This window comes from Halomonas sp. 1513 (genome assembly GCA_001971685.1).
GTDB lineage: Bacteria > Pseudomonadota > Gammaproteobacteria > Pseudomonadales > Halomonadaceae > Franzmannia.
On sequence record CP019326.1, the window covers coordinates 2,347,296 to 2,404,118 of the forward strand.

The 56,823-nt window shown below is 66.3% G+C and carries 53 protein-coding genes and 2 pseudogenes (2 of these 55 running past the window's edge); 20 read left to right on the forward strand and 35 right to left on the reverse strand.

Going from position 1 to position 56,823, the window contains the following annotated elements:
* Positions 1-594 carry the 3' portion of a DeoR/GlpR family transcriptional regulator gene (locus BWR19_10575; protein APX93337.1) on the forward strand. Its footprint begins 165 nt before the window's first position, so only the last 594 of its 759 coding nucleotides appear in the window; its start codon lies beyond the left edge, outside the window; it ends in the stop codon at positions 592-594.
* A 21-nt stretch (positions 595-615) separates the two neighbouring features.
* Here BWR19_10575 and aspA read toward each other — a convergent pair whose 3' ends face one another.
* Positions 616-1,995 (reverse strand): aspartate ammonia-lyase, encoded by a 1,380-nt coding sequence (gene aspA, locus BWR19_10580; GenBank protein ID APX93338.1) that lies wholly within the window; start codon positions 1,993-1,995, stop codon positions 616-618.
* Positions 1,996-2,153: 158 nt separating this feature from the next.
* Here aspA and BWR19_10585 point away from each other — a divergent pair, with 158 nt between their 5' ends.
* A complete protein-coding gene (locus BWR19_10585) occupies positions 2,154-2,717 on the forward strand; it encodes a hypothetical protein (GenBank protein ID APX93339.1) in 564 nt (187 codons plus the stop codon).
* Here BWR19_10585 and BWR19_10590 read toward each other — a convergent pair.
* From BWR19_10590 to BWR19_10605, 4 genes are all read right to left on the reverse strand, one after another.
* Positions 2,701-3,069, reverse strand: a complete 369-nt coding sequence (locus tag BWR19_10590) for a hypothetical protein (protein ID APX93340.1) — start codon at positions 3,067-3,069, stop codon at positions 2,701-2,703. The genes BWR19_10585 and BWR19_10590 overlap by 17 nt on opposite strands.
* 65 nt (positions 3,070-3,134) lie before the next feature.
* A complete protein-coding gene (locus BWR19_10595; GenBank protein APX93341.1) occupies positions 3,135-4,424 on the reverse strand; it encodes a sorbosone dehydrogenase in 1,290 nt (429 codons plus the stop codon).
* Positions 4,425-4,618: 194 nt separating this feature from the next.
* Positions 4,619-5,320, reverse strand: coding sequence for a DnaA regulatory inactivator Hda (locus BWR19_10600; GenBank protein ID APX93342.1), 702 nt, complete (start codon positions 5,318-5,320; stop codon positions 4,619-4,621).
* Positions 5,317-6,393, reverse strand: coding sequence for an AI-2E family transporter (locus BWR19_10605; GenBank protein APX93343.1), 1,077 nt, complete (start codon positions 6,391-6,393; stop codon positions 5,317-5,319). The genes BWR19_10600 and BWR19_10605 overlap by 4 nt, the downstream gene beginning before the upstream one ends.
* 149 nt (positions 6,394-6,542) lie before the next feature.
* Between BWR19_10605 and BWR19_10610 the strand changes: the two genes are divergently transcribed.
* Entirely contained in the window at positions 6,543-7,625 is a 1,083-nt protein-coding gene (locus tag BWR19_10610; protein APX93344.1) for a phosphoribosylformylglycinamidine cyclo-ligase, read from the forward strand.
* Positions 7,622-8,365 (forward strand): phosphoribosylglycinamide formyltransferase, encoded by a 744-nt coding sequence (locus BWR19_10615; protein APX93345.1) that lies wholly within the window; start codon positions 7,622-7,624, stop codon positions 8,363-8,365. Before BWR19_10610 ends, BWR19_10615 begins: the two co-directional genes overlap by 4 nt.
* 3 nt (positions 8,366-8,368) lie before the next feature.
* Here the strand turns inward: BWR19_10615 and BWR19_10620 are convergent, their stop codons facing one another.
* The 4 genes from BWR19_10620 to BWR19_10635 all read right to left on the reverse strand — a co-directional run bounded on the left by BWR19_10620 (position 8,369) and on the right by BWR19_10635 (position 11,801).
* Positions 8,369-8,935 (reverse strand): dCTP deaminase, encoded by a 567-nt coding sequence (locus BWR19_10620; GenBank protein ID APX93346.1) that lies wholly within the window; start codon positions 8,933-8,935, stop codon positions 8,369-8,371.
* 110 nt (positions 8,936-9,045) lie between these two features.
* Positions 9,046-9,849, reverse strand: a complete 804-nt coding sequence (locus tag BWR19_10625) for a Fe-S-binding ATPase (GenBank protein ID APX94992.1) — start codon at positions 9,847-9,849, stop codon at positions 9,046-9,048.
* Between the two features lie 187 nt (positions 9,850-10,036).
* Positions 10,037-11,041 (reverse strand): hypothetical protein, encoded by a 1,005-nt coding sequence (locus tag BWR19_10630; protein ID APX93347.1) that lies wholly within the window; start codon positions 11,039-11,041, stop codon positions 10,037-10,039.
* Positions 11,042-11,219: 178 nt separating this feature from the next.
* Complete coding sequence (locus BWR19_10635) at positions 11,220-11,801, reverse strand: hypothetical protein (GenBank protein APX94993.1); 582 nt, start codon at positions 11,799-11,801, stop codon at positions 11,220-11,222.
* A 365-nt stretch (positions 11,802-12,166) separates the two neighbouring features.
* On the opposite strand from BWR19_10635, the gene BWR19_10640 reads away from it, so the two are divergent.
* Positions 12,167-13,168 carry a 6-aminohexanoate hydrolase gene (locus BWR19_10640; protein ID APX94994.1) on the forward strand — a complete coding sequence of 334 codons (1,002 nt, stop codon included), beginning with the start codon at positions 12,167-12,169 and terminating at the stop codon, positions 13,166-13,168.
* A 3-nt stretch (positions 13,169-13,171) separates the two neighbouring features.
* On the opposite strand, the gene BWR19_10645 is transcribed toward BWR19_10640, so the two are convergent.
* Genes BWR19_10645 through BWR19_10665 form a run of 5 tightly spaced genes read right to left on the reverse strand, consistent with a single transcriptional unit; the run spans position 13,172 to position 18,959 of the window.
* Positions 13,172-14,587 (reverse strand): glycosyl transferase, encoded by a 1,416-nt coding sequence (locus BWR19_10645; GenBank protein APX93348.1) that lies wholly within the window; start codon positions 14,585-14,587, stop codon positions 13,172-13,174.
* Positions 14,587-15,816 (reverse strand): hypothetical protein, encoded by a 1,230-nt coding sequence (locus BWR19_10650; GenBank protein APX93349.1) that lies wholly within the window; start codon positions 15,814-15,816, stop codon positions 14,587-14,589. The genes BWR19_10645 and BWR19_10650 overlap by 1 nt, the downstream gene beginning before the upstream one ends.
* Positions 15,719-16,489, reverse strand: coding sequence for a hypothetical protein (locus BWR19_10655; protein APX93350.1), 771 nt, complete (start codon positions 16,487-16,489; stop codon positions 15,719-15,721). Before BWR19_10655 ends, BWR19_10650 begins: the two co-directional genes overlap by 98 nt.
* Positions 16,489-16,899, reverse strand: a complete 411-nt coding sequence (locus BWR19_10660) for a two-component system response regulator (GenBank protein ID APX93351.1) — start codon at positions 16,897-16,899, stop codon at positions 16,489-16,491. The genes BWR19_10655 and BWR19_10660 overlap by 1 nt, the downstream gene beginning before the upstream one ends.
* On the reverse strand, positions 16,896-18,959 hold the full coding sequence (locus tag BWR19_10665) for a hypothetical protein (protein ID APX93352.1): 2,064 nt from the start codon (positions 18,957-18,959) through the stop codon (positions 16,896-16,898). The genes BWR19_10660 and BWR19_10665 overlap by 4 nt, the downstream gene beginning before the upstream one ends.
* Positions 18,960-19,084: 125 nt before the next feature.
* Here BWR19_10665 and BWR19_10670 point away from each other — a divergent pair, with 125 nt between their 5' ends.
* Positions 19,085-19,999 (forward strand): hypothetical protein, encoded by a 915-nt coding sequence (locus tag BWR19_10670; protein APX93353.1) that lies wholly within the window; start codon positions 19,085-19,087, stop codon positions 19,997-19,999.
* Positions 20,000-20,007: 8 nt separating this feature from the next.
* On the opposite strand, the gene BWR19_10675 is transcribed toward BWR19_10670, so the two are convergent.
* The 10 genes from BWR19_10675 to BWR19_10720 all read right to left on the reverse strand — a co-directional run bounded on the left by BWR19_10675 (position 20,008) and on the right by BWR19_10720 (position 26,968).
* Positions 20,008-20,226, reverse strand: a complete 219-nt coding sequence (locus BWR19_10675; protein ID APX93354.1) for a DUF1049 domain-containing protein — start codon at positions 20,224-20,226, stop codon at positions 20,008-20,010.
* Positions 20,227-20,268: 42 nt separating this feature from the next.
* Positions 20,269-20,742, reverse strand: coding sequence for a hypothetical protein (locus BWR19_10680; GenBank protein ID APX93355.1), 474 nt, complete (start codon positions 20,740-20,742; stop codon positions 20,269-20,271).
* A 15-nt stretch (positions 20,743-20,757) separates the two neighbouring features.
* Positions 20,758-21,279, reverse strand: coding sequence for a DUF1269 domain-containing protein (locus BWR19_10685; protein ID APX93356.1), 522 nt, complete (start codon positions 21,277-21,279; stop codon positions 20,758-20,760).
* 93 nt (positions 21,280-21,372) lie between these two features.
* Positions 21,373-22,380 (reverse strand): nucleoid-associated protein YejK, encoded by a 1,008-nt coding sequence (locus tag BWR19_10690; protein APX93357.1) that lies wholly within the window; start codon positions 22,378-22,380, stop codon positions 21,373-21,375.
* A 45-nt stretch (positions 22,381-22,425) separates the two neighbouring features.
* Complete coding sequence (locus BWR19_10695) at positions 22,426-23,187, reverse strand: sugar ABC transporter permease (protein ID APX93358.1); 762 nt, start codon at positions 23,185-23,187, stop codon at positions 22,426-22,428.
* Entirely contained in the window at positions 23,184-24,143 is a 960-nt protein-coding gene (locus BWR19_10700) for a multidrug ABC transporter ATP-binding protein (protein APX94995.1), read from the reverse strand. The genes BWR19_10695 and BWR19_10700 overlap by 4 nt, the downstream gene beginning before the upstream one ends.
* A gap of 16 nt (positions 24,144-24,159) precedes the next feature.
* Positions 24,160-24,366 (reverse strand): hypothetical protein, encoded by a 207-nt coding sequence (locus BWR19_10705; GenBank protein APX93359.1) that lies wholly within the window; start codon positions 24,364-24,366, stop codon positions 24,160-24,162.
* A 59-nt stretch (positions 24,367-24,425) separates the two neighbouring features.
* On the reverse strand, positions 24,426-24,704 hold the full coding sequence (locus BWR19_10710; protein APX93360.1) for a peptidylprolyl isomerase: 279 nt from the start codon (positions 24,702-24,704) through the stop codon (positions 24,426-24,428).
* 18 nt (positions 24,705-24,722) lie between these two features.
* Entirely contained in the window at positions 24,723-25,841 is a 1,119-nt protein-coding gene (locus BWR19_10715) for a serine hydrolase (GenBank protein ID APX93361.1), read from the reverse strand.
* Complete coding sequence (locus BWR19_10720; GenBank protein ID APX93362.1) at positions 25,838-26,968, reverse strand: hypothetical protein; 1,131 nt, start codon at positions 26,966-26,968, stop codon at positions 25,838-25,840. The genes BWR19_10715 and BWR19_10720 overlap by 4 nt, the downstream gene beginning before the upstream one ends.
* 137 nt (positions 26,969-27,105) lie before the next feature.
* Between BWR19_10720 and BWR19_10725 the strand changes: the two are divergent.
* Positions 27,106-30,144, forward strand: a pseudogene (locus tag BWR19_10725) (glycosyl transferase family 51).
* Positions 30,145-30,243: 99 nt separating this feature from the next.
* Here the strand turns inward: BWR19_10725 and BWR19_10730 are convergent.
* From BWR19_10730 to BWR19_10740, 3 genes are all read right to left on the reverse strand, one after another.
* Positions 30,244-30,600, reverse strand: a complete 357-nt coding sequence (locus BWR19_10730) for a hypothetical protein (GenBank protein APX93363.1) — start codon at positions 30,598-30,600, stop codon at positions 30,244-30,246.
* Between the two features lie 8 nt (positions 30,601-30,608).
* Positions 30,609-31,286, reverse strand: coding sequence for a hypothetical protein (locus BWR19_10735; GenBank protein ID APX93364.1), 678 nt, complete (start codon positions 31,284-31,286; stop codon positions 30,609-30,611).
* Positions 31,287-31,390: 104 nt separating this feature from the next.
* Complete coding sequence (locus tag BWR19_10740; GenBank protein ID APX93365.1) at positions 31,391-31,660, reverse strand: hypothetical protein; 270 nt, start codon at positions 31,658-31,660, stop codon at positions 31,391-31,393.
* A gap of 179 nt (positions 31,661-31,839) precedes the next feature.
* Here BWR19_10740 and BWR19_10745 point away from each other — a divergent pair, with 179 nt between their 5' ends.
* The 3 genes from BWR19_10745 to BWR19_10755 all read left to right on the forward strand — a co-directional run bounded on the left by BWR19_10745 (position 31,840) and on the right by BWR19_10755 (position 35,328).
* Positions 31,840-32,469, forward strand: a complete 630-nt coding sequence (locus BWR19_10745) for a glutathione S-transferase (GenBank protein ID APX93366.1) — start codon at positions 31,840-31,842, stop codon at positions 32,467-32,469.
* 244 nt (positions 32,470-32,713) lie between these two features.
* Entirely contained in the window at positions 32,714-34,186 is a 1,473-nt protein-coding gene (locus BWR19_10750; GenBank protein APX93367.1) for a tRNA 4-thiouridine(8) synthase ThiI, read from the forward strand.
* Entirely contained in the window at positions 34,183-35,328 is a 1,146-nt protein-coding gene (locus BWR19_10755) for a hypothetical protein (GenBank protein ID APX93368.1), read from the forward strand. Before BWR19_10750 ends, BWR19_10755 begins: the two co-directional genes overlap by 4 nt.
* On the opposite strand, the gene BWR19_10760 is transcribed toward BWR19_10755, so the two are convergent.
* Positions 35,325-37,706: a DNA polymerase II gene (locus BWR19_10760; GenBank protein ID APX93369.1), complete on the reverse strand. Its 2,382-nt coding sequence runs from the start codon at positions 37,704-37,706 to the stop codon at positions 35,325-35,327. The genes BWR19_10755 and BWR19_10760 overlap by 4 nt on opposite strands.
* 145 nt (positions 37,707-37,851) lie before the next feature.
* Between BWR19_10760 and metG the strand changes: the two genes are divergently transcribed.
* The 4 genes from metG to BWR19_10780 all read left to right on the forward strand — a co-directional run bounded on the left by metG (position 37,852) and on the right by BWR19_10780 (position 42,838).
* Positions 37,852-39,897 (forward strand): methionine--tRNA ligase, encoded by a 2,046-nt coding sequence (gene metG, locus BWR19_10765; GenBank protein APX93370.1) that lies wholly within the window; start codon positions 37,852-37,854, stop codon positions 39,895-39,897.
* A 243-nt stretch (positions 39,898-40,140) separates the two neighbouring features.
* Positions 40,141-41,127 (forward strand): electron transport complex subunit RsxB, encoded by a 987-nt coding sequence (locus BWR19_10770; protein ID APX93371.1) that lies wholly within the window; start codon positions 40,141-40,143, stop codon positions 41,125-41,127.
* Complete coding sequence (locus tag BWR19_10775; GenBank protein ID APX93372.1) at positions 41,124-41,759, forward strand: endonuclease III; 636 nt, start codon at positions 41,124-41,126, stop codon at positions 41,757-41,759. The genes BWR19_10770 and BWR19_10775 overlap by 4 nt, the downstream gene beginning before the upstream one ends.
* A gap of 20 nt (positions 41,760-41,779) precedes the next feature.
* Positions 41,780-42,838, forward strand: a complete 1,059-nt coding sequence (locus BWR19_10780) for a hypothetical protein (GenBank protein APX93373.1) — start codon at positions 41,780-41,782, stop codon at positions 42,836-42,838.
* Positions 42,839-42,840: 2 nt separating this feature from the next.
* Here BWR19_10780 and BWR19_10785 read toward each other — a convergent pair whose 3' ends face one another.
* The 3 genes from BWR19_10785 to BWR19_10795 all read right to left on the reverse strand — a co-directional run bounded on the left by BWR19_10785 (position 42,841) and on the right by BWR19_10795 (position 46,059).
* Entirely contained in the window at positions 42,841-43,848 is a 1,008-nt protein-coding gene (locus BWR19_10785; GenBank protein ID APX93374.1) for an arsenic-transporting ATPase, read from the reverse strand.
* Positions 43,849-44,060: 212 nt separating this feature from the next.
* Entirely contained in the window at positions 44,061-44,363 is a 303-nt protein-coding gene (locus tag BWR19_10790; GenBank protein ID APX93375.1) for a DNA helicase, read from the reverse strand.
* 19 nt (positions 44,364-44,382) lie between these two features.
* Positions 44,383-46,059, reverse strand: a complete 1,677-nt coding sequence (locus tag BWR19_10795) for a carbon starvation protein A (GenBank protein APX93376.1) — start codon at positions 46,057-46,059, stop codon at positions 44,383-44,385.
* Between the two features lie 242 nt (positions 46,060-46,301).
* On the opposite strand from BWR19_10795, the gene BWR19_10800 reads away from it, so the two are divergent.
* A complete protein-coding gene (locus BWR19_10800; GenBank protein ID APX93377.1) occupies positions 46,302-46,580 on the forward strand; it encodes a hypothetical protein in 279 nt (92 codons plus the stop codon).
* A 135-nt stretch (positions 46,581-46,715) separates the two neighbouring features.
* Here BWR19_10800 and BWR19_10805 read toward each other — a convergent pair whose 3' ends face one another.
* Complete coding sequence (locus BWR19_10805; GenBank protein ID APX93378.1) at positions 46,716-47,723, reverse strand: 4-hydroxy-3-methylbut-2-enyl diphosphate reductase; 1,008 nt, start codon at positions 47,721-47,723, stop codon at positions 46,716-46,718.
* 436 nt (positions 47,724-48,159) lie between these two features.
* Between BWR19_10805 and BWR19_10810 the strand changes: the two genes are divergently transcribed.
* A complete protein-coding gene (locus BWR19_10810) occupies positions 48,160-49,218 on the forward strand; it encodes a hypothetical protein (protein APX93379.1) in 1,059 nt (352 codons plus the stop codon).
* Positions 49,219-49,233: 15 nt separating this feature from the next.
* Here the strand turns inward: BWR19_10810 and BWR19_10815 are convergent, their stop codons facing one another.
* Complete coding sequence (locus BWR19_10815; GenBank protein APX93380.1) at positions 49,234-49,914, reverse strand: glutathione S-transferase; 681 nt, start codon at positions 49,912-49,914, stop codon at positions 49,234-49,236.
* Positions 49,915-50,041: 127 nt separating this feature from the next.
* Between BWR19_10815 and BWR19_10820 the strand changes: the two genes are divergently transcribed.
* From BWR19_10820 to BWR19_10835, 4 genes and pseudogenes are all read left to right on the forward strand, one after another.
* Positions 50,042-50,413, forward strand: a complete 372-nt coding sequence (locus BWR19_10820; protein ID APX93381.1) for a two-component system response regulator — start codon at positions 50,042-50,044, stop codon at positions 50,411-50,413.
* Positions 50,413-52,500, forward strand: coding sequence for a DNA polymerase III subunit epsilon (locus BWR19_10825; protein ID APX93382.1), 2,088 nt, complete (start codon positions 50,413-50,415; stop codon positions 52,498-52,500). The genes BWR19_10820 and BWR19_10825 overlap by 1 nt, the downstream gene beginning before the upstream one ends.
* Positions 52,497-52,688, forward strand: a pseudogene (locus tag BWR19_10830) (hypothetical protein). Before BWR19_10825 ends, BWR19_10830 begins: the two are co-directional and overlap by 4 nt.
* Before the next feature lie 68 nt (positions 52,689-52,756).
* Positions 52,757-55,498 (forward strand): histidine kinase, encoded by a 2,742-nt coding sequence (locus BWR19_10835; protein APX93383.1) that lies wholly within the window; start codon positions 52,757-52,759, stop codon positions 55,496-55,498.
* Here the strand turns inward: BWR19_10835 and BWR19_10840 are convergent.
* Together BWR19_10840 and BWR19_10845 are read right to left on the reverse strand one after the other, a co-directional pair.
* Positions 55,495-56,628, reverse strand: a complete 1,134-nt coding sequence (locus BWR19_10840; protein ID APX93384.1) for a signal transduction protein — start codon at positions 56,626-56,628, stop codon at positions 55,495-55,497. The genes BWR19_10835 and BWR19_10840 overlap by 4 nt on opposite strands.
* A gap of 139 nt (positions 56,629-56,767) precedes the next feature.
* Positions 56,768-56,823, reverse strand: the end of a protein-coding gene (locus BWR19_10845; GenBank protein ID APX93385.1) for a hypothetical protein. The gene runs 235 nt beyond the window's last position; the window shows 56 of its 291 coding nt (coding positions 236-291); its start codon lies off the right edge, out of view; it ends in the stop codon at positions 56,768-56,770.

Genomic DNA, 56,823 nt, shown 5'->3' on the forward strand with positions numbered 1-56,823 from the left:
GCAGGGCTGGAATCGAGCACCGTGAATACCGCCTATAGCACCCGCAAGACGCTCAACCTGGATGCCAAGCGGCGCATCGCCGAGCTGCTCGCCTCGAAGATTCCCGACAACGCCTCGCTGTTCATCAACATCGGCACCAGCAACGAAGTCATCGCCGAGGCGCTCGAGTATCACAAGGGGCTCGAGGTGATCACCAACAATCTCAACGTCGCCGCCACCCTGCAGCACAAGGAGGATTTCAACGTGATCGTCGCCGGCGGCCAGGTACGCGCACGCGACGGCGGCATCATCGGCGAAGCGACCATCGACTTCATCAACCAGTTCAAGGTCGATTTCGGCATCATCGGCATCAGCGGCATCGATGAGGATGGCTCGCTGCTCGAGTTCGACTATCAGGAGGTGCGTGTCGCCCAGGCGATCATTCGCAACTCACGGCAGGTCTTCCTGGCCGCCGACCACTCCAAGTTCCACCGCAACCCGGTGGTGCGCCAAGGCAACATTTCTCAGCTCGACGCCCTGTTCACCGATCGACGACCCTCCGAGACCATCTGCCGGCTGCTGGAAACCCACGATGTCACGCTGCATATCGCCTGAGCATATGTTCGCTTGCGAACCTCACTCGGGTATGCCACCGCGGGTCAGCGTCGCCGGATCGAGCAGGCGCTCCAGCTCCTCACGCGACAGCTCGGTCTGCTCCTCGGCCACATCGAGAATCGGCCGCCCCGCCTGATAGGCCTGCTTGGCGATCGCCGCCGCCGCGTCATAGCCGATCACCGAGTTGAGCGCGGTGACCAGAATCGGGTTGCGCACCAGGGGTTCGCGCAGTTGCTCCTCGCGCACCTTGAAGGTGGCGATGGCACGGTCGGCGAGCAGGTGACTGATATTGCTCAGCAGATCGATGCCGGCAAGCAGGTTGTTGGCGATCAGCGGCAGCATCACGTTGAGCTGGAAGTTGCCGCTCTGGCCGGCCACCGTGACCGCGCTATCCAACCCGATCACTTGGGCGGCAACCTGGGCCGCCGACTCGGGAATCACCGGATTGACCTTGCCCGGCATGATCGAGCTGCCCGGCTGCAGCGCCTCGAGCTCGATCTCGCCGAGGCCTGCCAGCGGCCCCGAGTTCATCCAACGCAGGTCGTTGGCGATCTTCATCACCACGCAGGCGTAGCCGCGCAGGTGGCCTGATAGCTCTACCGCGGCATCCTGGGACGCCAGGCTGGCGAACAGGCTGTCGTTGGGCGACAGTGCCAGCCCGGTCTGCTCGGCGAGTCTGCGCGCCATGCGCTCGGCGAATTCAGGATGGGCATTGATGCCGGTGCCCACCGCCGTGGCGCCCTGGGCCAACCGGCCAAGGCGCTGCTGGCCGCTCGCCAGGCGCTCGCTGGCCTGCGCCACCTGGCTGGCCCAGGCGCCGAGCTCCTGGCTCATGCGAATCGGCATGGCGTCCATCAAGTGGGTGCGCCCGGTCTTGACCACCCCGTCGAGCTCGTCGGCGCGCGCTTCGATGGTCTGGCGCAGGTGATCGAGGGCCGGCAACAAGCGCCGCTCGACACCCAGCGCTGCCGAGAGGTGCAGCGCCGTGGGAATCACGTCGTTGCTCGACTGCCCCATGTTGACATGGTCGTTGGGCCCCACCGACAGGTCCTGACGCGACGCCAGATGGGCGATCACCTCATTGACGTTCATGTTGGTGGAGGTACCCGAGCCGGTCTGGAAGACATCCACCGGGAACTGGTCGTCATGCTGGCCATCGAGGATCTCTTGCGCAGCGGCGGCGATGGCGTCGGCGCGCAGCCGGTCGAGCAGGCCGAGTTCGGCATTGACCCGCGCCGCCGCCAGCTTGACGTGAGCCACGCCGTGAATGAAGGCCATCGGCATGCGCTGGCCGCTGATCGGAAAGTTATTCACTGCCCGCTGGGTCTGGGCCCCGTAGAGGGCAGCTGCCGGCACCTCCAGCTCGCCCATGCTGTCGCGCTCGCGTCGTGTCTTGGCCATGCTCGTCTCCCTGTCGATGGGCCACTCTACTACCATGGTAGCGCTGCCCCGGGCTTTCAAGCGGCAGTGGCGCACACGATGGCCGCGGCTTAGACTCAAGGGCGACGGCGATATGGCAAGGGGCGTTCCGCTGAACACATGGAAGTAGGAGATGCGCTATGCAACACCGGCTGTTGAAATACCTGGTCATCGCTGCCGCCGGCCTGGCCGTGAGCGGCTGCCAGTTGATCGACACCACGCCCGGCCCGCCTCCTGAGCGAATCGAGGTGACGGACGTCGGCACCGAGGCCGAGCGCGCCCCCGATGACGCACCGGCACCGGGCCGCGTGGCCCGCGAAGTGGCCTTCCCCGAGGCCGAATATGCGGCGCTGGAGAAACACGGCAGCGGCTCGATCAGCGGCCGGCTGAGCCTCGATACCGCCTCGGGTACCGTGGTCGGGCGCAACAGCCGGGTATCGGTGGCGCCGGTCACCACCTATTCGGCAGAAGCCGCCGAGAAAGCGCTGGCCGGGCAGGCCGTGGAGCCCGCCGACCCCCGCGCCCAGGCCTACACCCGCCAGGCCAGCACCGATGATGACGGCCGCTTCACCGTCAACGGCCTGCCGGCGGGCGACTACTACGTCTCGGGCAGCGTCACGCCACCCGACGGCAGGCCGCGGATCATCATCCATCAGGTCAGGCTGAGCAGCGGCCAGCGCGTCAACGTCAATCTGAGCCGCTGACCTTGCCTGGCGCGTCATCGGGGAGCGTGACGCTTATCGCAATGCCTGCGTACCAGGCGGCCAGGTCAGCAATGTCCTCGTCACTCAAACCAGCGGCGATAATGCTCATCTGCGGGTGCTGGCGTGTACCTCCACGGTAGGCGCGCAGTTGAGCGGCCAGGTAGAGCGCGCTGTCGCCGGCTAGATGTGGCGCGTCCGGAAGGCGACTGAGGCCATCCAATCCATGGCAGGCGGCGCACTGCTGCGCCTTGTCGCGGCCGGCCTCCAGGCTGCCGGCTTGTGCTGGCTGGACCAGTGCCGCAGCTGGCCAACTGCAAGCCAGTGCAGCCGCGATAGTCGACATGAGTCGCATGATGGGTGCTCCAGAAATCCCGTCCAGCAGCGGCCCCCAGGGGGCCGCTGCGCCAGCTATACACGTCAGGTGTCGGTTTCCTGAGACGCAGGAGGTTCATAGGAGATCCGGTAAATGGCACCGGCAGTATCGTCGGAGACCAGCAGCGACCCGTCAGCCAGTTGAGCCACGTCGGCGATTCGGCCATAGTACTCGCCGCTGCTCTCGTCAAGCCAGCCCTCGGCAAAGGGAATGGTGGCGCCACTCGGGCCGCTACCGTCCTCGGCGAAGGGGGTGAACATCACCCTCGCGCCCACCGGCGTGGAGCGATTCCAGCTGCCACGCTGAGTGCTGAACAGGCCGCCACGATACCCCTCGGGGAACATCTCGCCACGATAGAAGGTGAGCCCCAGATCCGCCGCATGGGCAACGGTCTCGACCACCGGGAAGGTCAGCCCCTCCGGCGGCTCCTCGTCGCGATAGTCAACGGTGCGGGTGTCGCCACCGCCGTACCACGGCATGCCAAAGTGCATGCCCGGCTTGGGCGCATGGTTGATCTCACCAGGAGGGATATCGTCACCCATGCCGTCAACCTGATTGTCGGTGAACCATAGTTCCTGGGTATCGGGATGGAAGGTGATGCCGACCGAATTGCGCACTCCCCTGGCGAACACTTCACGGCGGCTACCGTCGCGCTCCATGCGCACGATTCCACCGATGCCGTTCTCCTCATACAGTTCGCGCTTGTCGGCGGGCTGCACGTTGTAGGGCTGGCCCAGTGAGATATAGAGCTTGTTGTCGGCGCCCACTGCGCAGACCCGTGCACCGTGATTGAAGCTCTCCTCCTCGACCGGGATCAGCTCGCCGCCGGGCACCACGATATCCACTGCCACATCCGGTCCTTCGAAAAAGAACTCGGCGGCCGGGAACACCAGCACCCGATTGTGCTCGGCGACGTAGAGAAAGCCATCCTGCGTGAAGCATGGCCCGGGTTGTGTAAAGGAGATCGCCGGCGCGAAGCGCTTGACCTCGTCAGCGACGCGATTCTTGGTGCGATCGGTGACCGACCACATGTCAGTCTTGCGGGTACCAACGAAGACCACCCCGCTGGAGGGGCCGACAGCCATATGGCGCGCATCCGGAACGACCGCATAGAGGTCGATCCGGAATCCCGGTGGCAGACGGATTCGCTCCAGGTTGCGGCGGATGGCGTCGGCCACCTCGCCGTCCTGAGGGACCGTCTGCATGGCAAGCGACTGGCCGGTGGTCTGCATGCCACGCATGCGTTCGAGCGCTTCGTCACTGGTGGGCTGAGCCCACGCAGGAGTGCTCCCCATCAGCAATGCCGTGGTGACTGAGACTGCGAGTAGTTTCATGAGGCAATACCTCTGACGTGACGACCGCTTATCCGGGCGGTCGGTTATGCTTCTTATGATGACCGGTAGTGCGTATTGATCTCACCTCATCACGCTGATGTCGCGCACCTCCTGGTGGCATTGCCACGGCAGCCCACATTGAATGTAGACCGGTTCAGACAATACAGCGTGCACAAAATGGTAGAGGGGTGGCGTTACCAGCCCAGTGCCTGCTTGACGAAGGGAATGGTCAGCTTGCGCTGGGCGGAGAGAGAGGCGCGATCCAGCGTATCCAGGGCATCGCACATCTCGCCGAGACGCCGAGGCCCACGGTGGAGCATGTAGCGCGCCACCTCATCCGACAGCAGCATGCCGCGCACCTTGGCACGCAGCTTGAGCGCGGCCAGGCGCCCCTCATCATCCAGCGGGTGGACATGGAAGGTCGTGCCCCAGGTCAGCCGCGAGGCCAGGTCGGGCAGCATCACCTCCAGCTGGCGCGGCGCCGCCGGCGCGGCGATGATCAGGCGCTTGCCGGCATCGCGCAGCCGGTTGAAGGCATGGAACAGCGCCTCTTCCCAGCGCCGGCGACCCAGCACCCTGTCCAGGTCATCGATGGCCACCAGGTCGAGGCGCTCAGGCTCCTCGAGCATGTGCGGAGGGAAGTGGCCAAGCTCGGCCAGCGGCAGGTAGAGAGCGCGCTTGTCGTGGTCGCTGGCCGCATGGCAGGCGGCCTGCAGCAGATGACTGCGGCCAACCCCGGAGGCGCCCCACAGGAACAGAAACGGCTCGCCCTGCGGCTGCCACTGGGCGCGCAGCGTCTCTACCAGGCTGGCATTGCCGGCCGGCAGAAAGTTGGCGAAGGTCGCATCGTCGCGCAATCCTACGCCCAGCGGCAACTGCGCAGGGGCGGGGCTCATGGGGGCTCCTCATCACTGCCGCCATTCCGTGCGGCATCATATAAGGTACTGTTTTTATAGCGCTCTTTGACTTCTCGCAATAGTACCATGATGACCGCAGCGGCAGGTAACGCCAGCAGTACCCCGGTAAAGCCGAACAGATTGCCGCCGGCCAGCACGGCAAAGATCACCGCCACCGGATGCAGGCCGATCTTATCGCCGAGCAGCTTGGGCTGAAGCACCGTGCTCTCCACCGCCTGACCGATGCTGAATACCGCCACCACGCCGAGCAGTGCCAGCCAGCTGCCGAACTGGAAGAACGCCACTACCAGTGCCACGCTGATGCCAACGATAAAGCCCAGGAATGGCACGATGCTGGCAAGCCCTGCCAACAGGCCAATCAACAGCCCGAAGCGCACCCCCATCACCGTCAGGCCCAGCGCATAGATCGCCCCCAGGCACAGCATGACCAGCAGTTGGCCGCGCAGAAACGCCGACAGCACCTCGTCGCAGCGCTTGGCCAGGCGCGTCACATCCGGCTCCCACTGGCGCGGCAGCAGGCTGCGGATACTGTGCAGCAGCCGCTCCCAGTCGAGCAGCAGATAGAAGGCCACCACCGGCACCAGCGACAGGTAGGTGATCCAGGTCAGGAAGGCGCGCCCGGAGCGTCCCACGCGGCCCAGAATCTCGGCGGCAGGGCCGGCGGCTTCCTGCCAGTGCTCGGCCAGGGTTTCCTGGACATTGTCGAGCTCACCGCGCAGGTCGTAGCCGGTCCAGGCCTGTACCTGAGGCGCCAGTGCCGTCTCGAACCACTCGAAGATATTCGGCACCACCTCGCCGAACTGGCGCGCCTGCTGCACCGTCAACGGAATCAGGATCAGCAGGCTGATGCTGAGCAGCAGGACCATCACCAGAAACACCCCGCTTACCGCCATCGGCCGCGACAGCCCCAGGCGCTGCAGCCGGTTGGCCAGCGGGTCGCCCAGATAGGCGATGATCATCCCGGCGATAAACGGCATCAACATCGACTCGAGCTGGACCAGCAGCCACACCAGGCCGACCGCTACGGCCAGCAACCACCACTCTCTGCGCATCCTCGACTCCCTGGTGCTGATTCGCCACTCCTGTGGGCGCTACCACATGCATTTGCCACGCACCGGCGGTGCGGGCGCTGTCAGGTGATGCTACAATTCACGCCGCATTTTCACCCCATCTTTCTCGCCGCATTACGACAGGATTGGTCATGACCCGCAGCTCGTCCGACTCCTCCCAGCCGTCCCAGCCGTCCCTCAGCTACAAGGACGCCGGCGTGGACATCGACGCCGGCAATGCGCTCGTCGAGCGCATCAAGGGCGTTGCCAAGCGTACCACCCGTCCCGAGGTGATGGGCGGACTCGGCGGTTTCGGCGCGCTGTGCCAGCTGCCCAGCGGCTATCGCGAGCCGGTACTCGTTTCCGGCACCGACGGCGTCGGCACCAAGCTGCGCCTGGCCATGGACCTCGACAAGCACGACACCATCGGCATCGACCTGGTGGCCATGTGCGTCAACGACCTGGTGGTCGCCGGCGCCGAGCCGCTGCTGTTCCTCGACTACTATGCCACGGGCAAGCTGGATGTCGACATCGCCGCCGACGTGGTGACCGGTATCGGCGAAGGCTGTTTCCAGGCCGGCTGCGCGCTGGTCGGCGGCGAGACCGCCGAGATGCCGGGCATGTATGAGGGCAGCGACTATGACCTGGCCGGGTTCTGCGTCGGCGTGGTCGAGAAATCGGAGATCCTCGACGGCAGCAAGGTCGCCGCCGGCGATGTCCTGCTCGGCCTGGCCTCCTCCGGCCCGCACTCCAACGGCTACTCGCTGATCCGCAAGATCCTCGAGGTCTCAGCGGCGCCGCTGGACACCGAACTCGACGGTCAGCCGCTGCTCGAGGCGCTGCTCGCGCCGACCCGCATCTACGTCAAGTCGCTGCTGTCGCTGATCAAGGAGAGCGGCGTGGCGGTGCATGCGCTGTCACACATTACCGGCGGCGGCCTGCTCGAAAACATCCCCCGCGTGCTGCCCGAGACGCTCACCGCCCACGTCGACGTGACCCGCTGGAGTCGCCCGGCGGTGTTCGACTGGCTGCAGCAGCAGGGCAACGTCGACGAGCACGAGATGCATCGCGTGCTCAACTGCGGCATCGGCATGGTGGTAGTGGTCTCCGCCGACCAGGCCGAGGCGGCCCAAGCCTATTTGGAAGCCCAGGGCGAGCAGGTCTACCGCCTCGGCGAGATCAGCGCCCGGCGCGGCGATGAAGCCCAGGTACAACTGGAGAACCTCTCGGCATGAGCAGCAGCGTCGACGCCCCCACGCCGGCCAGCGACACCCTCAACGACTTCACCGCCGCACCCAGTGAGGCGCGGCGCGTGGTCGTGCTGATCTCTGGCAACGGCAGCAACCTCCAGGCGCTGATCGACGCCCAGTCCTACGACGAGCTGGGCGGCGAGATCGTCGCGGTGATCTCCAACCAGGCCGACGCCTATGGCCTCAAGCGCGCCCGCGACGCCGGCATCGACGCCGTGGCCCTGCCGCATCGCGAGTACGACAGTCGCGAGGCCTTCGACGGCGCCCTGATCAAGGTCATCGAACGCCACGAGCCCGACCTGATCGTGCTGGCCGGTTTCATGCGTATCTTGACGCCGCTCTTCGTGCAGCGCTTCTTCGGTCGGCTGCTGAACATTCACCCCTCGCTGCTCCCCGCCTACCAGGGCCTCGATACCCATGCCCGGGCGCTCGCCGACGGCGTCAGCGAGCACGGCTGCAGCGTGCACTTCGTCACCGAGGAGCTCGACGGCGGCCCGGTGGTGGTGCAGGCCGCGGTCACGGTGGAGGCCAGCGACGACGAAGCCTCGCTCAAGGACAAGGTGCACGCCCGTGAGCACCTGATCTACCCGATTGCCGTGAAGTGGTTCCTCGAGGGCCGCCTACAGCTGGGCCAGCAGGGCCCGACCCTCGACGGCATGCCGCTGCCGCCGCAGGGGCTGCGCCTGTCGCATGCCGATGCGGCGGAAGAGCTGGACGAGGAGTAGCGCTCAGGTCCTGGGCAGTGTCACGCCCCGCTGCCCCATGTACTTGCCGCCGCGGTCCTTATAGGAGATATCGCACACCTCGTCGGACTCCAGGAACAGCATCTGCGCCACGCCCTCGTGGGCGTAGATCTTGGCCGGCAGGTTGGTGGTATTGGAGAACTCCAGCGTCACGTGCCCTTCCCACTCCGGCTCCAGCGGCGTGACGTTGACGATGATCCCGCAGCGCGCGTAGGTCGACTTGCCGAGGCAGATGGTCAACACGCTGCGCGGAATGCGGAAATACTCCACGGTGCGTGCCAGCGCGAAGGAGTTGGGGGGAATCACGCAGACGTCGCCCTTGATGTCGACGAAGCTCTTCTCATCGAAGGCCTTGGGGTCGACCACCGCAGAGTGGATGTTGGTGAATACCTTGAAATCGTCGGCGCAGCGCACGTCATAGCCGTAGCTCGAGGTCCCGTAGGAGATCACCCGGCTCTCGTCCACATAGCGCACCTGGTCAGCCTCGAACGGCTCGATCATGCCTTCCCGCTCGGCCATGCGGCGGATCCACTTGTCGGATTTGATGCTCATCGGGGCGTCCTTGATAGGGCAAAGCTGCCGCGCCGTCGCGCCAGCACAAAGAAAACGGGCCGTCATGATAACGGCCCGCAAGGCGAATACAAAGCTGGCAATGGCGGTGTTCAGTCTCCGAAGCTGATGCTTGGGCCCGCGGGCTGCTGGCCCTCGACACCCTCGGCCACCGCACGCGCCACGCCGCGGAAGGTCGCTGCCACCTCGCTGTCGGGGTCGCTGATCACCGTCGGCCGGCCGCTGTCGGATTGTTCGCGAATCGACAGCGTCAGCGGCAGTTGGCCCAGCAGGCGCGTCTCGTACTGAGCCGCAATGCGCTCGCCGCCGCCGGCGCCGAAGATCGGCTCACTGTGTCCGCACTCGGAACAGATGTGCAGACTCATGTTCTCGACCACGCCGAGCACCGGCACGTTGACCTTGCGGAACATCTCGATGCCCTTGCGCGCGTCGAGCAGGGCGATGTCCTGCGGCGTGGTAACGATCACCGCCCCCGACACCGGCACCTTCTGCGCCAGGGTCAGCTGGATGTCGCCGGTACCCGGCGGCATGTCGATGAACAGGTAGTCGAGGTCGTTCCAGGCGGTCTGGTTGAGCATCTGCTGGAAGGCACCGGCCACCATCGGCCCACGCCATACCATGGGCTCGTTGATGTCGACCATGAACGCCATCGACATCGCCTGGATGCCGTGGGCCTCGAGGGGCTGAAACTGGTTCTCGCCGGCCTGCTGCGGCCGCACGCCCTCGCCGATCCCCAGCATCTGCGCCTGGCTGGGCCCGTAGATATCGGCGTCGAGCAGGCCCACCCGATAGCCTTCGGCGGCCATCGCCAGGGCCAGATTGACGGTCACGGTTGACTTGCCTACGCCCCCCTTGCCCGACGCCACGGCAACGATATGCTTTACCCCTTCGATCACGGCTTGCTCCTGCTGGTCGATCATGGCGACCGGTCGGCACCGGTCGATGTGACGGCGAGTATAACCCGGTAGCGGGCGGTATAACCAAGCGCCATGCTCAACTTTGGCCTGACACATCAAAAACGGCGGCGAGCTGGAGGCTCGCCGCCGTGTAGTCATACCGCTACGCCACGGGCGTCAGATCAGCTCATTCGTCCTCTTCCTGCTGCGCCGCGGCTGCTTCGAGGCTGGCTTCGAGCTCGCTCAGCTCGTCACGCCAGCTGGCCAGCTGGGCTTCGAGACGCTCGAGCTGCTCGGTCCGGGCAGTGGTCTGCTCGGAGAGCTCGTTGAGGCGCGCCTCTGCCTCTTCGACCTGCGCCCGGGTTTCTTCATACTCGTTGAGGGCGCCTTCCAGGCCCTCTTCGACGTGGTCGAAGCTGCGCTGTGACGCCTCGATCTGACCATCGAGTTCGTCGACGGTCGCCTGGCGCTCCTCGGCCTGGGCTTCCAGTGCTTCGATCTCTTCCTCCAGGGCAGTGACGCGCTCCTGACCGGACTCGACCTGGCTTTCCAGCTCGGCGTGACGCCCTTCGGCCTCGGCGATCTGCTCCTCCAGTGCCTCGAACGAGTCACGCGCGCTGTCGCGGGCCTCGCGCGTCTCTTCGGCCTGGGCTTCCAGCGTTTCCAGCTCGGCCTGCTTCTGCGCGACCTGCTCGTCCAGCGCCTGGGCCTGCTCGTTGAGCTCCTCGACCTGTGCCTCGAGCTCATCGCGACGTGCCGCCAGCTCGTTTTCCTGCTCCTCGCGGCGGGCTTCGAGCTCCTCTTCCTGCTCTTGGCGCCGTGCGTCGAGCTCCTCTTCCTGCTCGGCCTGACGCGCCTCGTAGGCGGCCTCCTGATCGGCCAGCTGTGCTTCGCTATCGGCCAGTTGGTTTTCTACCTCGGCGAGGCGCTCGCGGGCCGCCTCGGCGTCGGCTTCCAGCGCCTCGAGCTGCTGCTGGGCCTCCTCGACGCTGCCCTGGGCTTCGGCGAACGTGTCGACTTCGCTGCGCAGCGCGTCGTTCTCGCCCTCGAGCACCGCGACCCGCTCCTCGAGGCTATCGCGCTCTTCGCGTGCGGAGCTCGCGCCGGAGCTGGCAATCAAGGCATAGACCAGCGCGATCGCTGCCACCCCGGCCAGGATGCGCACCCGGTTGTCGCGGGAGAGTTCACTCATTGATTGTTGTGCCATCTATCGATTCCCCTTAGTCAACTGCGTTTACGCCGCCATCGCTCGCACGACGCTAGGGTAAGACTCACTCGTTCAGCATACACATTCACGGCGACCAAGAAAGTCATTGCAACGAATTGTTATCCATCGCAGGACATACCGCCATGACTCAGGTGAAGAAGATTCAGTTCGATGAGACCGGGGTGATTCGCCAACGCGATAGCCAGGCCGAGCCCTGGACGTCCAGCCCCAGCTCCTCGAGCCACTCGACGACCTTTAGGTTCGACTGGTGCCCGGCCCAATAGTCGCGGTCGTAGGGTACGAAGTAGAGCCCGAAGGTTTCGCTGTAAACGGGGGGCTCCGGCGCTGCGGCGTGGAAGGCATCGAGGCGCTGTCGCAGCGCTTCGACGCGCTCGGACTCCGCCGAAAGTTCATAGACCCGCTGGCGCCCCTCGGGGGTCACCCGGGCGGGCAGCGGTGCGGCCTCGGTGATGTCGTGATCCATGCGTCCGAGTCCACTGTCGGTCGGCCACAGCAAGGCAGAGAGCCCGGCCAGGGTCCCGCGCCGGCCCTCCACGTACCAGTCCCACTCGCCGAAGGAGTAGCGCGTGAGGCCTTCTCGGTGAGGAATCACCAGGCTGGCGTGGCGGCCGTGATCGACCAGATAGACCGGCTGCGGCGTGTCGATGTCGACCGCGGGTGTGACCCGTGCGGCGCATCCGCAGAGCAGGGTAACGGTGAGCAAGGTGCCCAGCACCAGCAGCATTCGATAGCGGTACTTGCCCAACATATCGACACCCGCGACGCGGCTCAGCGCAAGCCGAGCAGCGACAAGACGAACATCACAACCACGATCAGGCCAATGATATAGATAATGCTGCGCATGGTGGCACTCCTTGCATCTCGAGTCGGAAGCGGGCAGCGCGACGTCATCCTGACGGCACGGCATTGCCCAGATCGGCCGGCGTTCATGCCGCCGGCCATTCCAGCCTAGCAGCCCTCATCCGCCTTGCACACCGGTAGCGCCCGGGCAACTGGCCGCGACCAGGGAACCAACGCGTTCGCAGCGAGCTCAAACCAGGCCAACCACTTCAAGGAGATGCGCCTATGCTCGCCGTGTCACAGGCATGGATGCGACCCCTCACTGCCATACTCGCCGGCGTGACACTGTGCGGACTGATGGCGGCTGGCGCAGCCGCCGATGCGCCCTCCGAGCAGGCGCTGACCGAGATGCGAGACGCCACCCAGCGACTCGACAGGGTGCATGCACTGGTGGTCGCACATGACGGCGAGATCGTCCTCGAGCACCATCAGGGCGGCCCTGGCACTACCACTCCCGCCAATGTGAAGTCACTCTCCAAGACCGTGCTGGCGGCGCTCACCGGCGCAGCCATTCACGCCGGGGTGATCGAGGACGACGATCAGCCGCTGGTCGAGTTGCTAGGCGATCGCGTGCCAGCCGATGCCGACTCGCGCGTCAACGAGATTACCGTTGGCCACCTGTTGGCACTTCAGGCCGGGCTGGAGCGCACCTCAGGCGGCAACTATGGGGCCTGGGTGGCGAGCCCTGACTGGGTCGCCGATGCCCTGCGCCGCCCCTTCGTCGATGAGCCCGGCGGTCGCATGCTCTACTCCACCGGCTCCAGCCACCTGCTGTCAGCCGCCCTGACCCAGGCCAGCGGCGAGTCGACGCTGGCACTCGCCCGGCGGCTACTCGGCGAGCCGCTATCGATCGACATTCCGGCCTGGGCGCGCGACCCGCAAGGTATCTACTTCGGCGGTAACGACATGCTGCTATCGCCGCGCGCGCTGATACAGATCGGCGAACTGTATCGTCACGACGGCCAGCTCAACGGTCAACGCATCCTGCCCGAGGACTGGGTCGAGCGCTCCTGGACCGCTCGCGGCAGTTCGCCCTGGACCAACGATGGCTATGGCTATGGCTGGTTCGTCACCACCCTGGGCGGCGAAGCGGCCTACTATGGCCGCGGCTTCGGCGGGCAGGCACTGTTCGTGGTGCCCGAGCGGGCACTGACGATTGCCATCACCGCCGACCCCAACCCGCCGTCTCCCGGCGGCCAGTTTCAGCGCCAGCTCAACGGCCTGGTCGAGACGCTCCTCGACGCCAACTAGCGCTCATTCACTGCCCCACTGCCCGCTGCGCTTCATCGCACCCCACTGGTGCTTGCGGCGGGCAAACCACTGCCACAGCCCGCGGCAGCGCCACAGGGTGTTGAGCTGGCGATAGCCGAAGTTCTCGAGTATCGCGACCAGGAACAGGCGCAGCATGTCACGGCGCCGCTGATAGACGCGAAACGACAGCGTCTCCAGCAGCAGGCCGTTGACCGACAGCAGGATACCCATGCCGATCGCCACCAGCAGGAACACCGTGAGCGCCAGGGGCGAGATGATGCCCATGCTGAAACCGACGATCATGAACAGGTAGCCTGCCACTTCGACCAGCGGCCCCAGCCACTCGAACAGGGTCATGAAAGGCCAGGCCAGATGCCCCGGCGCCCCGCCCCGTGGGCTGGTGGCCAGTCGCGTGTGGCGGCTCAGGCTCTCGGCCAGCCCGCGCTGCCAGCGGCTCCTCTGGCGTCCCAAGGTACCCAGGTCCTCGGGCGCCTCGGTCCAGCAGATCGGGTCGGGCAGGTAGCGGATGCGATACGGCAGGCGTTGCTCGCGGTGATAGCGGTGCAGGCGCACCACCAGCTCCATGTCCTCGCCCACCGTCGAGGTGCTGTAGCCGCCGACATCCATCACCCGCTGCCGATCGAACAGCCCAAAGGCACCGGAGATGATCAGCACCGCATTCATCGGCGACCAGCCGAGTCGCCCAAACAGGAAGGCACGCAGGTACTCGACGATCTGGAAGCGTGCCAGCAGGTTGTCGGGGATGCCCGCCTCGAGCAGAAAACCGCCGCGCACCTTGGAGCCGTTGGCAATACGCACGGTCCCCCCCGCCGCCACGGTGCGCTCATCCTCGAGAAACGGCTGCACCACTCGCAGCAGGCTGTCGCGCTGCAGGATGGAGTCGGCATCCACCGCGCAGAACAGCCCGTGACGGGCGGCATTGATCCCCGCATTGAGCGCATCGGCCTTGCCGCCATTGGCCTTGTCGAGCACCTTGAGATTGGCATAGCGCCGCGAGCGATAGACCCCCAGCACCTCCTGGTGCGGCACGGTGCGGCGCAGCGGCTCGGGATAGGGCTCGAGTTCGAAGGCCTCGCTCAGCACCGCCAGGGTCTCATCCTTGGAGCCGTCGTTGATCACCACTACTTCGAACTCGGGGTACTGCATCTGCAGCAGCGACAGGATCGAGGTGCGAATCGTCGCCGCCTCGTTATACGCCGGCACCAGCACCGACACCGCCGGCTCGACGCCGAGATAGGGGGCGTCCTCACCGAGCTCGGCGCGCTGGCGCATATAGCGCCGCAAGCTGATCATCGACAGCAGGTTGAGCACCAGGTAGCCGCCGTTGAGCAGCACGAAATAACCGATAAAGCCGACCTGCCCCCACCACACCCAATCGATCGCCGCCACGCTTTGCATCAAATTCCTCCTTCGGCCATGGCACGGCGCAGGGCATCCTGGCCATATCGGTCGTTCAGCCCCTCGAGCAGCGTGATCAGCTTGTCGCTGCGCATCCCCGGTAACGAGACCAGTGCATCCGCCGCTGCCTGACGCACCCACCAGTTGGCATCCTCCAGCAGCGCCGCAAGCAGCGGCGCATCGGCAGCGCTGGCCTGGCGCCGCAGGGCGGCCAACGCCGCAAGCCTCACCGTGGGCGCCTCGCTGTTGAGGCCGGCGACCAGCCGCTCACGGTCTCGCGGGTCGCACAGCTCGCCGAGGCTGCGCAGCGCCGCACAGCGCGCCTCGACATCATGGCCCTGCCACTCCCCGCTGGCCGGCGGCTCGGCCAGGAAGCGACGCGCCCAGGAGGCGGCCTGGCTCGGCTCGGCCCAGGACAGCAGCGCCACGCAGCGGCCGGTGTCACCTTGCGGCGTGTCCAGTTGCTCGAGCAAGGGGCCGCTGACGGCATCGCGGCCGGCTTGCTGGCACAGCGCCTCGAGACGCGGCAGCGCCCAGTCGCGACGTGACGCGATCAGCGGCAGGATGCGCTGCATGGCGCGCCGCGCATCCATCGCTACCAGCGTCTGGGCGGCAGCCAGGGATACCGCCGCATTGCGCGACTCGAGCAGCGGCGAAGCGGCGTACCAATGCGCGACATCCGCCAGGTAGCGCAGGCAGGTCAAGGCCACCAGGCGGTGATGCACGGCGCGACTCTCGAGCAACCCGACCACGGCATCGAGCATGCCGAGACGCTCGAGCAAGACATTGAGCCGCTGCCGGGCGGTGCCGCGCAGCTGACGCTGCATGCGACTCCACAGCAGCAGAAACCACATCCGCTCGCGGCGGCCACGCGGCGGCGACGGCAGCGCACTCTCCTCGGCCTGCATGCTCCAGGCCGCCAGGTGGGGTCGCCAGGCGGCAATGAATGCCTGACGCCGCACCTCACGCCGGGCCGCCAGCTCGGAGAGCACCAGCACCTGCGACATCACCAGCAGGGTCAGCAGTGCCAGGGCCAGTGCACTGTAGACCGCCAGTCGCAGGACGGGATCGTCCGGCAGGCTGGTGAGCCTAACCGGGGCGGCCATGATCAGCGTCACAGCGGTTTCAAGCTCAGAAGGCGCGTCGCACGCCCAGTTGGATGCCGTGACGATCGTAGAGATCGCCCTGGCTGAGAGTGCCCAGCTCCCACGACAGCGCCCAGTCGGCATCCAGCCAGTGACGGCCGCGCACGGCGAAGGAGGTCACGTCGCTGGTGATTACCTCTCCCCCCGGTATGCCCTCCTCTTCACGGCCGGTGCCGGCACGCACGCCGACTACGCTGCGTTCGTGGTAGTAGTGATCGAGTGCCACGGCGTGCCCCACCGGATTGCCGGCACCCTGGACATCGCTGACGTTGAGGGTGTAGCCGGCACGCCAGTTACCCCAGTAGCGCTCGGCGCCGAGCGCCAGGCGGTCCACCCGGGAGGCGTCGTACTCGGTGCGGCGCACGCTCGCGCTGCCCACGAACCCCTGCGGCAGACGCCGCTGCAGGCGCAGGTCGGCATACCACTTGGGCAGGAAATCCGCAGCGAACGTTCGGCCCGCCTCGGGCTGCAGTACCCAGTTTTCATCCAGGGGAATGGCGGCGCCGAGTTCGACCCCCTCATCCCAGCTGCCGAAGCGCCGCTCGCGCAGCGCCGCCGCGTACCAGGTGGTCTCACCGGGGCGGCTGGATTGCAGGTCGAGTCGCTGTGTCTGCCAGTCTACAAAGCCGCTGTCGAGGCTGTCATAGCGGTAGGAGATCTCGCCTTCGACGCGGCGCTCCTCGGCCATGGCGTTGGCGCCGGCCATCATCAGCAACGCCACAAGCCCCACGCAGCGACACACGCTTGCCCCACGCATCAACGTTTCCTCATCGAGCGACGCAGCCGCGCCAGCAGCTCGTCGGGTTGAAAGGGTTTGGTCACGTAGTCCTCGGCGCCCAGCTCGAGGGCGCGGACGATATCGGCTTCCCGCGCCTTGGCCGTCAGCATCAGCACCGGTACCGCCTGCCAGGCCGGCTGGGCACGCAGGCGCTCGAGAATTTCCAGGCCATCGTGATAGGGCAGCATGATATCCAGCAGCACCAGATCGGGGATATCGCCATCGGCAACTGGTTCGCTCAGGCGTTCCAGCGCCTGGCGCCCGTCGGCGGCATGTTCCACTGCATAGCCGTTGCGCTCGAGCAGAAAACGGATCAGGAAGGCGATGTCCTCCTCATCCTCGACCATCAGGATACGCGGCGCACTGGCACCAGCGGCGGCTTCACTCATGGGGTCTCCTTAGCGTCATTGACGGACGATGCCTCGAGGCGCGGCAGCCAGATCCAGAAACGGCTGCCCTCACCCGGCGTCGAGGTGAAATCGATGGTGCCGTGCATCTCCTCGACCAGCGCCCGGGTGATGGCCAGGCCCAGCCCGGTGCCGCCGATACGCCGCCGGTCGGAGGCATCGGCCTGGGCGAAGCGGTCGAAGACCCGCGGCTGAAACGCCACGGGAATGCCGCTCCCATGATCGGTAACCGACACCTCCAGTCCAGCGTCCCTTCGCCTCTGACCAACCACCACCCGGCCACCGGGCGGCGAGTGCTTGCAGGCGTTGGAGATCAGGTTGGCCAGCACCTGGGCGAAGCGATGGCGGTCGACCCTCACCCAGTCGTCCAGCGGCGGCCCCTCGGCCTCCAGGGTAATCTCGAAACTTGCCGCGAGCGGCGAATTATCGCGCAGTGCCGACTCGATCAGCGTGCTGAGCGGCAGCGTTTCCCACTGGAACGACAGCCGCCCAGACTCGCGTTTTTCGATATCCAGGATGTCGTTGATCAGGTGCACCAGCCGCTCGCTATTGTGATCGGCGATCTCCAGCAGCGGGGTGGCATCGTCGGGCAGGGCGCCGACCATCCCGCTATTGAGCATGCTCACTGCCCCGCGAATGGCGGTCAAGGGCGTGCGCAGCTCATGGCTGACGGTGGCGATGAACTCGGCCTTCATGCGTTCCATTTCGCGCCGCTCGGTGATGTCCACCGCCACCGCCAGCAGGTAGCGGCTGCCGTCGGAGAGCGTCAACGGCCGCTTGAGTAGCTGCAGCCAGCGGGTCCGGCCCTCGGCGTCCTGCACCTCGAGCGCCATGGCGCGCTGCTCAGGCTTGCCCGCCAGCAGCTCGCTATCGCCGGCCATCAGCGGCAGCATGCACTGGCCATGGCGGAGCTCGGCGGCGCACAGCCCCTCCAGCTGTTCGGGACTGACGCCCAGGAAGGCGGCAAAGGCCTGGTTGCACATGCGGAAGCGGCCGCTGACGTCGCGGGCAAAGATCAGGTTTTCATCGGCATCGACGACGCTGCGCAAGAAGGTCTGCTGGTCGCGCAGCCGCCGCCGGCTGCGCAGCCGGTCGGTGACATCGCGACATACCGCCAGATACTCACCGTCGCGGGTCGGCAGCATGCGCACTTCGAATTCGTCACCGCTAGGGGCCTGCCACATGAAACTGTGCAGTAGCTCGTCGTCGCCCTCGCCGAGCCGCTCGGTCAGCTCGGCGGCAAAGCCTGACTCGACGGGCAGCTGAGCCTGCGCACGATCCGTCAGGTGATGCACCCCCTCACCGGGCACGATGCGATAGAGCTCGTCGGGCACCGCCTCGAGCAGCGCCTCCATGCGCGCCTCTCGCTGCAGCGCCTCGAGCGCCAGCCCTCGCCGCAGACGCAGATTACGGTTGACCGTCAGGAACGCCGCCAGCAGCAGCCCCCCCGCCAGCAGGGCACCCAGCGGCCCCAGCCAGCGCAGCTGCTCCGCTTGCGACTCGGCGCGCTGGGTATCTGCCGCCAGACGATCGCGCTCATCGACTTCCAGCTGCCCGAGGGTGAGTCGTATACGCTCCATGGTCTGACGCCCCCCGGCAGCCAGCAGGCGTAGCGAGGCAGCTTCCAGACCGTCGCTCTCGCGCACGGCGATATTGGCCTCGCTGATCTCGAGGCGCCGCGCGATCAACTCATCGAGTTCCTCCAGGGGTGCTTGATCGGCCACGCCGCGTAACGCCAGCAGTTGTTGCAGGGACTCGCGCTCGGTGGCGATCCGTTCGAGGGCTTGATGGTAGGGCTGAAGGTAGGCGGTCTGGCCGGTGATCACGAAGCCGCGCTCGCCGGTTTCGACATCCTGCAGGGTCAGCAACATGTCCTGAATGACGGTGATCAGTTCTAGGCTGCGATTGACCTCGTGGTTGGCCGTCAGCAGCGCCTGCTGCACGCGCATGCCTTGCCAGCCCAGACCCAGCAGCAGCGTAAAGGCGACAATGAACGCGAGGGTATGGCGCCAGGTACCGGGGATGTGTCCTGCGTCGTGCAATCGTCAAGCTCCCTGCTGATGGATGGCGGTCGCGGTGGAGAGTACCCTGAACGACCGGCTTGCTCATCCATCCACTAACACATGATGACGCATAGCATAGCCGTTTCATCCATCAGGAGTCATTGATGCAACCCACACGCCGCTGGCTCGCCACTCTGCTGCCACATCTTGCCCGCTTTGCCTGGCGTGTCATAGCCGCCTTTATGCGCAATCGCGGCATCCTGCTGGCCGGCGGCGTAGGCTATAACGTGCTGCTCTCGGTGGTACCGCTGTTGGCGCTGGTCGCCGTGCTGCTGACCCGAATCGTCAACGAGCAGCAGCTGCTCGCGGTGATGACAGTACAGACGCAGCACCTGGCGCCGGCGCATGCCGATATCCTGCTCGATGCCGTACGCGCCCTGGTCGCATCCCGGGATGCCATCGGCACCCTGGGCCTGCTGGTGCTGCTGCTGTTCAGCTCGTTCGCCTTTCGCATGCTGGAGGATGCCATGGCGATCATCTTCCACCAACCCGACAATCCCAGTCGGCGCAGTGCCTGGGTCTCGGCGCTGCTGCCCTACGCCTTCATGCTGGTGCTAGGCAGCGGGATTCTGGGACTTACCCTGATGGCCTCCATGGCCAGCGCCATCAACGACCTGTGGCTGGCAATCCTCGGCCGCGAGCTGCCGCTGGTCGGATTCTCCCAGGCGGCGCTCAACCTGTTCAGCTTCGTTGGCGTATTCGCACTGTTCAGCGCCGTCTACAAGGTACTGCCGGTGGTGCGCATCGCACTACGGCGTGCACTGATCGGCGGGTTCGTGGCCGCGTTGCTGTGGGAAGGGGTCAGGCTGTTGCTGGTGGTCTATTTCGCCCAGATATCCTTCGTCAACGTCGTCTACGGCTCGCTGGCCACGCTGATCGTGGTGCTGCTGAGCCTCGAGGTCGGCGCCATCATCCTGCTGCTCGGCGGGCAGGTCATTGCCGAACTGGAGCATAGCGATCGGGTCGGGGTGGCCTGGCACGTCGACCCGCGCCATGCGGTGATCACCACCGTCGACTAGTCGACCCATCAGCGCCTCGGCTCACGCGAGCGCAGGCGCTTCAACAGCGCCATCAGGCTCTTGCCGCTGACCATCCCCAGCACGTAGATCAGCACCATCGACAGCGCCAGCGGCAGCGACAGGCTCCAGGCGAGGAAATTGATCTCCACCACGCGGATGTTCTGCACGAACAGCACCACGATGATCAGCGTGATCAGGATCTTGAGAATCAGGTATACCTTGTCCATGGCAGGCGTCCTTTCAAGTGCTGGAACAGGGATAGTGCGCACTCAGGGGCGCGGGTCATCGGCTCCACGGGCGTTCTGCACCGCCAGCTTGGCGAGGATGAAGTCGCTGTGACCGACGTGCAGCAGGTCGGCCAGGCGCCGAATACGGTGCTCCTCGAGTGGGTCGATGCTGCCGTCGGCCCAGGCCAACTGCCACATCAGTTGCACCAGTTCACAGCGCTGGGGGTAGCCGTAGTGCTCCTTGATCAGGCTGACGAACTGGTAGTGGTCAACGGCGTCCTCGACCTCGCGCTGGGCCAGCGCCATCAACTCATCGACTGCGGCGTCGCTGAGATGATAGCGCTCGACCAGCATGCGGCGCAGGGTGTCGAGTTCTGCCTCGCTGGTGGCATAGTCGGCGCGCATTACCTCGCACAGCAGCGCCGCAGTGGCGAGCTCCAGGGTCAGCGTGCGATCCGCCCTGGCCTCGGGTTCGGCCAGGGCGCGTTGGAAGAACTGCTGAATGGCATCGAGCATTCGCCACGGGCTCCGTCAGTGGCCTTGGCCGACCGGCCGGGCATCGTCCCGAGCCGTGATCTTATCGATCACTACCTCGGGGTGATGGCGACGCACCATCTCCTTGACGGTCTCCTCCTTGTCACTGGGGACGTCAGCGATCATCAGCAGCGCGCCGCGGTTGAGCTCGCGCTTGTACTTGCTGACTTTCACGTCCTTGACCGAGACCCCCACCATGGTGCTGGTCCAGAGGCCGAACAGGCCGCCGAACACCGCCATCGCCGGCACGATCACTACCAGGCTCGGCCCCAGCACAAAGTGAATGACGACACCCAGCACGGCGCCTAGTCCGGCGCCGACCGGCACCCCGCGCTTGGGGGCGTTCATAACGTCAGTGGTCTCGCGCACGGTAGCCACCGGCACGCCTTCACGCTCCAGTGGCTTCCAGTTGCGGCCTACCACGTGAAGGTCATCCTTAGTAAGCCCCATCTGATTGAGCTCGTCAGCAATGTCCGAGGTGGTATCGGCATTCGGTGCTAGAAAATACAGGCGTTGCATGATGATGCTCCCCTTCCTTGTGAACGATTCCCGAGGTAGTCCCCCTCGGTATAAAGCCTATCTGTCTCCTACTAGCGACAAGTATAGTCGATTTCAGGTTCCCTTCTGACGCTGCTTGAGCTGATCGCGCAATTGGCTGGGCAGTGTCTTGATGATCAAGCGCTCCCGCGTCTCATCGTACTCGACGCTCGAGCCCAGCAGGTGAGAGTCGAAGCTGATCGAGACACCCGCGGCACGTCCGGTGAAGCGCCGAAACTGGTTGAGGGTGCGTTTGTCGGGGGGAATTTCAGGCGCCAGCCCGTAGTCGGCGTGGCGAATATGCTCGTAGAACGCCTTGGGTTGCTGTTCGTCGACCAGCGCCGATAGCTCATCCAGGGTGATCGGCTCGCCGCGGCTGAGCTGCTCGCTGGCATAGTCGACCAGCGCGTCGGTCTTCTCGCGGCTGGCGTCCTCGTCGAAGTCGCCCTGTTCGACGTAGTCGCTGAACGCCTTGAGCAGGGTGCGGGTCTCGCTGGGTGCATCGATGCTCTCCTCGACACCGAGCAGCTCGACCAGACTCTCGGCAAGTTTCTTGCCGCCGCGGTCCTTGAGAAAGGAGACGTACTGGACGCCGGGTGAGTCGCTGCGCCACTGGCTGAGGTTGATGCGCGCCGCCAGGGTCAGTTGGCCGAGATTGAGCTGGGCGGCCGGCACCGCCTGGTGCGCAGCGTCGATCCCGATACCCTGTCGCTGCTGCAGCAGTGCCAGGCTGAGGCTCTCCGCCTCGCCGCGACGACTGTGGTCGAACACCAGATAGCCGCCCACCGAGAGGCGGTCCTCGAGCAGGCCGGCCAGCCGCTCGGCGATCGAGCGAGTGACATCGGCGAAGTCGCGCTGAGCGTCGAGATAGGCGCTCAACCAGCCGGCCAGCGGACTCGACGCCTCGCCCTCGGCGAAGGCGCCCCAGCCCTTGGGCTTGGGGTTGTAGGCATCGCTGATGGCGGCCACCAGCTCGGCCATGACCGCACTTTCGGGGTGGACGTCGGGCGCGGGCCTGACCACCAGGCGGTCGTTGTCGCCGCTAGGCTCCAGGCGATGAATGATGCTGTGCAGTACGGGCATAGATCACGCTTGAACAAGAGGGCTGAAGTGGCCGTGAGCCAGCGCTCACGGCTTGAGGCGGTAACCGCTGCGGAACATCCAGGCGATGACCGCCAGGCACACGGCCAGGAAGAACAGGATCATCGCCACGCTGGCCACCAGGCTGACATCGCTGATGCCGTAGAAACTCCAGCGAAACCCGCTGACCAGATAGACCACCGGATTGAACAGCGTCAGGGTCTGCCACACCGGCGGCAGCATGTCGATGGAATAGAAGCTGCCGCCGAGGAAGGTCAGTGGCGTGATTACCAGCAGCGGCACCAGCTGCAGCTTGTCGAAGCCGTCGGCCCAGATGCCGATGATGAAACCCAGCAGGCTGAAGGTCACCGCGGTCAGGATCAGAAAGGTCAGCATCCACAGCGGGTGGGCGATCTCCAGCGGCACGAACAAACCCGCCGTAGCGAGGATGATCAGCCCCAGCAGGATCGACTTGGTGGCCGCGGCGCCGACGTAGCCAATGACGATCTCGACATGCGAGATCGGCGCCGACAGCAGCTCGTAGATGCTCCCCGAGAACTTGGGGAAGAAGATCCCGAACGAGGCATTCGAGACGCTCTGGGTCAACAGCATCAGCATGATCAAGCCGGGCACGATGAAGGCGCCGTAGCTGACCCCGTCGATCTCGCTGATCCGCGAGCCGATGGCGGCGCCGAACACCACGAAGTAGAGCGAGGTGGAGATCACCGGCGAGACGATGCTCTGCAGCAGGGTGCGACGCGTGCGCGCCATCTCGGCGGCGTAGATGGCGCGCACCGGATAGAGGTTCATGAGCGCTCCTTGACCAGGTCGACGAAGATGTCCTCCAGCGAACTCTGGCGGGTATGCAGGTCCTTGAAGGCAATACCCGCCGTATCGAGGTCACCGAGCAGCGCGGTGATACCGCTGCCCTCCTCCGAGCCGTCGTAGGTATAGATCAGTTGGCTGCCGTCGGCGGCCAGCTGCAGGTCGTAGTGGGTCAGGGCCGCCGGCACCTCGGCCAGCGGCGTGTGCAGGTCCAGGGTCAACTGCTTGCTGCCGAGCTTGCGCATCAGCGCCGCCTTCTCCTCCACCAGCACGATCTGGCCGCCGTTGATGACGCCGATGCGATCGGCCATCTCCTCGGCTTCCTCGATGTAGTGGGTGGTCAGGATGATGGTCACGCCGCTGTCGCTGAGCTGGCGCACCACCTGCCACATCTCGCGGCGCAGCTCGACGTCGACGCCCGCGGTGGGCTCGTCGAGGAATAGGATGCGCGGCTCGTGGGAGAGCGCCTTGGCGATCAGCACCCGACGCTTCATGCCGCCGGACAGGGTGATCAAGCGATTGTTGCGCTTGTCCCACAGCGCCAGCGACTTGAGCACCCGCTCGATATGGCCAGGATCCGGCGGCTTGCCAAACAGCCCACGGCTGAAACTGACCGTATTCCATACCGTCTCGAAGGCTTCGTTGGTCAGTTCCTGTGGCACCAGGCCGATCAGCGCCCGCGCCTGGCGGTAGTCGCGCACATTGTCGTAACCATCGACCCGCACTTCACCGCCGCTGGGATTGACCAGCCCGCAGACCACGCTGATCAACGTGGTCTTGCCGGCACCGTTGGGGCCCAGCAGAGCGAAGATCTCGCCGCGATGAATGCTCAGGTCGACGGACTTGAGGGCATGAAAGCCGCCGGCATAGACCTTGTCAAGCCCGGTGATGCGGATCACCGGCTCGGTGGCTGCGCCGCGCGTGTCCGGGTCGGCGAGCAGTGATGCCTGATGCAGGTCATTCAAGCTCGATGGTTCCATCAAAGGTGACCGTGAGGTCGAGGCCCTCGACGTTGAGGGTCATGGTCGCCGGCAGCGACTCGTTGCCGCTGATACGCCCCTCGGCGCGGGCCTTGTCGACGGCCTGCTCGATTTCACGCTGCGAACTGACGCCCACGGTCTTGAGAAACTTGCGCAGGCTCAGATTGAAGGCTTCTTCATTCATGGCGGTCTCCTCATGAGAACGGCGCCCAGCGACGACCTCGCTGGGCATCAGGCAAAGCATCACGTGCGCTCGGTGACTTCCAGCAGATGATAACCGAACTGGGTCTTGACCGGCCCCTGGACCTGATTCAGCTCGGCGCTGAACACCACCTTGTCGAACTCGGGCACCATCTGACCGGGGCCGAAGCTGCCCAGATCACCGCCCTGGCGGCCCGACGGGCAGGACGAATGGGCCTTGGCGACCTCGGCAAAGTCTTTGCCGCCCTCGATCTCCTGCTTGAGGGCAAGGCATTTCTCTTCGCTGTCGACCAGAATATGACGTGCGCTGGCGCGGGCCATGGTAGGACCTCCTGAACATCACTCTATGAATGGGACTGGCAAGCTTAGCACGCCGCTCGCCTCGATGGCCGCCCCCACCTCGGCCAGTAGCCGCTCATGGGGAACCACGTCCAGCGGTCCGCGCGTGCAGGCCACTACCGCCACCTGACGCTGGCCGCCACGCTGGGCAATGCCGGCATCGCAGGTGCGGCGATGCTGGGTGCCGGTCTTGTGGGCATAGACCACGTCATCGCCGAATCCGGCCTTGAGGCGCGCCTCGCCGGAGCGGGTGCGCCGCATGACCGCCAGCAGCGCCTCGCGGCTGGCAGCGCTCAAGCCGGCCTGACTAGGCCCACCGCGCGCCAGGGTCGCCAGCAGCTCGCCGAACGCCACCAGCGTGCCGCCGTTGAGCGCGCTGGCCTCGTAGGCATCGAAGGCGGCGTCGTAGGTGTCCAGCTTGAGCTCCTCCCGCGCCACCCCCAGGCGCTCGGCGAAGGCGGTCACGCGGGTGGCGAGATCGTCGTTATGGCGTAGCGCGATATAGTCCATACCGCCGAGGTCGCGGGCATCGGGATGCAGTTCGCCGAACAGCGCGTGGCGTACCTCGAGCAGGCTGGTGATCTCGCCCAACTGGGCGGGGTCACCGCCGGCCGCGGCGACCATATCCCGGGCACGGCGGTTGCTCGCGGCAAGGCCGACCCGACGGATCAGCATGTCGCTGGCGGTGTTGTCGCTGACGGTGAGCATCTCATCGAGCAGGAAGCGCAGTGTCAGCCGGCTGCCCGGCTCCTGCCAGTTGGTCTGACCGGCGCCGTCGACGTAGTCACTGCGGGTCAGGGTCAGGCGCTCGTCGAGGCTCAGCTCGCCCTGGTCGAGACGAGCGAACGCCTCCACCGCCACCGGCACCTTGATCAGCGACGCCAGGTACCAGTCACGATCCGCTCGCCACGACAGCGCCTCACCGCTGTGCAGATCCTGGACGTAGACCCCGAATTCGCCCGAAAAATCGCGCTCCAGTTCCGCCAGACGCGTCTCCAGCGGCGCCTGCCAGGCGCTGCGCTTGTCGACCTGGTAGTACCAGTCAGCGTGCATCCCTGCGGCGTGGAGAGCACTGCTGACCAGCAGCAGCATCAGGCAGCAGATCGCGCGATATATCATTTGTTGGCTCCTATCCAGCGCGTCAGGGCGATCCAGCCCGCTGCCCCCAGCACCAGTGCCACGCCGATACCCAGTACCTGGGGATAGCTGTAGACCTGCCAGCTGTCGAGCAGGAAGCGCAGCACCAGGAAGATCGCCACGATATGGAAGATGAACGCCTTGAGCGCATCCGAGCCGATCAGGGTGATCGGTAGCAGCACTCGCGACAAGCGCTCGCCGCCGGCCAGCGCCGCCGCCAGGATCACCAGCGCCCCACCCACGCTGAACAGCATGAAGGCCAGCTCTGGGGGATGCTTGCCGACGTTGCGCGCCACCGCCATCAGCGCAGCGTGCACCTCGCCAGCGAGGGCGGCGAGCACGAAAAATGCCGCCAGCATGACGCCCCCCAGGCCCAGCAGGGTCATTACCAGACGCCGCCGCCAGGCGGGCGTGAAATAGCAGCGTAGCAGCGCCTCGCCGATCAGCAGCCCGGCCATGATCAGCGGCGCCCGCGACAGCTGTCCCCAGGCGTAATGATCCTCATGGTCGACCAGCAGCGCCTTGAGGATGTCATTGCCGCCGAAGTCGACGCCCTGCAGCCAAGCCGCCAGCGCAGTGACCAGCACCATCGCCGCCAGGCGACTCCACAGCGGGGCACGTGCCCACAGCGGCAGGGCCAGCGGCACCCATATCAGGGCGATGGCATAGAAGCCGAGGATCTCGACCCAGATCGCGAAGTTGTTCCACAGCAGGGTGGCGAGAATATCTTCCGGAGCATACAGCGGCAGCATCTCGACGACGGTCAGCGCCTTGTACCAGAACAGCACCTCGAGGCCGCGCAGCCACAGCTTGAGGCGTCGACGCGGCCAGCCGGCGCCGCGCGCATGGGGCAAGAACGCCACGGCGAGTGCAATGCCGAACACCAGAATGAACAGCGAGGAGGAGAACTTGGTGATCAGGTGCACCGGCACCATGCCCCACTCCGGCACCAGCCGCAGGCCCAGCAGCCCGCTCACCGCATGGCTGACGATCATCAGGGCGATTGCCACACCCCGCGCCAGGTCGATGGCCGCGATGCGCCCCTCGGCGCGCGGTAGATGTGGCGCATCCCGCAGATGGCGCCGCAACTCGGCTGTGGTGTGGTTCATAGCACTCGTCCCTGTGTCGACCATGAGAAATAAGAAATAAAGGCATCCACTTTTGCGTGCGCAGGCTACGCTACAAAGTAAGGCGAAGCTTATGCCGAAATCACATTGTCGGGCTACGTATGCGCTGGGGGTGGCACATGAGCGCAACCGTCTCGTCTCATGCAGGGCAGCCGCCAGCGGGCCACGGTGAACTGGTGCCGCTGCCGCAACCCGTAAGGCGTCGGCACCGGCTGCGCAACAGCCTGCTGATCGTCATGGCGCTGATCTCGATCAGCCTGGCCTCGCTGTTGGTCGCCGAGGCGCGCACCTCACACTTTCAGGCCCAGGAGCTGTCACGCTTCGCCGGCACCCTCACCTATACCTTATCGCCGGGCCCCAGCGAGCGCATCGTGTTTCCGCAGTACGGGCCCTTTGACATCCGCCTCGGCTACACTCGCCTGCCGCAGTTCGAGGCGCGCCTGCGCGCCAGCGACTTCGTGGTCGAGCGTCAGGCCCGCTTCTCGCCGGCGCTGCTCGACTACACCCAGCGGGGGTTCTTCCCACCCTACGCCGAGAAGACCCGCGCCGGCCTGACGCTGGAGGAGTGTCGCGGGGAAACGCTATACGCCTTCCGCCACCCGCAGCGCCACTACCCGCATTTCGATGCCGTCCCACCGCTGGTCCTGCAGGTGCTGCTGTTCATCGAGAACCGCGAACTGCTCGACGCCCGCTCACCCTACGCCAACCCGGCGGTGGACTGGCCGCGCTTCGCCAAGGCGGCGATGTCCCAGGTCGGACGCGCCCTGGACCTCTCGGGGCAGTCATCCGGCGGCAGCACGCTGGCCACCCAGGTGGAGAAGTACCGCCACTCTCCCCATGGCATGACCGGCTCGGCGCGAGAGAAACTGCGCCAGATGATTTCCGCCAGCGTACGCGGTTATCGCCAGGGGCCACAGACCCTCGCTGCCCGCCAGGACGTGGCGCTCGACTACCTCAACAGCGTGCCGCTCTCGGCGGCACCGGGCTACGGCGAAGTGCATGGCATCGGCGACGGCCTCTGGGTATGGTTCGATGCCGACTTCGACGCCTTCAACCAGCTGCTGGTACCCGGCTTCAACGGCCCTGGCAATCTGCCGCAGCAGGCCCTGGCACTGCGCCAGGTGGTAGCGCTGATGATCGCCCAGCGCCGCCCTTCCTGGTACCTGACCACCGGGCGCCAAAGCCTCGAGCGGCTCACCGACAGCTATCTGCGGATCCTCGCCGAGGCCGAGGTGATCGATCCGCTGCTGCGCGATGCCGCGCTGGTCCAGCGGCTCAGCTTCCGCGACTTCGCCCGTGACCCGGTGCGCCTGCAGGTGGAGCGCGACAAGGGGCTGCAGGTGGCCCGCAGCCGTCTGGGCAGCCTGCTCGGCACCTCGTTCTACGACCTCGATCGACTCGATCTCTCGGCACGCACCACCCTCCACGGCGAGGTGCAGCGCCAGGTCACCGACTACCTCTACCGGCTCGCCGATCCCGCGTTCGCCGAACAGATCGGGCTGTTCGGCGAGCGCTTGCTGTCAGCGGAGAATACCGCCGAGGTCAACTACAGCTTCACGCTGTTCGAGCGCGGCGAGGATGGCTATCGCGTTCGCATCCAGACCGACAATACCGGCCAGCCCTTCGACATCAACGAGGGCAGCAAGCTGGAGCTGGGCTCCACCGCCAAGCTGCGGGTGCTGGCCACCTATCTGGAAGTGATTGCCGAGCTGCATCAGCGCCACGCCGGCCAACCCAGCGACGCGCTGCGCGCTATCGAGCTAGACCGCCAGGACGCGCTGAGCCGCTGGGTCATCGATCAACTGATCGCCAGCCCCGACCTCGACTTGCGCACCCTGCTGGATGAGGCCATGCAGCGACGCTACTCGGCCAGCCCCCACGAGGCCTTCTTCACCGGCGGCGGCCGTCACACCTTCAGCAACTTCCGCCGCGAGGACAACGGCCGCCACCCGACGCTGAGCGAGTCGATGCAGGAGTCCCTCAACCTGCCTTTCGTGCGCCTGCTGCGTGACCTGGTGCGCTATAGCATCCACCAGAACGAGCGCCGCACCCAACTGCTCGAAGACGATCAGGATCCGCGCCGCCAGGACTACCTGCAGCGCTTCGCCGACCGTGAAGGCCGGGTCTTCCTGCAGCGTTTCTGGAACAAGTACCGCGGCAAGGAGAGCGACGAGCGGCTGGCGCTGTTCCTCGACGGCCTGCGCACCACCGCGCCACGCCTGGCGGCGGTTCACCGCTATCTGTTCCCGGAGGCCGACGAAGCCAGCTTTGCCGCCTTCATCCGCCAGCGACTGCCCCATGAAACGCTCAGTGAGCAGCGCATCGGCTCGCTCTACCGCAGCTATGCCCCAGGCAGCTACGATCTTTCCGATCAGGGCTATATCGCCCGGGTCCACCCGCTGGAGCTATGGCTGCTCGGCTATCTGCTCGATCACCCCGAGGCCACCTTCGGCGAGGCCGCCCACGCCAGCCGCAGCGAGCGCCAGGAGGTCTACGGCTGGCTGTTCAAGACCCGCCACCGCAACGCCCGCGATGTGCGCATCCGCACCATGCTCGAAGTCGAGGCATTCCTCGATATCCACCAGCGCTGGGCGCGGCTCGGCTATCCGTTCGACCACCTGGTGCCGTCGCTGGCCACCGCCGTGGGCAGCTCGGGGGACCGACCGGCGGCCCTGGCCGAGCTGATGGGGATCATCCTCAACGACGGCGTGCGCCTGCCGACGCTGCGCATCGATGATCTGCACTTCGCCGCCGACACGCCCTACGAGACCCGCTTGGTGCCCGCCGGCACCCGCGGCCAGCGGGTCATGCAACCCGAGGTGGCCGCGGTGCTGCGTAGCACCCTCGCCGAGGTGGTCGAGGGCGGCACCGCACGGCGCCTGCAGGGCAGTTTCAGCCTCGACGAGGACATGCCGCTGGTGATGGGCGGCAAGACCGGTACCGGCAACAACCGCTTCGAGACCGTGGGGCGCGGCGGACAGGTGCTCAGCTCCCAGGCCCGCAACCGCACCGCCACCTTCGTCTTCTACCTGGGCGACGACCACTTCGGGACCCTGACCGCCTTCGTCCCGGGCAGCGCCTCGGACAGCTTCCGTTTCACCTCGGCACTGCCGGTGCAGGTGCTCAAGGGCATGCAGGAGATCCTGCGCCCGCTGCTGGCCCAGGAGGGCGACGGCTGCCTGCCGGGCGGCGGCCAGGAGCTGCTGGTGGCCGAGCAGCGACGCGTACCGCCTGGCACAAGCGAGTAGCCGCTTGCGCTACTCGCCCAGCGCCTCGAGGCGCGTCACCGTCAAGCGGCGGCCGCCGCGCTCGCCCAGGCGAAAGGTGCCGGTCACGCGCACCTGCTGCCCGAGGTACTCTGCCACGGCGTCATGAGGAAACAGCTCGACGCGATTGAGATCCTGATCCTCGATCCAGTAGTGCAGCGGATCGTCGAAGCGTCGCACCACACCTTGCGTCACTACGCGCTCACCGTCATGGGCACTGCCCTCACCGGCCAGCACGTAGAGCGGCACCTGACTCTCACTGTCGCCGCCGCAGCCACTGACGCCGAGCATCATGGCCACCACCAGCGCCATCGCGGGCCGCAGCGACAAACGGCGCAACGTCGCCATGCGCGCCATCACGCGCTGACCACCGGCTGGGCGTCGCGGCTGCTGAGGACCCGACGCCCCAGCGTCGTTTCCAGCTCGGCCTCGAGCCAGGCATCGTCAGCGTCTGTGATCGGCTCGACCCGGGCCAGCTCGGCGGCACCCAGACGCTGCAGGCAGGCTGCCAGCCAGTCGGCACGCGGGTGATACAGTGTCAAGCGCGTCAAGCGACAGCCCAGATCCTGCATGCCCGCTGCGGGATGCGTATCGCCATGCCACTGCAGCGCCGCCGGCAGCAGGCCGCCGGCGGCCAGGCTTCCGTCGGCGGCAACGGTGATATCCCAGTTCAGCGCGCCGCGGCTCATCGGCTCGATGCGCCCCAGCGGCACCTCGTCCAGCGCCAGCGCATCGAGCCGGGGGGTGTTCACCGCCCAGGTCAACAGGCGCGGCGACGCCGCCAGGCTGGCACGCACATGGGGATCATCGAGGCCGAACCAGCGCGGCCGCGAGGGCGGCGCGGCGTCGGGGTCGATGGCGATCACCTCGACGAAACTGCTCGCCGAGAGCCGCATCAGGTGATTGTGCGTGCCCATGCGCGGATGCTCGCCGCCCTTGGGCAGCCGTACGCCAAGCTGGCGCTCGAGGTAGTCGACGCCAGCGCTCACGCTTGCGGCGGCTACCACCAGGTGGTCGAATCGCGTCGTGGACATAGGCGTTGCTCCGGTCGGGATCGAGGACGTCACAGCATACTAAACGCAGCGACCCCGGTGTGACGATCACACCGGGGTCGCTGAGATGGGCCCAGCCGAGATAGTCAGCGGCAGGGCACGACCTTGCGCATGGTGTCCTTGGCCCAGAGTGTCTGGCCATCGGGCGTCTTGCCATGCTCGCTCCAGCGCTCGGTAATCTCGAGACAGAAGGAGCCGGCGTTTTCGGTACGCCGGTCCGGGTTGGCCGGACGATCGCCGCCAATCCGCAGGACATCGGGATTGTCGGTGGTATAGCGCGGCGCAATGGTATTGCTGGCACAGCCGGTGGCGAAGGCAGCCACCAGCAGAATGGGTAAACAGCGGCGCAGAGGCATGTTCACGAACCCTCGAAGAGCGTTGATAGGCCCGGCACGAATTGCCGGTAGCGCTAGATATCACCGCTTTTAGACCTGCGTCAACACTTTTCGAACAGCGTTTGACATCCTCACCATGACAGTTCACCGCGACTGTGCGACGCTGGCCGTTCGATCCCCTTCGCCACGAGGCTGCGCGCATGATCGATTTCTGGACCTGGACCACCCCCAACGGCCGTAAGGTCTCGATTCTGCTCGAAGAGCTAGGACTCGATTACCGCACTCATGCGGTCGACCTCACCCAGGGCGAGCAGCACACCCCGGCGTTCCTCGCGGTCAGCCCCAACAACAAGATCCCCGCCCTGCGCGATGACGACACCGGCGTCACCCTGATGGAGTCGGGCGCCATCATGTACTACCTAGCCGAGCGCCATGGGCGTTTTATGCCCGCCGAGGGCGAGCCACGCTACCGGGTCATGGAGTGGCTGATGTGGCAGATGGGCGGTTTGGGGCCGATCCTCGGCCAGGCGCACCACTTCCTGCACTTCAACCCCGGCAAGGCGGCCTATGCCGAAGCGCGCTTCTTCGACGAGGCGCAGCGCCTCTATCGCGTGCTGGATACCCGCTTGAACGAGCGCAGCTACCTGGCCGGCGAATACTCCATTGCCGACATGGCGGTATGGCCGTGGGTGTCGCGCTTCGAGTGGCAGCGCATCGATCTCGACGCCTACCCTGCGGTCAAACGCTGGTATCTGGAGATCGCCGCCCGGCCGGCGGTGCAGCGCGGCTATCACAGCCCGCACAAGGTCAACGATATTCCACTGCCCTGACTCGCGCGTTGCAGCCGCTGTAGCGAGGAGCGCTGGCGGTAGGTCGAAGAGGAGGTTCTACGCCATGGATGGCGTAGGTAGCGCCCAGGGACGGGTTTACAGCGCCTCCTCGTAGGCCTACCGCCGGATCAGCTCCGAGCGGGGCTGCTATCTGCAGTGGTCTCAGGCCCTTGGCGAGCCAACTGGCGATGCGTGGCAGCGGATTGCTACCATGACGCGTTCGTGTCTCCTCGAAGTGAAGCGCATGCGCTATCGAATCAAGCTGTTTGGCGAAATCACCATCAAGTCCCGCGCGGTGCGCAAGGAGATGGTGCGCTGCCTGCGCACCAATATCCGCAATAGCCTGCGCCACCTCGACACGCGGGTGCGGGTCGCCGACCACTGGGACGCGCTGGAGGTTCGCCCCTCGGCGCATCTTGATGACGCGGCACATGCCGCCGTCGAAGCCAGCCTGACGCGTATCTCCGGCATCCAGGAAATCCAGGTGGTGGAGGCGTATCCCTTTACCGATTTCGCCACCACCGCCGAGCGGCTGGTAGCGCTATGGCGCGACGTACTGCCCGGCCGGCGCTTTCGGGTCAGCGTCAAGCGCCGCGGCCGGCACGACTTCGGCTCGGAAGATCTCGAACGCTACCTGGGCAGCGCCCTGCTCGAGGCCGTGCCCAGCGCGCGGGTCGATCTGCGCCATGCCGAGTTCGACGTGGGCCTGGAGCTCAAGGATCAGCGCCTGCTGCTGGTCAGCCGGCGCCTGGCAGGCCTCGGTGGCTACCCGCTGGGCACCCAGGGCCAGGCGCTGGCGCTGATCTCGGGCGGCTTCGATTCGCCGGTGGCCGCCTGGCGGCTGCTGCGCCGCGGGCTCAAGACCCACTTCCTGTTCTTCAATCTCGGTGGGCCGGCCCACGAGCAAGGCGTACGCGAGGTCACCCACCACCTCTGGCAGCAGTACAGCGCCTCGCACCGGGTCAACTTCATCAGCGTACCCTTCGGTGGCGTGGTCGACGAGATCCATCGCCGAGTGCCGGCCGGCCTGGCCGGGGTGGTGCTCAAGCGCATGATGCTGCGCGCCGCCAACCGGGTCGCCGCCCGAGCGCGGATCCCCGCGCTGGTCACCGGCGACGCCTTGGCCCAGGTCTCGAGCCAGAGCCTCGTTAACCTGGGGCTGATCGATGCGGTCAGCGAGCGACCGATCCTGCGTCCGCTGATCGCCAGCGACAAGCAGACGATCATTGCCGACGCCCGCCGCATCGGCACCGCCGCCTACGCCGAACGGCTCCCCGAGTACTGCGGCGTGATCTCGAACCGCCCCCACGTGCGCCCCAGCCCGGCGCAGCTCGAGGCCGCCGAGGCGGGCTTCGATCAGGCGGTGCTCGATGCCGCCATCGCCGCCGCCAAGATGACGCGCAGCGACCGCCTGCTGGAGAGCGCCCCTGTGCTGGGAGAGATCGACGAGATCGCCACGCCGCGCGCACTGGCCGAGGCCGGCGACGCCACCGTGATCGATATTCGCCACCCCGAGGAGCGCGACGCCGCGCCACTCCGCCTGCCCCGCGGCGAGCCGCTGGCAATCCCCTTCTTCGAACTGGCCCGGCGCGCCCCGAGGCTGCCGCGCCGACGCTACCTGCTCTACTGCGATCAGGGCGTGATGAGCCGCATGCAGGCGCTACAGCTCGCCGACCAGGGCCTCGACCACTTTGGCGTCTACCGAGGCGAGTCGTGAACCCGCCCGCGCCGCACCAAGAGTACGTTTCCGAGCCCAGCGTGCTCGAGCGCTGGGCGGGCGACTATCTGGCGCAGCGCAATTCGCATCGCGACGTACCGGCGCGTCCGCGCACCGCTGCCGAACGCCGCGCGCTGGTCCGCGCCTGCCGGCGCACGGTGCTCTACGCCGCCCTGGCCGGCATCCTCTCCGGGGCCTTGATCGGCGGCATGGAGTGGTACATGCGCGAGGTCATCGCCGACGGCATGCAGGACATGACGCTCAAAGAGCAACTGCCCTACTGGGCCGGCTTCTTTGCCGTCGCCGGCGTGGTCAGCGCCATCGAGATCCTGTTCCTATACTGGAACGCCCTGCGCGGGGTGCTTAAGATCAGCGATCTTGCCCAGGTACCGCTCCGGCACGGCGCCCACGGGCTACTGATCAAACGGGGCCTGGCGCGGGTGGCGCTGGAATTCCCCAGCCCCCGCGACCACGTCTACGGCATCGACCCCTATGCTCAGATGAAACGCTGGAAGCTCACCGCCCGCGCCCTGCTGTATCGCATGAAGGTCGGCGTCACCAGCTTCGTACTGCGCATTCTGATGCGGCGGATCTTCGGGCGCATGGCGCTGCGCGGGCTGCTGCCGCTGGTCACCGGCCCACTCTATGCCGTATGGAATGGCCTGATCAGCTACTGGATCATGCGCCAGGCCCGCGAGAACGCGCTGGGTCCCTTCGCCATCGACAGCCTGATCGCAAGGCTCGAGGGCGCGGCCCAGGACCTGAGCGATAGCGCCCGGGAGGCGATCCTGCACGGCGTCGGCGAAATGATCATGCGCCATCAGGACGCCCACGCCAATCACGTCTACCTGCTGTCGCGGCTGCTCGATGTCTTCGATCACGAGACCCGCGCGCTGGACGTCGACTGGCCGCGCCAGGCACGCGCCCTAGCGGGGCTCAGCGAGAGCGAACGGTCCTGGCTAGTGGAGACCCTGAGCCTGGCCGCGGTGCTGGTCGGCCCGCTGCGCGGGCGGCGCAAGGATTTTCTGGAAGAGGTCTTCGACGCCTGCGGGGTGGCGTTCGACAGCCGCGCCCTGGGCCGCCTGCGCCGCGCGCTGATGAACGGCGAGACGCCGCCATCGGCGATGCCCGGCGGTGCCTAGAAGAGCCCCAACTGGCGGTCGATCAAGGCGCTGAAGTCATCGTCGACGAACGGCAGGATGGCATCCGCCACCGGCTGCAGCTGGCGCGTCAGGTAGTGCTGATAGTCGATGGCCGAGCGGCGCAGCTCCAGCGGCTCGGGGCCGGCGACGGTGATCACGTAGCGAATCCAGCCGCCGTGCTGGTACTGCCGCGGCCGCCCCAGGCGCTGGTTGAGCTCATCGGCCAGGCGCGCGGCGCGCACGTGGGGCGGCACGTTGCGCTGGTAGTCGCCTAGCTTGCGGCGCAGCCGCTTGCGATAGACCAGCTGCTCGTCGTACTCACCGGCCAGGGTGCAGGCCACGTAGTCGCGCACGAAGTCGCGGTAAGGTTCGCCCAGAAAGATCCGTCGATAGAGTTCCTGCTGGAAGGTCTTGGCCAGCAGCGTCCAGTCGGCGCGTACCGTCTCGAGCCCCTTGAACACAAGCTGCGACTGCCCCTCGGCATCCTCCACCAGCCCCGCGTAGCGCTTCTTGCTGCCCTCTTCGGCGCCGCGAATGGTGGGCATCAGAAAGCGCCGATAGTGGGTCTCGAACTGCAGTTCCAGGGCGCTCTCCAGGTCATAGGTAGCGCGCAGATGGTCGCGCCACCAGGCGTTGACCTTGGCCGCCAGGCGGCGGCCGATGGCCTCCGCCGCATCGCCCTGGTGGGCACCCTGGAGCCAGACGAAGGTGGAGTCGGTATCGCCGTAGATCACCGCATGGCCTTCGGCCTCGATCAGCTCGCGGGTGCGCTGCATGATCTGGTGGCCGCGCAGGGTGATCGACGAAGCCAGCCGCGGATCGAAGAAACGACAGCCCCGCGAGCCGAGCACGCCGTAGAAGGCATTCATGATGATCTTCAGCGCCTGGGCCAGCGGTGCGTTGCCGTCACGCTTGGCGGCCTCGCGGCCCCGCCATACCCCCGCCACGATCTCGGGCAGCGCGTGGCGGCTGCGCGAGAAGTGCGCGCCGCGAAAGCCGGGCACCGTCCGGCCGCTTTCCGGTGCCGCCTGCTCCTCGGCGAGCCCCGTTACCAGGCCCACCGGGTCGATCAGGAAGGTGCGGATGATCGACGGGTAGAGGCTCTTGAAGTCGAGCACCAGCACCGAGTCGTAGAGCCCCGGACGCGAGTCCATGACGAAGCCCCCGGGGCTGTTGTCGCCCTCGACGTCGCCGAGGTTTGGCGCCACGAAACCCAGGCGGTGCATGCGCGGCAGGTAGAGGTGCGAGAACGCCGCCACCGAGCCGCCCATGCGGTCGACGGGCAGGCCGGTGACCGCGGCACGCTCGAGCAGGAAGTCGATCAACTGGGTCTTGGCGAAGATCCGCGTGACCAGCTCGCAGTCCTTGAGGTTGTAGCGCGCCAGCGCCGGCTTGTCCTCGGCGAACATGCGGTTGATGTCGTCCATGCGCTGGTAGGGGTTGTCGATCGCCTTGCCCTCACCGAGCAGCGTCTGGGCGACGCTCTCCAGGCTGAACGAGGAGAACTGCCAGGTCGCCTGGCGCAGCGCCTCGATACCGTCGATGATCAGCCGCCCCGGCGCCGCGGCGAAATAGTGGTTGGCCTGGCTGCCGTGGGCGCGCCAGCTCATCGCCTCACCGCCGCGGCCGAGCCGCAGCGGGACGCCGAGCTGCTCGGCGTGGCGCTGCAGCACGCGCAGATCGAACTGCACCAGGTTCCAGCCGATGATCGCGTCCGGATCGTGCCTGGCGACCCAGTCGTTGAGCCGCTCCAGCAGCGCGGCGCGGGTGGTGCAGTAGCTCAGGTCGATGCCGTCTGGCGCAGCAGCGGGCTCGGCGCCGGCCTGCTCGTCGAGCATGAAGACCTGGCGCTGACCGCAGCCCTGCACGGCAATCGAGTAGAGCGCGCCGCGCTCGCTGGTCTCGATGTCCAGCGAGCAGAGTCGCAGTTGAGGGCGATAGCAGGCATCCGGCTTGAGGTCGGCATCGACCACCCGGCCGCCGTCGTGCGGCGATGCGTCAAACCGCACCGCAGCGGTGATAAAGCGCTCCATCAGGTAGCGTTCGGGGGGCCTGATATCGGCCTCGAGCAGCGCGACCCCGGCATCAGCCAGGCGCTTTTCGAGCTGCATCAGTTGGCGCTGGTGACGGCAGTAGAGCCCCAGCACCGGGCGCTGTTGAAAATCGCACAGCGCCAGTTCGCGCAGCTCCACGCCGCGCTCCTGCGCCAGCAGCGGCGCCACTCGCTGGCGCTCGGTGGCGGCCACGAAAGCCACCGACGGGCGTGGCGGCAGCACCACGTAGTGTGGCCCGGCGTCGGTGGCCAGCCAGAATGACACCTCGCAGCCGGCCGGAGTGTCCCGCCAGTGCCGGGTGAGGAGAAAACCCTGCTGTGCCACGCCGTGCCTCGCTGCTGCCTGCCAGACTCGGATGGTACGTGCTGCCGGCGTCGATGTCGCTGGCCAGGCGCGGCACACGGATGCAGCGGGCGGCGAAGATGGCTACAATCGGGGGTCTGATTTTCTGGGGAACGTCATCGCCACTATGTCCAACTCGCCACGTCACCACGCGCGCAAGATTCTCGTTACCAGCGCCCTGCCCTACGCCAACGGTGCGATCCACCTCGGCCACCTGCTGGAGTACATCCAGACCGATATCTGGGTGCGCTTCCAGAAGAGCCGTGGCAATGCGTGCCACTACGTGTGCGCCGACGACGCCCACGGCACCGCCATCATGCTGCGTGCCGAGCAGGAGGGCATCACCTCCGAGGCGCTGATCGAGCGGGTGTCCCGCGAGCACCAGACGGATTTCGCGCGTTTCGGCGTGGCCTTCGACAACTACCACTCGACCCACTCCGACGAGAACCGCTACTTCAGCGAGCTGATCTACACCCGCCTTCGCGACGCCGGGCATATCGCCACCCGCGACATCGAGCAGATGTACGATCCGGTCAAGGGGCTGTTCCTCGCCGACCGCTTCATCAAGGGTACCTGCCCCAAGTGCAAGGCCGAGGATCAGTACGGCGACAACTGCGAGGCGTGCGGCGCCACCTATACGCCGGCCGAGCTGATCGACCCGGTCTCGGCGATCTCCGGCGCCACGCCGGAGGTGCGCAGCTCGACCCACTACTTCTTCAAGCTGCCCGACTTCGCCGACTTCCTCAAGCGCTGGACCCGCGGTGAGCACGTCCAGACCCAGATCAGCAACAAGCTTCAGGAGTGGTTCGAGTCGGGGCTCAACGAGTGGGACATCTCCCGCGATGCGCCCTACTTCGGCTTCGAGATCCCCGACGCCCCGGGCAAGTACTTCTACGTCTGGCTCGACGCGCCGATCGGCTACCTGGCCAGCTTCAAGAACCTCTGCGACCGCGAGGGCATCGATTTCGACGCCTACTGGAAGCGCGACAGCGAGGCCGAGGTCTACCACTTCATCGGCAAGGACATCGTCTATTTCCACGCGCTGTTCTGGCCGGCGATGCTCGAGGGGGCCGACTTCCGCACCCCGACCGGGGTCAACTGCCACGGTTTCGTCACCGTCAACGGCGCCAAGATGTCCAAGTCGCGGGGTACCTTCATCAAGGCGGCGACCTATGCCGAGCATCTCAACCCCGAGTACCTGCGCTACTACTTCGCCGCCAAGCTGACCTCGGGGGTCGACGACCTCGACCTCAACCTCGAGGACTTCGCCCAGCGCGTCAACTCGGACCTGGTCGGCAAGGTGGTCAACATCGCCAGCCGCTGCGCCGGTTTCGTCAACAAACTGGGCGACGGCAAGCTGTCGGCCCACTGCGCCGAGCCGGAGCTGGTGGCCCGCTTCATCGCCGCTGGTGACGATATCGCCGCCGATTTCGAGGCGCGTGAATTCGGCCGCGCCATGCGCCGGGTGATGGAGCTCGCCGACGAGGCCAACACCTATATCGCCGACAAGGCGCCGTGGGTGCTGGCCAAGGAGCCGGGGCGCGAGCAGGAGGTCCTCGATATCTGCTCGGTGGGCATCAACCTGTTCCGCCAGCTGATGGTCTACCTGGCACCGGTGGTGCCGGCCATGGCCGAGGGTGCCCGCGAGTTCCTCAAGCTCGACGGCCTCGACTGGCACAGCCGCCACGCGGTACTGCTGGATCACGAGGTGGCCAAGTTCAAGCCGCTGATGACCCGCGTCGAGCGCGACAATATCGATGCCATGATCGAGGCATCCAAGGAGGACCTGGTGGAAGAGCAGAAACTCAAGGACACGCCCAAGGGGCCGCTGAGCGACGAGCCTATCGCCGCGGAAATCGGCTTCGACGACTTCATGAAGGTCGATCTGCGCATCGCCCGCATCGCCAAGGCCGACTACGTCGAGGGCGCCGACAAGCTGCTCCAGCTGACCCTCGACCTGGGCGGCGAGACCCGCACGGTGTTCTCCGGCATTCGCTCCGCCTATGCGCCGGAGGCCCTCGAAGGACGCCTGACCGTGATGGTCGCCAACCTGGCGCCGCGCAAGATGCGCTTCGGCGTCTCCGAAGGCATGGTGCTGGCCGCCGGCAATGGCGACGGCATCCATCTGCTGTCGCCGGACTCCGGCGCCGAACCGGGCCAGCGCGTGGTGTAACCGCTTACGCCAACGCAGTAGCGGGCGCCTGGAATATCCAGGCGCCCGTTTTTGTGAGTGGGCCACACCACAGATGATCGACATCGATCACTTCAAGCGCCACAACGATCACTACGGCCCATACAGGCGATTTCGTTAACAGCGCCTTCGACATGATGCGCTGGAGCGCGGCGTGGCCGGTACCTGTGATAGCGCAAAGCACGTACAATACAGGCCTGTCGACGAGCCCAACGAGGAGCCACTGTGACGGGCCAGCACGACCTGATCGACGCCATCGATGCCGAACTTCCCCAGACCCAGTGCGGCAAGTGCGGCCAACCGGGATGCCGCCCCTACGCCGAGGCGATCGCCAACGGCGAGGCAATCAACCGCTGCCCGCCGGGCGGCGAGCGCACCGTGGCGCGCCTGGCGGCACTCACCGGGCGCCCCGTCATGGCACTCGAGCAGCCGGCTCAGTCGCCGCTGACCGCCTATATTCGTGAGGACGAGTGCATCGGCTGCACCAAGTGCATCCAGGCCTGCCCGGTGGACGCCATCCTCGGTGCCGCCAAGCTGATGCACACCGTGATCGTCGACCAGTGCACCGGCTGCGAACTATGCGTCGCCCCCTGCCCGGTCGACTGTATCGATATGCTCCCCCATCCGCAGTGGCAGGCGGCCAGCAGCGAATCACAGCAGCAGCGCTATCTGGCTTATCGCGCCGATCAGGGCCGCAAGCGCTTCGACGCGCGCCAGCGGCGCCTGGCGGCCCAGGCCGAGGCCAAGCGACAGCGCCGCGCTGCGCGGCTGACCAGGGCTGCTCCGGCGGCGTCCAGCGCCGCGCCGGCGCTGTCTGCCAGCGCACTGCGTGCCAACCGCGTACGCCTGGCGGCCGCCCTCAAGCGCCTTACCCGCCAGCGTCAGAACAGCGACGATGATGCGCAGCGTCAGGCCCTGACGGCACGCATCGCCGAGCACCAGTCGCAGCTCGACGACCTCGACCGGCAGCTCGGTCAGGTTCAAGCATCTTCGTCGCCGCGCACACCGGGGCTGCAGCAGAAACGCATGGCCGTCAACGCGGCCGAGCAGTCGCTGCGCAAGGCGCGCCAGCAGTTGGCCCACGCCGAGCGCCAGCATGATGCGGCCGCCCAAGCCAGCGCCCATGCGCAGATCGAACAAGCCAGCGCTATGCTCGAGCAGGCCCGCGCCGCCCTCGTCTCTCAGTCACCGTCACACGGCCAACCGTCATGAATGCCCACAAACGCCATGCGATATTCACCCGGCTGCGCGAGCATATGCCCGAGCCGACCACCGAGCTGAACTGGACCACGCCCTTCGAACTGCTTACCGCGGTGCTGCTCTCGGCCCAGGCCACCGATGTCGGCGTCAACAAGGCTACCGCGCGACTCTTCCCAGTGGCCAATACGCCCCAGGCAATCATCGACCTCGGCATCGACGGCCTCAAGCAGCACATCAAGACCATCGGCCTCTACAACACCAAGGCCGAGAACCTGATGAAGACCTGCCATCTGCTGGTCGACAAGCATGCCGGCGAGGTGCCGCAGACCCGTGCCGCCCTCGAAGCGCTGCCCGGAGTGGGCCGCAAGACCGCCAACGTGATTCTCAACACCGCCTTCGGCCAGCCCACCATCGCCGTCGACACGCATATTTTCCGAGTCTCCAACCGCACCCGCATCGCCCCGGGCAAGGACGTGGTCGAGGTCGAGAAGAAACTGATGCGCCACGTGCCCAGGGAGTTTCGCCAGGACGCCCACCACTGGCTGATCCTCCACGGCCGCTATACTTGCGTAGCGCGCAAGCCGCGCTGCGGCAGCTGCGTGATCGAGGACCTATGCGAGTTCAAGGACAAAGTCGACCTCTAACAAATACCAGCGAGCCGCCCATGCAGATACACGACCGCCCCCTGGCACAGCGCATCGAGTGGCTGCTGACCCTGTCCCGCGACCACGCCGAGAGCTTCGGCAGCCCGTCGGCCTGGCTGGCCCGGGAGCGCTACCTGGCCGCGCATCCCACCCGCATCGTAGCGATGAAGTGCATGGACGGACGGATTCACCTGCCGCATGCCACGCGCACGCCGCTGGGCATCATTCGACCATTTCGCAACCTCGGCGGCATCTTCCACCTCGGCTGGCCCTACCTGGGCGAGATGCTCGCCGAGAGCGTCAGTGAAGCCGCCCGCGCCGGCCACGGGGTGCTGATGCTGATCACCTACCACTTCTCCCGCGGTCAGCGGTCACGCGGCTGTGCCGGGTTCGAGTGCGACAGCCAGGCGGCACTGGCCCACGCCTACCAGATCCGCGCCCAGGCCGAGCAGCTGTTCGGCGCTGACCACCGTCACGTCTATCCCTTGGTGTGCGGCTTCGAGACCGACAGCGATGCGCTGATCATCCATGGCGACGACGGCAGCGTACTCGACATCGGCAGCCTGGATGCCGATCAGGCCGATGGCCTGGCCCAGCGCGTCACCGCACTCTGCCCCGATATGCCGGCGGCCACGCTGCGCGACCTGCTGCCGCTGCTGGAGGGCAACCTGGCACACGTCGACTCGCTGCGCGGGGTATCCCGCGCCCTGGATATCGAGCACCGCGAATGGGTGATCTGCATCGGCCGGGGCTTCGACTTCCTGCACGTGCCCAATACCGCGCTGATCGTCGGTCCCTACAGCCCCAACCTCTCGGAGCCGATCGGTACCGCGGCGGGCATCATCGATGCCAACATGCGCGCCGGGCGCATCCCAGACGACGGCTTCATGCTGCTGGCCTCGACGCCCTACCAGGACATCGGCGTCGATCGCGCCCGCGCCGAACTCAAGTCGCGCTTCCTGTCGGACTTCGCCAGCCAGGTAATTGGCCATGAACACCCGGCACTCGCCGAGCGCATGGTGCGGCACACCGCCGTGGTCCACTGGCCGACACGACGCCTCGAAGAGCTCGTCACCTGAGGCTAGAAGCCCAGCGATTCGAGCCGGTCGGCCAGGTCATCGAGGATCTCGATGCCCTGCACGTCGGTGGGTAGCCACGGCAGGTGCGGCCTGGGCAGGTGGCTGAAGGCCTGGTCGATGCTGGTCAGGTAGACCGACTCCTGAGCACGCCGCGCGCGCAGGAAGTCACCGTCGGCATCCTCGGGAATCACCCGGTTGACCAGGGTCCCGGCGACCGGAATCTTGACCGCCTCCAGCGCCTCGACGGCGCGCGCGGTCTCGAGGATCGGCAGCCGCTCCGGGGTCATCACGAACAGGAAGTTGCTCTGCTCGGGATCTTCGATGCGCCGACGCGCCTGATGGAACAGCCGCCGACGATTGAGCAGGGTCTGCGCCACGTCGCGGGTGCGTTCATCGAGATCACTGAAGGCGTCCTCCTGGGGATCATCGAAGGGCGTGGCCACGTCGCGGCCACGCTTGGGGGTCAGGTGCTTGAGCACCTTGCCAAGCTCCTCGGACTTGCGATTGTGCGCCAGCAGTCCATCGGTCCACGCCGCCATCGCCTCGGGCAGCGTCAGCAGTCGCAGGGTGTGGCCGGTGGGCGCGGTATCGAAGATGATCAGGTCGTAGGGGAGCTGGTCGTCGGTCATCAGCCGCGCCAGGCGCTCGAGCAGCGCCGCCTCCTGGGTGCCCGGCGACTGTCGGGTCAGGCGCATCTGGCGCTCGAGCTCCTTCATCATCTCCGGCGCGGCGTAGCGGCGCATCTGCTCGGTGACTCGCGCCAGGTGGGCCTCGACCTCGATATCGGGGTCGATCTCCATGGCGTCGAGGTTGGGCAGCAGGCGCCGTGGCGTATCGCTCAGCTCGCGGTCGAAGACATCGCCGAGGCTGTGTGCCGGGTCGGTCGAGACCACCAGCACGCGCCGTTCGCGACGCGCGGCGAGCACCGCCAGCGAGGCGGCCACGGTGGTCTTGCCCACCCCGCCCTTGCCGCCTACCCATAGCAGACGTTTCTGCAATAAAGCTTTCATCGTGCACTTATCCCAATGTCGCGAAGCTATCGCCAAGGCCGGCGGCGAGGGGCGCCGGGGACAAGCCGAAGAGGGGGTTCTAGACCAGGGATGGTCCAGGTAGCCCCCAGGGAGGGGTTCATGGCGCCCCCTCGAAGGCTTGTCGACGGATCAGCCTCGAGCACTCCCCCAAGCGAGGACCATGGCTCACTTTCGTGTGGAAACCGTCTGCGCTAGCAGCATCTGAAATGATCCAGCGGCGAGCGTTCCATCCCCATGCGTGTGTGCCAGTCATGGAAACGTTCGAGCAGCAGCGGCTGGAGTTCGAGGGTGTAGTAGGCGGCCGGATTGGGCACCCCCATCATCTCGGAGAACACCAGCAGCATGAACAGGTCGTCCTCGTCGCGGCGGGCCCGGGCAATCGCCCCGCGATAGCGCGAGGAGTAGACCTCCTCGGCGAAGAAACGGGCCTGGCTCAGCCAGGCCCGTACTCTTTCGCGACGAGGATCATGACCGCTGTCATGATCGTCGTGCATACATCGCTCCTAGGTAACGTCAGTCACCCTGTTCGGCCATTTCCGCGCGGGTGCGCTTGAGCGCCGCCGCACACTCCATGGCCACCATGATCGCGGCAATCAACACCACGATATCCAGGAACAGCAGGAAGTAGTTACCGTCGTTGAAGAAGGTGCGCAGCTGGATGAGCAGCGCGGCGATGGTCATCACCAGCAGGAAGCACAGCGGCACCAGGGTGTACCACATGGGACGACGCAGGCGCACCAGCATCACCGTGATCACCAGCAGGGTCAGACCCGCCAGCAACTGGTTGGTGGTGCCGAACAGCGGCCAGATGATCATGCCGCCGGTACCGTCGGCGCCGCCGGCACCGAAGGCCAGCAGCAGGCAGCTACCCACCGCCAGCAGGGTGGCCGGGGCCGACTTCTTCATCCACGGCTGGTTATAGATATCGCCCCACTCCTGGAAAATATAGCGTTGCAGGCGCAGGCCGGTATCCATGGTGGTGCCGGCGAACAGCGCCGCCATGACCGTCAGCAGGGTCGCTGCGGTGGCTTCCGGCAGGCCCAGGCCGTTGTGGATCATGAAGGCACCGCCCTCGACGAAGGCATTCACGCCACCGGCCCCGAAGGCGGTGTACATGGCTTGCCAATCTGCCAGGCTGGCGAAACCGGCCGTCGCGGCGAGGATCGCGGCCAGGGCCAGCATGCCTTCACCGACGGCACCGAAGTAGCCGACGAAGCGCGCGTCGGTTTCCTTGTTGAGCTGCTTGGAAGTGGTGCCCGACGACACCAGGCCATGGAAGCCCGAGATGGCACCGCAGGCGATGGTCACGAACAGCAGCGGCAGCATCGATGGCGTTCCTGCCGGTACGTCGCTGTTGACCATGGGCGCCACAATGCTCGGGTTGAGCAGCACAATGGCGCCGTAGAGGATGATCAGACCGATGAACAGTTGCAGACCATTGATGTAGTCACGCGGCTGCAGCAGCACCCACACCGGCAGCAGCGAGGCGATGGCGGCATAGCCGAACAGGATCAGGATCCATACCGCGTTACCGGAGAAGCCGGCCACTTCGGCAGGCATCTGGATCGGCACCGACGGCCCAATGCCGATCAGCGCGTAAAGCGCCACGACGCCGATCACCGAGACCACCGGCAGGCTGAGAATCCGGCGGTAGATCAGCTGACCAATGATCAGTGCCACCAGGATCGCGCCCCACACCGGCACCACCGCGCTGGAGAAGTTCATCATCAGTCCGGCGATGACCACCGCGAACACCGCGTTGACCATCAGCAGCACCAGGAAGATCACGATCATGAAGATGCTGCGCGCACGGGTACCGACCACGTCGCCGGTGAGTGCACCCACCGACTTGGCCTTGTTGCGCACGCTGGCCCAGATGGCGCCGAAATCGTGCACCCCGGCGAAGAAGATGGTACCGAACACCACCCACAGGAAGGCCGGCAACCAGCCCCAGATCACCGCAATGGCCGGCCCCACGATGGGCGCAGCCCCGGCGACCGAGGTGAAGTGGTGGCCCCACAGGATAAAGCGATTGGTGGGCACGTAGTCGACACCGTCCTCGAACTCGTGGGCCGGCGTCTTGAAGTCAGGATCGAGGCGATAGATCTTCTCGGCGATGAACTTGGAGTACACGAAGTACCCCCCGGCCATCCCGGCAAGACCTAGCACCAGCAGAACGATTGCACTCATGAGAGAGGCTCCTTGCGCTGGGAAAACACCACGCGGCGATTTTCCATCGTTTCATTTTTTATCGGGCAACTGCTCGTCGAGCCAATAATGGCGCCTGAAAATCGATAAATCTATTACGCACAAGGCATTTTTGTGCAAATTACATCGAAGGTCGAAAGGCAACCGGCGCCGCGCGGCGATAATCTGCCATCAGCACATCGTCCTCGGCGATGGCCCGCCATCATTGCGTAGAGGCTTACCCCATGGATGCATTCTGGCTGCCCCTGGCCATGTCCGCCGCCTTCGGGGCCTTCACCGGCTCGCTGTTCCGACTCAGCCGTCGCCCCGGCTATCAGCGCCCCTTCCTGTTTCCACTGGTCGGCCTGCTGGCCGGGATCACGGCGTTCTTCATCTATCGCATCCTGCTCGCGGTAACCGGCGCGCCGGTGTGGCTGATGCCGCTGCTGGTGGTCCTTCAGGTATGGCTGTGGCTGGGCCCGCTGGCACCGCGCTTTACCCAGGCCAACGGCGACAGCAAGTAGCCGGTAGCGGCTCGCCGGGAAGAATCCTCCGCGGTGCGCCGCTATGCGTGGCGTACGTGTCTGCTCGACAAGCTGCCCTGGAGCGCGGGGTGGTGAAGGATCCACCTTGGGTGGACACGACGAGTCCAACCTGCATCAGCTGCTAGCAATAACCTGTTGGCGCAGCTCATGCGGCATTGAGAACGTCACGGTTTCTTCGCGGCCTTGCAGTTCTATCGGTGCCGCGGCGCCGAGTGATGTCAGCCGCTCGATCACGCCTTTCACCAGCACCTCGGGCGCACTGGCCCCGGCGGTAACGCCGACGCTGTGCACGTGATCGAGCCAGCCGGCATCGATCTGCTCGGCGTTGTCGATCAAATAGGCTGGCGTACCCATGCTTTCGGAAAGCTCACGCAGGCGATTGGAATTGGAACTATTCGCACTGCCGACAACGAGTACCAAGTCGCTCTCGGCGGCCAGCTCGCGAACGGCATCTTGACGGTTCTGGGTGGCGTAGCAAATGTCATCCGTTCGCGGGCCACTGATCTCGGGGAATTTACCCCGCAGCGCGCTAATCACCTTGGCGGTATCGTCCATTGAGAGCGTGGTCTGGGTCACGAACGCCAGCCGCGTGGGATCTTCGACGTCCAGCTTGGCCGCGTCGTGTTCATCCTCGACGAGATAGATTCGCCCGCCGTAGGAGGTGTCGTAGCGCCCCAAGGTGCCTGCTACTTCCGGGTGCCCTTCATGACCAATCAGAATGCACTCCTGGCCGAGTTTGGCGTAGCGCAGCACTTCCATGTGAACCTTGGTGACCAGCGGGCAGGTAGCATCGAAGACTTTCAGCCCGCGCCGCTCGGCAGCCTGTTGCACCGCGCGAGAAACGCCGTGGGCGGAGAAAATCACGATGACGTCATCGGGCACTTCATCCAACTCTTCGACAAACACCGCGCCCCGCTGGCGTAGCGTTTCAACCACATAACGGTTGTGAACGACCTCATGGCGCACGTAGATGGGTGGGCCAAATACATCCAGGGCGCGATCGACGATATCGATTGCCCGGTTGACCCCGGCGCAAAAACCTCGCGGGTTGGCCAGTTTGATCTGCAGGTGAGGTTCGTTCGTCGTTTCCGAGAGCGCCTTAGAAGCTGTTTCAGAAGCCATGCTCGCGCCTCCGATGCCGAGGCATCGCTTGAAAGATTGAGAGTGCCACTACAAAACGGTAGATGTTCTGGTCGGCAATCCATTCTGACCCGGTAGCCCGTATCATGCTGAGCCTATCAGCAAACCGGTGAGCCATCGATAAGCTCGCCTACACTGATGCTCAACGCTCGGCCATCAACCGCAGGCAGTGGATCCGGGTGGTCCGGGCTGAGATCATTGGCAGGAACGACGCCTTGGCAGGCGGGTACCAATGGATCGGCGACACGGCTGGCATCCGCTAGTTGACGCGAAGCGCCTGGCCTCATGTTAGAGTAAGCGTGTACCTCGTTTATTGACCATGGCCTTTTCGCGCCCATCCCCAGCGATCGGACGCATTCAATATGATCTGGCTTGAGCAGGACACAGACCTGCTCCCGACATCGGAGATGACGCTGCTATGAGGCCTGCCTCGCTCGCCCTGCAGAACAAACTGCTGCCCGGTGTCTCGCGGACCTTTGCCCTGACCATTCCACAGTTACCGGCCCCCCTGCGCCCGGCGATCACAAATGCCTATCTCCTGTGTCGTATTGCCGACACGGTGGAAGATAGCACCGCCATGGCGGCCGACGAGAAAGACGCCCACTACCGGCGCCTGCTGGCTGGGCTGAATGATGCCGGCGCCGCCCAAGCGTTCTCCGAGGCACTGCTCGGCACCGAACTGGTACAGGACCCGCTGGAACAGGAGCTCATCGTACAGACACCTGGCGTATTGCGCGCCTTCGGCGAACTACCAGCCACTCAACAGGCGGCGTTACACGACTGCGTCACCACCATGTGCCGCGGCATGGCAGACTTCGAACGCCTGAAGAACCCGCATGGCCTCGAAGACGGTAGCAGCCTGCGCGAGTACTGCTACGTGGCAGCTGGTTGCGTTGGCGAAATGCTGACCCGGCTGTTCGCAGACATCAATCCGTACATTCGCGATCAGCGTGACGAGCTTCTGCGTCTCTCATTGGCCTTCGGCCAGGGACTGCAGTTGACCAATATCCTGAAAGACGTCTGGGATGATCGCCAGCGCAGCATCTGCTGGCTGCCGCGAGATGTTTTCGACGCACGTGGCGTCGACCTGAGCACTACACCTGACTGGCAGGATCATGCCGGCTATCGCGACGGCATCCGCTTTCTGGTGGCCGTCGCTCATCATCATCTGCGCTTGGCGCAAGACTACACGCTGCGCATTCCGGCCTCTGAGGTGGGGATTCGGCGATTCTGCAGCTGGTCGATCGGCATGGCGCTCTCAACGCTGCGCAACATTGCCAACAATCCAGGTTACACGACCAGCGAGCAGGTCAAGATCTCGCGGCGCCGGCTGCGTGTCATCGTCGCCACGAACAACCTCTCGGTAGGCAGCGACCTGCTGCTACGCGGCGTTTTTCGACTCAGCCGCTATGGATTACCCAGCGTCCAGGAACAGCAGGTCGGCCTTCTGCAGGCAGGCTATCAAGGGCGCGCTTGATAAAACGCAGACTCCTCAGTCTCCCGGCGACGAAAACTCGCCGATCTGCGCCACCGTGCGCTGATAGGCGGGGCGCTCGCGGATCCTCGCCAGGGCTGCCTTGATTGCCGGGTAGCGGTCCAGGCCGTGGCGCATTTCGGCGGCCAGCAGCGGAAAGCTCATCTGGATATCCGCGGCGCTGAACGTCTCGCCGGCAAACCAGCTCGAGCGTGTAAGCTCGCTCTCCCATAGCGCCAGCAGGTCCTCGATCTGGGGGGCTAAAAACTTCTGCTGCACGCCCTGCCCCAACAGCTTGCCGATCGGCCGTATCAGGGCCGGCACCGGCGGCTTGCCGAGCATCGAGAAGACCAGGCTCATCACCAGAGGCGGCATCGCCGAGCCTTCGGCATGGTGTAGCCAGAACCGGTAGCGCAGCCGCTCATCGCTACCCATCGCCGGCACCAGGTCACTGCCGTCGAAGCGCTCCACCAGGTACTCGATGATCGCCCCCGATTCGGCGATCACGCGGCCGTCATGGGCCTCGTCGCTGATCACCGGCGACTTGCCCAGCGGATGCACCTGCTTGAGCGATGCCGGCGCCAACAGCGTCTTGGGATCACGGCGATAGGTGACGATCTGGTACTCGGCACCGAGCTCCTCGAGCAGCCAGACCACCCGCTGCGAACGCGAGTTTTCCAGGTGGTGAACCTTGATCATCGAGCGCTCCGTGTCGATGGAATGGAGCTTAACCCTATCACCTCCTGCCAAGGTCGTCTTTCCCCTCCCTGCGCCCCGCCACTAGACTGCAGTCAACGCATACGCCATCGCAGAAGGGAGAGCCGCCATGGCCAAGGTACTGGTGGTGGACGATGAACCCAATATCGTCCTGTCACTGGAGTTTCTGATGCAGCAGGCAGGCTTCGACGTGGTCACCGCCGAAGACGGTGAAAGCGCCCTGGACAGCATCGCCGACGGCGCTCCCGACCTGATCCTGCTGGATATCAGCCTGCCCGGCATCAGCGGCTTCGACGTACTCGAGCAGCTCCGTGCCGACCCCGCCCATGCCAACTTGCCGATCATCATGCTGACCGCCCACGGGCGCGAAGTGGAGCGTGAAAAGGGCCTGGCACTGGGTGCCGACGACTACATCACCAAGCCATTTTCCACCCAGGCGCTGGTCGACAAGGTACAGGGCCTGCTCGGCGAGGCAGGCTGATGGCACCGCGCCCCGCCCGCGGCCACCTGCCCCGCCGCCAGCGCCTGGTGGGCATCTGGCTGCTGATCAGTGGACTGGCCTTCTTCAGCGGCGCCCTGCTGGCACTGTGGCTGGATGCCGAGCTGGCCCCCAGCGGCGTGCAGCGAGGAGCGCTGTGGGCCGGCAGCCTGGGCGGCGGGGTACTGATCCTGCTGCTTGGGCTGGTGCTCGAGCGGCGCCTGTTCACCCCGCTGCGCCATCTGCAGGTGCAGATGGCACGCCTGGCAGCCAACCCCGACGCCCGCGACGACTACCCCCCGGAAGGCTGGCTCAAGGGGCTCGGCCCCGACCTGGCGCGACTGCGGGAGGGCTGGCGCCAGGATCGTCAGCAGTTGGCCACCGCCCATACCGAGGGCGCGCGCAGTGCAGCACGCATCCGCCTCGAGCTGGAGTCGCTGCTGCAGGTGCTGGAAACACCGCTACTGCTGTGCGACCAGCACCGCCGCATCCTGCTGTTCAATCACGCCGCCGAGACGCTGTTCGACGGCCACCCCGGGCTGGGTCTTGGCAAGCGCCTGGAAGGCCTGATCGGGGTCGCCAGCCTGCAGGACGCCCTGGCCAGACTGCCCGACGACGGCGCCCCCCGCGAACTGCTGGTACCCAGCGACGAGCGCTGGCTGCGCTGCCTGCTCAAGCGCGTGCCCCAGAGCCAGGGCGAGACCCTGATCACCCTGACCGACACCACCGCCAGCCTCACCGACGAGAGCCACACCCGCGCCGCCCTCGGCGAACTGCTGCCCGCGCTGCGCCGTCACGGGGCAGGACTTGCCAGCGCCGCCGAGACCCTGTCACGGCTCGATGCCGACCAACCGGCCAGCGATGCCCACCCGCTGCGCGCGCGCATCACCGCCGCCATCGACGAGGAGAGCCGCGCCCTGACCGCCGAGCTCGAGCGCCTCGGCCAGCGTATCGACGACCTGCAGCAGCAGGGCGAGCGCCTGGTGCCGCTGTGGTCCAACGACCTCTGGCAGTCGCTCAACGAGCGCCTCGACCACCTGCCCGACCTGCCCCGCGTCACCGCGATCGGCATGCCCGCCTGGTTCAAGGGCGATGCCCCGGCGCTGCTGGCGCTGCTCGAGGCGCTGCTCGAGCGGCTCCATCAAGCCACCGGCCGCCACGCCCTGGAGGGCGAACTGTGCCTGGGCAACAGGCGCGTCTATCTCGATCTGATCTGGCGCGGCGCGCCGCTGCCCCAGCGCACCCTGGCCGAGTGGCACGCCCAGCGTCTCGAGAGCCTGCCGTTGGCACCCAGCATCGGCGAGCTGCTCCTGCAGCACGGCAGCGATGCCTGGAGCCTGGCCGATCCGGACGGCGAGCACGCCCGCCTGCGCCTGCCGCTGCCCGCCGTCGAGCGGGTCGGCGCCCCCGCCGCCCACAAGGCGCCGCGCCCCGAGTTCCATGACTTCGGCATCGCCGACCTGCCGCCGCCGGACGCCGAACTGGCCGCCTGCTCGCTGCGCGCGCTGGAGATCGTCGCCTTCGACACCGAGACCACTGGCCTCGAGCTGCGCCGCGGCGATACGGTGATCAGTCTCGGCGCCTGTCGCGTCGTAAACGCCCGACTGCTGGCCGATGACACCTTCGATATGCGCGTCGATCCAGGGCGCCCTATCCCGCCCGCCAGCACCGTGATTCACGGCCTGCGCGACGCCGACGTGGCCGGCGCCCCGCCGCTGCACCTGGTGCTGCCGCGCTTTCGTCGCTACGTCGGCGAGGCGGTGCTGCTGGCCCACAACGCCGCCTTCGACCTGCTGGCGATTCAGCCGCCGGGGGCCGGGGTCGACTTCCAACTGCCGGTACTCGACACCCTGCTGCTGTCACGCGCGCTGGACCCCAGCCTCGACGGCCACGACCTCGACAGCCTGGCCGATCGCTTCGACCTCAGCGTGCCCGAGGGCGCCCGGCATACCGCGCTGGGTGATGCCCGCCTCACCGCCGAGCTGTGGCTGGCACTGCTGCCGCGCCTGGAGGCACGCGGCGTGATCACCCTGCAGGAGGCACTGACCCTGCAGGCCGGCGCTTTCGATCGTGAGGACGCCAGCGCATGAAGACGCCGCGGCTCGGTGAGCGGCTGATCGCGCTGATCGGCGTGGCGCTGGTGCTGTTCAGCCCGCCACTGATCCTGATTGCCGACCGCCCCACCGCCAACGGCCTATCATGGCTGGCACTCTATCTGTTCGTGGCCTGGGCACTGGTGATAGCGCTGGCCGCCTGGCTGCTCGAATATCGTCATGAGCCGCCGCCCCGCAGCGACGACGATGGCGACGCAGCAGCGCCCGCCGATGAGCCGCCGCGAGGCTCGCGGTGAGGACCGATCCGCTGGTACTGACGGTAGCCTTCGGCTATCTGGCGCTGCTGTTCGTGATCGCCGCCTGGGGCGACCGTCGCGCCGAGCAGGGCCGCTCGCTGATCGGCTCACCGACCATCTATGCACTGTCGATCGCCGTCTACTGCACCGCCTGGACCTTCTACGGCAGCGTCGGCCGCGCCGCCGAGTACGGCCCCAGCTTCCTGCTGATCTATCTGGGCCCGACCCTGGCGATGCTCGCCGCGCCGTTCCTGATCCGCAAGATGGTGCGCATTGCCCGCGCCCAGCGCATAACCTCCATCGCCGACTTCATCAGTGCCCGCTACGGCAAGAGCGGCAGCCTCGGCGCGCTGGTCACGCTGATCGCGCTGATCGGCATCACCCCCTATATCGCGCTGCAGCTCAAGGCCATCACCCTGAGCCATGCGGTGCTGGTCAACTACCCGGCGCCGCCGGAGCTGCGCCTCGCCGAAGAGAGCTTCTGGGTCGACAAATCGTTCTGGGTGGCGCTGGTGCTGGCGGTGTTCATCATCCTCTTCGGCACCCGCCACCTGGATGCCAGCGAGCGCCACGAGGGCATGGTCGCGGCCATCGCCTTCGAGTCGCTGGTCAAGCTGGTGGCGTTTCTGGCGGTGGGGATCTTTACCGTGTTCGTGCTGTTCCACGGCCCCGCCGACCTGTTCGCGCGCACCGCCGAGCATCCCGCGCTGGTCGATGCGCTGAGCCTCGACGCCGTGCCCGGCGGCGCGCTGGGCTGGGTGGGCACCCTGGCGCTGGCGTTCCTGGCCTTCCTCACCCTGCCGCGGCAGTTTCAGGTGCTGGTCGTGGAAAACGTCGACGAGCGCCATCTAAAGCGCGCCAGCTGGCTGTTTCCGCTCTACCTGCTGGCGATCAACCTGTTCGTGATTCCCATCGCCATGGCCGGCATGCTGCTCGGCAACGGCGCCAGCGACCCCGACAGCTTCGTACTCACCCTGCCGCTATCGGCGGGCCTCGAGGGGCTGCCGCTGCTGGTCTTCATCGGCGGGCTCTCGGCGGCCACCGGCATGGTCATCGTCGAGACCATCGCGCTCTCGACCATGGTCAGCAACCACCTGGTGATGCCGCTGCTACTGCGCTCCTCGCGCTTCCACCTGGGGTCGCGGGGCGAGCTCACCGGCTGGCTGCTGGGCATTCGCCGGGTCGCCATCGTGCTGATCCTGCTGCTCGGCTACCTCTACCATGCACTGGTCGGCGACTCCTACAGCCTGGTCACCATCGGCCTGGTGTCGTTCGCCGCCGCTTGCCAGTTCGCCCCGGCGCTGCTGATCGGCCTCTACTGGCGCGGTGCGACCCGCCTCGGCGCCACCGGCGGCCTGATCGCCGGTTTCCTGGTCTGGGTCTATACCCTGCTGCTGCCCGGCTTCGCCCAGTCCGGCTGGCTTGATCCGAGCTTCGTCGAGGCCGGTCCGCTGGGCATCGCCTGGCTACGCCCCTATGCGCTGTTCGGCCTCGAGAATGCCGATATCTACAGCCATTCACTGATGTGGAGCCTGTTGGCCAACGTCGGCGTGCTGGTGGGCGTCTCGCTGTTCACGCGGCAGAGCCGCCTCGAGCAGACTCAGGCGGCGCTGTTCACCGGGGCCCTGGATTCCGTCGTTAGCTATGCCAGCCTGTGGCAGGGCCAGACCACCCGCGGCGAGCTGGAAGCCCTGCTGGCGCGCTATCTCGGCGCTAGCGCCGCCACGCGGGTATTTGCCGGCCAACGCGACGACGGCGACCAGCAGGCGGTGCCCCCGGAAGTGATTGCCGGCGCCGAGCAGGCGCTGACCGGGGCGCTGGGTAGCGCCTCGGCGCGGGTGCTGATCAACTCGGTGGTGCGCGGCGAGGCGCTCGACCTGGAAGCGGTGCTGAGCATCCTCGACACCACCTCCCAGACCCTCGAGTACAACCGCCGCCTGGAGCAGAAATCGGAGGAGCTCGCCCGCATCGGCGAGGAGCTGCGCGCCGCCAACGAGCGGCTGCGCGAGCTCGACCGGCTCAAGGATGAGTTCGTCGCCATGGTCAGCCACGAGCTGCGCACGCCGCTGACCTCGATACGCGCCTTCGCCGAGATCCTGCGCGACGGCCAGGCGCTGCCCGACGACAAGCGCGCGCATTTCCTCGACGTGATGGTGCTCGAGAGCCAGCGCCTGTCGCGCCTGATCGAAGAGATCCTCGACCTGGCGCGCCTCGAGAGCGGGCGCTTGACCCTCAATCCCCAGCCGCTGGATCTCGCCGCGCTGGCCCAGCAGAGCGTGGCCGCCGTGCAGCGCGTGCAGGAGGAGCGCGGGGTAGCGCTGAGCGTCGACCTCGAGGCCGATGAAGCCTGGGTGATAGGCGACCCCGATCGCCTCGAGCAGGTGATCATCAACCTGCTCGACAACGCCAGCAAGTTCGCCGACGACCATGCCCCCCGGGTACGTCTGCACCTGTGGCGCCACCAGCAGCAGTGGCGCCTGGCGGTGGAGGACAACGGCCCCGGCATCAGCGCAGACGAACGCGAGCGGGTGTTCGAAAAATTCCACCAGATCAAGCAGCAGCACGACACCGGCAAGACCCGTGGCCGCCCCCGCGGCAGCGGCCTGGGCCTGCCCATCAGCCGCGGCATCGTCGCCCACCTCGGCGGGCGGCTATGGGTCGAGGACGCCCCTACCCTGGGCGGCGCCTGCCTGGTGATGGAGCTGGCGGAGGCGCCTGATGAACGCCTTGGCGATTAGCCGTGCCGAGACTGCGCGGTCTTGATCAGGCGCCGAATCTCCTGCAGGTCGTGGCGCAGCAGCAGGCGCTGGGCGTCGTCGAGCCGCGCCGTATCGACCCAGCCATCGGCGCTGCGACCGGCCGCCAGGCTGGCCAACTGGGCCTCCAGCACCAGGCCCTGCAGGCGCCCCAGGGCGTCGCCCAGCGCCGTGGCTCGGTTGGCATCCACCACCCCTGCCATCACCAGCTCGCCCAGCCGGCCGCGGGTGTCCGGTGCCCGACACCCCTGGCGCATGGCCAACAGCCGCACGGCGCCGCTGAGCGGCAGTAGCCCCTGGCGTTTCAGGTTGATGGCGCGCTCGTGGGGCGCGCCGTCATCGTCACCGGCCAGGCGCCCTAGGCGATCGAGGGCCACCGGCGTCTCGTCCAGCAAACTGGCCATCTCGTCGAGAAACAGCGCCGCCCGGGGCACCAGTGCCGCGACCCGTTCACGCAGCGCGTCGGCCAGCGCCGGATCACCGCTAACGGCATAAAAATCGAGCAGGATATTGGCCTGCTGCACACGCTTGACGCGGCGCTCAGCGGTCCAGATCTCCAGCTGCCGGCTCCACTCGCCAAGCCGCTTGCGCCACATCGGCCAGCGCGCCATGACATGGCCGTGACAGAGCGGAATGCCGGCCTCATCCAGCGCATCGGTCATGCGCTCGCCGAGCGCCTGGAAGTAACCATCGATCTCGGTATGCGCGCTGTCCGGGTAGTCCTCGACGATCATGGCGTTGTCCTGATCCGGCCCCAGCAGGCTCTCGTGGCGAGCCGCGGAGCCCAGCGTCACGACGCAGAACTGCGTCGGCGGCTCGCCCCAGCCTGCCGCGCGCATGGCATTGAGGCTGCGCTCGACGGCCTGGCGATAGAGCCAGTCGTTATGGTCGCTGAGCAGTTGGCTGATACGCCAGGCCGGCAGGTCGAGACGCTTTAGCGCCTCGACCAGCCGTGGCTGCCAGGCCTTGGCGTCGGCAAGGCTCGGCGTCGGCCCCAGCGCGGCCACGGCATCGGCCAACGGGGCCAGTAGCGGCGGCCAGCCGCTGGGGTCGGGAGGGGCGTCGCCGGCGAACAGCGCACGCCAGGATGAGGCACGATGCAGCAGGCGCATGGCAGGCTCCTTGGTGGCACCCCCAGTGTAACGCCCCACCCGGCAGCCGTGCGCTAAGCCAAAGGGCGCATAGGCACCCCACAACCGCGCGCGGCGCCCCGGAGGGCGCCGCACGGCAGTGTAACAGCCACTAGAGCGACTACTTGTCGAAGATGGCGTCACCCAGATCGTCGATGAAGCGCTGCGCCTTGCTGA

Bases quoted from the DNA above. Each gene is read 5' to 3' on its own strand.
- aspA (APX93338.1), bottom strand. From the start codon at position 1,995: ATGGCCAAGACACGACGCGAGCGCGACAGCATGGGCGAGCTGGAGGTG.
- BWR19_10585 (APX93339.1), top strand. From the start codon at position 2,154: ATGCAACACCGGCTGTTGAAATACCTGGTCATCGCTGCCGCCGGCCTG.
- BWR19_10590 (APX93340.1), bottom strand. From the start codon at position 3,069: ATGCGACTCATGTCGACTATCGCGGCTGCACTGGCTTGCAGTTGGCCA.
- BWR19_10595 (APX93341.1), bottom strand. From the start codon at position 4,424: ATGAAACTACTCGCAGTCTCAGTCACCACGGCATTGCTGATGGGGAGC.
- BWR19_10600 (APX93342.1), bottom strand. From the start codon at position 5,320: ATGAGCCCCGCCCCTGCGCAGTTGCCGCTGGGCGTAGGATTGCGCGAC.
- BWR19_10605 (APX93343.1), bottom strand. From the start codon at position 6,393: ATGCGCAGAGAGTGGTGGTTGCTGGCCGTAGCGGTCGGCCTGGTGTGG.
- BWR19_10610 (APX93344.1), top strand. From the start codon at position 6,543: ATGACCCGCAGCTCGTCCGACTCCTCCCAGCCGTCCCAGCCGTCCCTC.
- BWR19_10615 (APX93345.1), top strand. From the start codon at position 7,622: ATGAGCAGCAGCGTCGACGCCCCCACGCCGGCCAGCGACACCCTCAAC.
- BWR19_10620 (APX93346.1), bottom strand. From the start codon at position 8,935: ATGAGCATCAAATCCGACAAGTGGATCCGCCGCATGGCCGAGCGGGAA.
- BWR19_10630 (APX93347.1), bottom strand. From the start codon at position 11,041: ATGAGTGAACTCTCCCGCGACAACCGGGTGCGCATCCTGGCCGGGGTG.
- BWR19_10635 (APX94993.1), bottom strand. From the start codon at position 11,801: ATGCTGCTGGTGCTGGGCACCTTGCTCACCGTTACCCTGCTCTGCGGA.
- BWR19_10640 (APX94994.1), top strand. From the start codon at position 12,167: ATGCGACCCCTCACTGCCATACTCGCCGGCGTGACACTGTGCGGACTG.
- BWR19_10645 (APX93348.1), bottom strand. From the start codon at position 14,587: ATGCAAAGCGTGGCGGCGATCGATTGGGTGTGGTGGGGGCAGGTCGGC.
- BWR19_10650 (APX93349.1), bottom strand. From the start codon at position 15,816: ATGCCGACTGGGCGCTGTCGTGGGAGCTGGGCACTCTCAGCCAGGGCG.
- BWR19_10655 (APX93350.1), bottom strand. From the start codon at position 16,489: ATGCGTGGGGCAAGCGTGTGTCGCTGCGTGGGGCTTGTGGCGTTGCTG.
- BWR19_10660 (APX93351.1), bottom strand. From the start codon at position 16,899: ATGAGTGAAGCCGCCGCTGGTGCCAGTGCGCCGCGTATCCTGATGGTC.
- BWR19_10670 (APX93353.1), top strand. From the start codon at position 19,085: ATGCAACCCACACGCCGCTGGCTCGCCACTCTGCTGCCACATCTTGCC.
- BWR19_10675 (APX93354.1), bottom strand. From the start codon at position 20,226: ATGGACAAGGTATACCTGATTCTCAAGATCCTGATCACGCTGATCATC.
- BWR19_10680 (APX93355.1), bottom strand. From the start codon at position 20,742: ATGCTCGATGCCATTCAGCAGTTCTTCCAACGCGCCCTGGCCGAACCC.
- BWR19_10685 (APX93356.1), bottom strand. From the start codon at position 21,279: ATGCAACGCCTGTATTTTCTAGCACCGAATGCCGATACCACCTCGGAC.
- BWR19_10690 (APX93357.1), bottom strand. From the start codon at position 22,380: ATGCCCGTACTGCACAGCATCATTCATCGCCTGGAGCCTAGCGGCGAC.
- BWR19_10695 (APX93358.1), bottom strand. From the start codon at position 23,187: ATGAACCTCTATCCGGTGCGCGCCATCTACGCCGCCGAGATGGCGCGC.
- BWR19_10705 (APX93359.1), bottom strand. From the start codon at position 24,366: ATGAATGAAGAAGCCTTCAATCTGAGCCTGCGCAAGTTTCTCAAGACC.
- BWR19_10710 (APX93360.1), bottom strand. From the start codon at position 24,704: ATGGCCCGCGCCAGCGCACGTCATATTCTGGTCGACAGCGAAGAGAAA.
- BWR19_10715 (APX93361.1), bottom strand. From the start codon at position 25,841: ATGATATATCGCGCGATCTGCTGCCTGATGCTGCTGCTGGTCAGCAGT.
- BWR19_10720 (APX93362.1), bottom strand. From the start codon at position 26,968: ATGAACCACACCACAGCCGAGTTGCGGCGCCATCTGCGGGATGCGCCA.
- BWR19_10730 (APX93363.1), bottom strand. From the start codon at position 30,600: ATGGCGACGTTGCGCCGTTTGTCGCTGCGGCCCGCGATGGCGCTGGTG.
- BWR19_10735 (APX93364.1), bottom strand. From the start codon at position 31,286: ATGTCCACGACGCGATTCGACCACCTGGTGGTAGCCGCCGCAAGCGTG.
- BWR19_10740 (APX93365.1), bottom strand. From the start codon at position 31,660: ATGCCTCTGCGCCGCTGTTTACCCATTCTGCTGGTGGCTGCCTTCGCC.
- BWR19_10745 (APX93366.1), top strand. From the start codon at position 31,840: ATGATCGATTTCTGGACCTGGACCACCCCCAACGGCCGTAAGGTCTCG.
- BWR19_10750 (APX93367.1), top strand. From the start codon at position 32,714: ATGCGCTATCGAATCAAGCTGTTTGGCGAAATCACCATCAAGTCCCGC.
- metG (APX93370.1), top strand. From the start codon at position 37,852: ATGTCCAACTCGCCACGTCACCACGCGCGCAAGATTCTCGTTACCAGC.
- BWR19_10775 (APX93372.1), top strand. From the start codon at position 41,124: ATGAATGCCCACAAACGCCATGCGATATTCACCCGGCTGCGCGAGCAT.
- BWR19_10780 (APX93373.1), top strand. From the start codon at position 41,780: ATGCAGATACACGACCGCCCCCTGGCACAGCGCATCGAGTGGCTGCTG.
- BWR19_10785 (APX93374.1), bottom strand. From the start codon at position 43,848: ATGAAAGCTTTATTGCAGAAACGTCTGCTATGGGTAGGCGGCAAGGGC.
- BWR19_10790 (APX93375.1), bottom strand. From the start codon at position 44,363: ATGCACGACGATCATGACAGCGGTCATGATCCTCGTCGCGAAAGAGTA.
- BWR19_10795 (APX93376.1), bottom strand. From the start codon at position 46,059: ATGAGTGCAATCGTTCTGCTGGTGCTAGGTCTTGCCGGGATGGCCGGG.
- BWR19_10800 (APX93377.1), top strand. From the start codon at position 46,302: ATGGATGCATTCTGGCTGCCCCTGGCCATGTCCGCCGCCTTCGGGGCC.
- BWR19_10805 (APX93378.1), bottom strand. From the start codon at position 47,723: ATGGCTTCTGAAACAGCTTCTAAGGCGCTCTCGGAAACGACGAACGAA.
- BWR19_10810 (APX93379.1), top strand. From the start codon at position 48,160: ATGAGGCCTGCCTCGCTCGCCCTGCAGAACAAACTGCTGCCCGGTGTC.
- BWR19_10815 (APX93380.1), bottom strand. From the start codon at position 49,914: ATGATCAAGGTTCACCACCTGGAAAACTCGCGTTCGCAGCGGGTGGTC.
- BWR19_10820 (APX93381.1), top strand. From the start codon at position 50,042: ATGGCCAAGGTACTGGTGGTGGACGATGAACCCAATATCGTCCTGTCA.
- BWR19_10825 (APX93382.1), top strand. From the start codon at position 50,413: ATGGCACCGCGCCCCGCCCGCGGCCACCTGCCCCGCCGCCAGCGCCTG.
- BWR19_10840 (APX93384.1), bottom strand. From the start codon at position 56,628: ATGCGCCTGCTGCATCGTGCCTCATCCTGGCGTGCGCTGTTCGCCGGC.